39 protein-coding genes and 1 pseudogene are annotated in these 45,031 nt (G+C 57.6%); 16 read left to right on the forward strand and 24 right to left on the reverse strand.

Translation table 11 applies throughout. The annotated features are described in order from the left end of the window. Window positions 1-378: 378 nt before the first annotated feature. The 7 genes from AC1Q8Q_RS28560 to AC1Q8Q_RS28590 all read right to left on the reverse strand — a co-directional run bounded on the left by AC1Q8Q_RS28560 (window position 379) and on the right by AC1Q8Q_RS28590 (window position 6,618). Window positions 379-1,167 carry a CpsD/CapB family tyrosine-protein kinase gene (locus AC1Q8Q_RS28560; protein ID WP_020798147.1) on the reverse strand — a complete coding sequence of 263 codons (789 nt, stop codon included), beginning with the start codon at window positions 1,165-1,167 and terminating at the stop codon, window positions 379-381. 11 nt (window positions 1,168-1,178) lie between these two features. Continuing rightward, window positions 1,179-2,741, reverse strand: coding sequence for a GumC family protein (locus tag AC1Q8Q_RS28565; RefSeq protein ID WP_020798148.1), 1,563 nt, complete (start codon window positions 2,739-2,741; stop codon window positions 1,179-1,181). A 20-nt stretch (window positions 2,742-2,761) separates the two neighbouring features. Continuing rightward, the gene (locus AC1Q8Q_RS28570; RefSeq protein WP_033043908.1) at window positions 2,762-3,853 is read right to left on the reverse strand and encodes a hypothetical protein; all 1,092 of its coding nucleotides are present in this window, start codon (window positions 3,851-3,853) and stop codon (window positions 2,762-2,764) included. A gap of 56 nt (window positions 3,854-3,909) precedes the next feature. Continuing rightward, window positions 3,910-4,467, reverse strand: a complete 558-nt coding sequence (locus AC1Q8Q_RS28575; RefSeq protein ID WP_020798150.1) for a polysaccharide biosynthesis/export family protein — start codon at window positions 4,465-4,467, stop codon at window positions 3,910-3,912. A gap of 109 nt (window positions 4,468-4,576) precedes the next feature. Beyond that, complete coding sequence (locus AC1Q8Q_RS28580; RefSeq protein WP_141195465.1) at window positions 4,577-4,912, reverse strand: hypothetical protein; 336 nt, start codon at window positions 4,910-4,912, stop codon at window positions 4,577-4,579. Window positions 4,913-5,480: 568 nt separating this feature from the next. Then, window positions 5,481-5,999: a G/U mismatch-specific DNA glycosylase gene (gene mug, locus AC1Q8Q_RS28585; protein WP_168757882.1), complete on the reverse strand. Its 519-nt coding sequence runs from the start codon at window positions 5,997-5,999 to the stop codon at window positions 5,481-5,483. After that, window positions 5,992-6,618: a TetR/AcrR family transcriptional regulator gene (locus AC1Q8Q_RS28590; protein ID WP_151141882.1), complete on the reverse strand. Its 627-nt coding sequence runs from the start codon at window positions 6,616-6,618 to the stop codon at window positions 5,992-5,994. The genes mug and AC1Q8Q_RS28590 overlap by 8 nt, the downstream gene beginning before the upstream one ends. Window positions 6,619-6,868: 250 nt before the next feature. Between AC1Q8Q_RS28590 and AC1Q8Q_RS28595 the strand changes: the two genes are divergently transcribed. The 5 genes from AC1Q8Q_RS28595 (at window position 6,869) to AC1Q8Q_RS28615 (ending at window position 12,959) form a co-directional block, all read left to right on the forward strand. Then, on the forward strand, window positions 6,869-7,987 hold the full coding sequence (locus AC1Q8Q_RS28595) for an HlyD family secretion protein (protein ID WP_492615800.1): 1,119 nt from the start codon (window positions 6,869-6,871) through the stop codon (window positions 7,985-7,987). After that, window positions 7,987-9,486, forward strand: coding sequence for a DHA2 family efflux MFS transporter permease subunit (locus tag AC1Q8Q_RS28600; RefSeq protein ID WP_168757880.1), 1,500 nt, complete (start codon window positions 7,987-7,989; stop codon window positions 9,484-9,486). The genes AC1Q8Q_RS28595 and AC1Q8Q_RS28600 overlap by 1 nt, the downstream gene beginning before the upstream one ends. A gap of 19 nt (window positions 9,487-9,505) precedes the next feature. Beyond that, window positions 9,506-10,966 carry an efflux transporter outer membrane subunit gene (locus AC1Q8Q_RS28605; protein ID WP_168757879.1) on the forward strand — a complete coding sequence of 487 codons (1,461 nt, stop codon included), beginning with the start codon at window positions 9,506-9,508 and terminating at the stop codon, window positions 10,964-10,966. A 31-nt stretch (window positions 10,967-10,997) separates the two neighbouring features. After that, window positions 10,998-11,948: an aldo/keto reductase gene (locus tag AC1Q8Q_RS28610; protein ID WP_083348846.1), complete on the forward strand. Its 951-nt coding sequence runs from the start codon at window positions 10,998-11,000 to the stop codon at window positions 11,946-11,948. 63 nt (window positions 11,949-12,011) lie between these two features. Beyond that, the gene (locus tag AC1Q8Q_RS28615) at window positions 12,012-12,959 is read left to right on the forward strand and encodes a LysR family transcriptional regulator (RefSeq protein ID WP_083348845.1); all 948 of its coding nucleotides are present in this window, start codon (window positions 12,012-12,014) and stop codon (window positions 12,957-12,959) included. Between the two features lie 36 nt (window positions 12,960-12,995). Here AC1Q8Q_RS28615 and AC1Q8Q_RS28620 read toward each other — a convergent pair whose 3' ends face one another. From AC1Q8Q_RS28620 to AC1Q8Q_RS28675, 12 genes are all read right to left on the reverse strand, one after another. Then, on the reverse strand, window positions 12,996-13,262 hold the full coding sequence (locus AC1Q8Q_RS28620) for a DUF2790 domain-containing protein (RefSeq protein WP_083348844.1): 267 nt from the start codon (window positions 13,260-13,262) through the stop codon (window positions 12,996-12,998). A gap of 242 nt (window positions 13,263-13,504) precedes the next feature. After that, a complete protein-coding gene (locus tag AC1Q8Q_RS28625; protein WP_083348843.1) occupies window positions 13,505-15,169 on the reverse strand; it encodes a BCCT family transporter in 1,665 nt (554 codons plus the stop codon). 211 nt (window positions 15,170-15,380) lie between these two features. Continuing rightward, window positions 15,381-16,562 (reverse strand): MFS transporter, encoded by a 1,182-nt coding sequence (locus AC1Q8Q_RS28630; protein ID WP_020798160.1) that lies wholly within the window; start codon window positions 16,560-16,562, stop codon window positions 15,381-15,383. Between the two features lie 27 nt (window positions 16,563-16,589). Next, entirely contained in the window at window positions 16,590-16,961 is a 372-nt protein-coding gene (locus tag AC1Q8Q_RS28635) for an ethanolamine utilization protein EutQ (RefSeq protein ID WP_083348842.1), read from the reverse strand. Continuing rightward, on the reverse strand, window positions 16,958-18,286 hold the full coding sequence (locus AC1Q8Q_RS28640) for an NAD(P)/FAD-dependent oxidoreductase (protein WP_168757878.1): 1,329 nt from the start codon (window positions 18,284-18,286) through the stop codon (window positions 16,958-16,960). The genes AC1Q8Q_RS28635 and AC1Q8Q_RS28640 overlap by 4 nt, the downstream gene beginning before the upstream one ends. A gap of 10 nt (window positions 18,287-18,296) precedes the next feature. Beyond that, the gene (locus AC1Q8Q_RS28645; RefSeq protein ID WP_168757877.1) at window positions 18,297-19,694 is read right to left on the reverse strand and encodes an FAD-dependent oxidoreductase; all 1,398 of its coding nucleotides are present in this window, start codon (window positions 19,692-19,694) and stop codon (window positions 18,297-18,299) included. 5 nt (window positions 19,695-19,699) lie between these two features. After that, window positions 19,700-21,145 (reverse strand): aldehyde dehydrogenase family protein, encoded by a 1,446-nt coding sequence (locus AC1Q8Q_RS28650; protein ID WP_168757876.1) that lies wholly within the window; start codon window positions 21,143-21,145, stop codon window positions 19,700-19,702. A gap of 12 nt (window positions 21,146-21,157) precedes the next feature. Then, window positions 21,158-22,345, reverse strand: a complete 1,188-nt coding sequence (locus AC1Q8Q_RS28655) for an aromatic ring-hydroxylating oxygenase subunit alpha (protein WP_177411662.1) — start codon at window positions 22,343-22,345, stop codon at window positions 21,158-21,160. 254 nt (window positions 22,346-22,599) lie between these two features. Then, window positions 22,600-23,517 carry a LysR substrate-binding domain-containing protein gene (locus AC1Q8Q_RS28660; RefSeq protein ID WP_168757875.1) on the reverse strand — a complete coding sequence of 306 codons (918 nt, stop codon included), beginning with the start codon at window positions 23,515-23,517 and terminating at the stop codon, window positions 22,600-22,602. A 202-nt stretch (window positions 23,518-23,719) separates the two neighbouring features. Beyond that, the gene (locus AC1Q8Q_RS28665) at window positions 23,720-24,367 is read right to left on the reverse strand and encodes a hypothetical protein (RefSeq protein WP_168757874.1); all 648 of its coding nucleotides are present in this window, start codon (window positions 24,365-24,367) and stop codon (window positions 23,720-23,722) included. 682 nt (window positions 24,368-25,049) lie between these two features. Then, the gene (locus AC1Q8Q_RS28670) at window positions 25,050-25,466 is read right to left on the reverse strand and encodes an organic hydroperoxide resistance protein (protein WP_033039169.1); all 417 of its coding nucleotides are present in this window, start codon (window positions 25,464-25,466) and stop codon (window positions 25,050-25,052) included. 206 nt (window positions 25,467-25,672) lie between these two features. Further along, complete coding sequence (locus AC1Q8Q_RS28675) at window positions 25,673-26,026, reverse strand: hypothetical protein (RefSeq protein ID WP_168757873.1); 354 nt, start codon at window positions 26,024-26,026, stop codon at window positions 25,673-25,675. Window positions 26,027-26,208: 182 nt separating this feature from the next. Here AC1Q8Q_RS28675 and potE point away from each other — a divergent pair, with 182 nt between their 5' ends. The 6 genes from potE (at window position 26,209) to AC1Q8Q_RS28705 (ending at window position 33,225) form a co-directional block, all read left to right on the forward strand. Then, a complete protein-coding gene (potE, locus tag AC1Q8Q_RS28680; protein WP_020798171.1) occupies window positions 26,209-27,618 on the forward strand; it encodes a putrescine-ornithine antiporter in 1,410 nt (469 codons plus the stop codon). Continuing rightward, complete coding sequence (locus AC1Q8Q_RS28685; RefSeq protein ID WP_110752981.1) at window positions 27,615-29,900, forward strand: Orn/Lys/Arg family decarboxylase; 2,286 nt, start codon at window positions 27,615-27,617, stop codon at window positions 29,898-29,900. The genes potE and AC1Q8Q_RS28685 overlap by 4 nt, the downstream gene beginning before the upstream one ends. Before the next feature lie 173 nt (window positions 29,901-30,073). Continuing rightward, on the forward strand, window positions 30,074-30,475 hold the full coding sequence (locus AC1Q8Q_RS28690) for a hypothetical protein (RefSeq protein WP_454865717.1): 402 nt from the start codon (window positions 30,074-30,076) through the stop codon (window positions 30,473-30,475). A 214-nt stretch (window positions 30,476-30,689) separates the two neighbouring features. Further along, window positions 30,690-30,968, forward strand: coding sequence for a DUF3303 domain-containing protein (locus tag AC1Q8Q_RS28695; protein ID WP_033044736.1), 279 nt, complete (start codon window positions 30,690-30,692; stop codon window positions 30,966-30,968). Between the two features lie 267 nt (window positions 30,969-31,235). After that, complete coding sequence (locus AC1Q8Q_RS28700; RefSeq protein WP_151141862.1) at window positions 31,236-32,504, forward strand: OmpP1/FadL family transporter; 1,269 nt, start codon at window positions 31,236-31,238, stop codon at window positions 32,502-32,504. Window positions 32,505-32,550: 46 nt separating this feature from the next. Then, window positions 32,551-33,225, forward strand: coding sequence for a DUF3313 domain-containing protein (locus AC1Q8Q_RS28705; protein ID WP_020798175.1), 675 nt, complete (start codon window positions 32,551-32,553; stop codon window positions 33,223-33,225). Between the two features lie 83 nt (window positions 33,226-33,308). On the opposite strand, the pseudogene ligD reads toward AC1Q8Q_RS28705, so the two are convergent. Then, window positions 33,309-35,147: pseudogene (ligD, locus tag AC1Q8Q_RS28710) on the reverse strand (DNA ligase D); the annotation flags it as partial. Window positions 35,148-35,344: 197 nt separating this feature from the next. Here ligD and AC1Q8Q_RS28715 point away from each other — a divergent pair. From AC1Q8Q_RS28715 to AC1Q8Q_RS28730, 4 genes are read left to right on the forward strand one after another with little or no spacing between them, the layout of a single operon-like run. Beyond that, window positions 35,345-36,409, forward strand: a complete 1,065-nt coding sequence (locus AC1Q8Q_RS28715; RefSeq protein ID WP_197677868.1) for a tyrosine-type recombinase/integrase — start codon at window positions 35,345-35,347, stop codon at window positions 36,407-36,409. After that, window positions 36,406-37,908, forward strand: coding sequence for a tyrosine-type recombinase/integrase (locus tag AC1Q8Q_RS28720; RefSeq protein ID WP_492615801.1), 1,503 nt, complete (start codon window positions 36,406-36,408; stop codon window positions 37,906-37,908). The genes AC1Q8Q_RS28715 and AC1Q8Q_RS28720 overlap by 4 nt, the downstream gene beginning before the upstream one ends. Beyond that, a complete protein-coding gene (locus AC1Q8Q_RS28725; RefSeq protein WP_492615802.1) occupies window positions 37,908-39,839 on the forward strand; it encodes a hypothetical protein in 1,932 nt (643 codons plus the stop codon). Before AC1Q8Q_RS28720 ends, AC1Q8Q_RS28725 begins: the two co-directional genes overlap by 1 nt. Next, on the forward strand, window positions 39,836-40,294 hold the full coding sequence (locus AC1Q8Q_RS28730) for a hypothetical protein (RefSeq protein ID WP_492615803.1): 459 nt from the start codon (window positions 39,836-39,838) through the stop codon (window positions 40,292-40,294). Before AC1Q8Q_RS28725 ends, AC1Q8Q_RS28730 begins: the two co-directional genes overlap by 4 nt. Window positions 40,295-40,890: 596 nt before the next feature. Here the strand turns inward: AC1Q8Q_RS28730 and AC1Q8Q_RS28735 are convergent. From AC1Q8Q_RS28735 to AC1Q8Q_RS28745, 3 genes are read right to left on the reverse strand one after another with little or no spacing between them, the layout of a single operon-like run. Continuing rightward, window positions 40,891-41,625 (reverse strand): hypothetical protein, encoded by a 735-nt coding sequence (locus AC1Q8Q_RS28735; protein ID WP_492615804.1) that lies wholly within the window; start codon window positions 41,623-41,625, stop codon window positions 40,891-40,893. After that, on the reverse strand, window positions 41,615-42,991 hold the full coding sequence (locus AC1Q8Q_RS28740; protein WP_492615805.1) for an RNA-directed DNA polymerase: 1,377 nt from the start codon (window positions 42,989-42,991) through the stop codon (window positions 41,615-41,617). The genes AC1Q8Q_RS28735 and AC1Q8Q_RS28740 overlap by 11 nt, the downstream gene beginning before the upstream one ends. A 50-nt stretch (window positions 42,992-43,041) precedes the next feature. Further along, complete coding sequence (locus AC1Q8Q_RS28745) at window positions 43,042-43,242, reverse strand: hypothetical protein (protein WP_492615806.1); 201 nt, start codon at window positions 43,240-43,242, stop codon at window positions 43,042-43,044. 327 nt (window positions 43,243-43,569) lie between these two features. Between AC1Q8Q_RS28745 and AC1Q8Q_RS28750 the strand changes: the two genes are divergently transcribed. After that, window positions 43,570-44,286 carry a hypothetical protein gene (locus AC1Q8Q_RS28750; protein WP_141195464.1) on the forward strand — a complete coding sequence of 239 codons (717 nt, stop codon included), beginning with the start codon at window positions 43,570-43,572 and terminating at the stop codon, window positions 44,284-44,286. Window positions 44,287-44,445: 159 nt separating this feature from the next. Here AC1Q8Q_RS28750 and AC1Q8Q_RS28755 read toward each other — a convergent pair. Next, window positions 44,446-45,031, reverse strand: a 586-nt coding sequence (locus AC1Q8Q_RS28755) for an inositol monophosphatase family protein (RefSeq protein WP_492615807.1), incomplete at its 5' end; no start/stop codon positions are given.

The raw sequence follows: 45,031 nt of genomic DNA on the forward strand, positions 1-45,031 counted from the left end.
CGCGGCGACCCACGGAGCAGGACCGGAGCGAGGGCATGCCGAGCCTTAGCGAGGCACCGAACGCCAGGGGCAAGAGCGTTTGGTTACTTGGGGCCGGGCGGCGTTCCGTTTTTCCAAGTGACTCGCTGTAAAAGCGAAACCATAGGCGGCCGTTACCGCAGCAATGGATATGTACTCAGTCACAAATCCCCATTGGCCGCCAGGACGCCTTCGCCGGCAAGCCTGCCTCCTACAGTAAAAGCGAAACCCTAAGTGGCTGTTACCGCAGCAATGGATATGTGCTCAGTCAACAAATAACAGGTCGGCTGTCAGGCCGCCTTCGCGAGCAGGCTCGCTCCCACAGTTGATCGGGGACAACCGCGAGCCGTGCGGCAATTCCTAGTAAGGCCGTTTCGCCGGCCCCGACTTGTTCAGCACCGTACCGATCAGATTCGCCCTGCCCAGATGATGCAGACTCTCCTCGATCTCTTTCTTAGTATTCATGCCATTGGCAACCACCAGCAAGACACAGTCGAACTTGGGCAGGATAGTTATCACATCATCCGAACTCAGCACCGGCGGCAAATCGAAGATCACAACTCGAGAGTTGTAGCGTTCGCGCAGATCAACGATCAAATCGCCCACCACCGGCGAAGACAGCACCTCGGTGGAGAGCGGAATCGGTTCGCGCGTCGGCAAGACCACAAAGCGCGGCAAGGTCGGATTGACCAGGACTTCTTGCAGCTCTGCTTCGTTGGTCAGGAATTCATTGAGCGATTTTTCCATCGGCAGCCCCAGGTAGCTACCGACCTTGGGACAACGCAGATCGAAATCCACCAGCAGCGCCGTCTTGGTCGTGTGGTGCGCGATACTCATTGCCAGGTTGATCGCCAACACCGACTTGCCCGCCTCCGGCGTCGGCGAGGTGATGGCGAGCGTGCGCCAGCCATTCTCCTCCATGGCCTTCAAGACCTGGGTACGCAGCAGATCGAACGCCCAGCCCATGTTCGAATTCTTGTTGTAGGCGACAATGCGATGGCGCTCCAGGTGCTCGGCCCGCAACGGTACAACCTTGGTTTGTACGTAACTGAGCGCATTGAGCGGTGCAGGCTGTCCGGATGAAGAGAGCACCAGGCCTGACGAAGGCGATTGTTCGCCCTTACCCAGAGGTGGCTTAATAATTTCCATCGCAATATTCCTTATTCAAACCGCGCCAGAGCCTTGAACATCAGCAGATCCAGTGGCATGTAGAAGAAGTGCAGGAGCACCAGAGAGACCACGATCATCAAGACGCCACAGAGCACCAGTATCGTTCGCCACTGTTTGCGACGAGCCAGTTCCGCCTGGGTATGAATGTAGGGAATGGCAACCAGTACGCGCCTGCCCAGCACACTGGTTAGCGCGTCGACACCCCGTACCCGCTGGCTCAGCATCTCCAGCAACATCACCAGTGCACCCGCCCCTACCGGCGCAAGGACAAAGCCCAGGGCCACGACTTTCTTGCGGTTCGGCCGTACCGGTTTTTCCGGCATCAGCGGCGCTTCGAGCAGCACAAAACGCTCGGCTTTGTTTTCCTGCTCCAGGCTTTCGGTAATCTTCGCACTCATCTCCTTGGTGCGAATTTCTTCGTATTTCTTGCGTGCGTTTTCATGGTCGCGCATCAGCGTGACCAGGCCACGTTCCACTTGCGGCGCCTCGAGAATCTGGCTTTCCAGGGTCGCGATCTTGTCCAACAACTGCTGCTTCTGCGCGGCCAGCGATCGCATGCGCTGTTCCGAGGCGGCAATGCGCGCCTGGACCCTGGCAACGTCCAGGCTGACCGGCGTGACGGAACCGCCGCGACCTTGACTGGCCTGCATGGCGGCGATCTTGCGTTTGACCGTCCGAACATCCGGGTGGGCTTCGGTGTAGATCGTCAGCAGCCGGGCGTACTCGGCCTTGAGGCTGGCCAGATCCTCTACCGGTTCAGCGGCCGCACCTGCCGTGCCCTGCTTGATCGATAGACCGGCATGGGCCGCCGACAGTTCCAGGTCCTGGAAGCGCAAATCCTCGTTGGCCGCCTTGTAGTCACGGTCGATATCCTTGAGCTCGAGTTCAGAGCGCGACAACATGTTCATGCGCAGTTCCTGATGCTCAGGCAACGCGTTGCCATGGGCTTGCTTGAAGTCCGCCAGCTTGTTCTCCAGCACTTCCAGTTCAGTGCGCAGCTTGTTCGCCTCCTGGGTCAGGAACTCCGTGGTTTCACTGGCGCGCTCGGTGCGCTGCTTGATGTTCTCATTGAGGAACAGCGTCACCAGTTCGTTGGCCACTTCGTTCGCGACTTCTGGCTCCCTGTGCTCGAAGGCAAGGCGGAAGGCAATCGTTACCTCGCCTCGCCCCTTCACCGCCGCACTGACCAGGGCGACGGAAATCGCATTGCGCATCTCTTCGATCTTTTCGGTCAGGGTCAGGCGCCGGCTGCCCGTTTCGAAAAGATTGTACTTGTTGATGATCGCCTCCAAGTGCTCACGGGTCATCACACGCTGGCGGATGACTTCGATGCGCTCGTCAGCAAAGGTATTATTGTTCCCCGCCACCAGGTCCGGCGAAATCTGCTGAGATTCCACCAGGATAGTTCCGGACGACTGATAGATCGGTGGCATGGAGGTCGCCACCAATACAGCCGCCCCGATTATCACGGCCCCCGTCACAATCAACAGCCAGGCCCGGTGCTTGATTACTGCAATGTAGTCGTTGACCGACATTTCGTATTCAGAGGACATAAATACCACGCTGCTGAAGGTCAGAAGTCGGGGTGACTATAGATCAAGGTCATCCCTATGATGTTGGCATCGGCATTTGGCAAGCCGTCTCGCTCGCGCTCTTTGTAGGTGAAGGATAGGCGTGCAAGCCAAAAAGGCGAGAGCTCGCGACTCACAAACGCGCCGTATGTGCGAAAGGTACTGGGCGCGTCCCCTTTGGTTTTTTGCCAGGAGCCATCAACACCGACACGACTGGTCTCGTCGAGTAGATAACTCCAGTTACCCCGAAGCTCATCGGACTCGACCAGGCCGTTCTCCCCGTTGGCGATCGTGCTGCGACTGGCTTCGGCATTGGTCTCGACACGCTCACCGGTGTAACGCAGGCTCACGCCACCCTGGCCAGTGGGACCACTGTTGCTGTTGGATACCTTGTTCATACCGCCGTACACAGATCCCGTAAACCGCTCGGAGATCTGGTAGTTCACGCCGACCACCGGGGTGTAGCTGTTCGAGGAGCCCAGGGTGCTGGTGTCGTCCTTGGGCTCATAACGCGTCGCTTCGAATCGGGTGAACAGTTCGACCCGCTCATTCCATTGATAAAGCCAGCTGAGACGGTTGGTCAGCTCATCGTAGTTGGTCAGCGAGGCGGTGTCGTATTCGACATGGGTGAGGTCGATTTCGTCGACCAGGCTGCTGCGCTCGGTCACCGCGGATCGCCAGTTACCGCCGATGTTCGAGAGCTTTTGCGTGCCATCGGTCGAGTCTGTGACACCGGTTTGCTGGACTTCAGTGGAAAGCGTCGAACTCTCGATGTATCTCGCCGTGAGTCCATAGCCACCCTTTTCGGTCTCACGCTGCCAACCAAACGATAGCCTCGGGTCTTCTCGATTGGACACGACGTCGGTATCGGACGAGCGCTCCACATTGACACCGAGGCCAAACTTCCACTGGTCCCGATCAAAATTACCCACCAGCGTGTAATCGGGGGCAATGATCGTTCGCGTGATCGCTTTCTCGTCACTCGTCAAGAGCAATGGATTGCTGTCGTGCTCGACTGTCATGGGCAGCGCAACTGCCGACTGCCAGGCGCCGGCGTAGGTCATGCCGGAACATGGCAAAGTCAATATTGCCATCACCACTCCGGTTGTTTGCAATGAACGCAAGTTAATCCTTAATGCATCGCGCAATGTCAGGGAACGACCAGCGTATCGCCGGCCTGAAGTTCAAAGTTAGTGGACATGTCACGTCCGGCGATCAGATCGTCGTAGTTGACGAGCAGTACTTTCTGTTTTTTCCCTTCGCGCCGCAAGAGCTTGATTTCGTCCTTGTCAGCGAACTTGTCCAACCCGCCAGCCTCGCTCAAGGCTTGCAGCACATCGGTCTCACCGTTCATCTGCACCTTGCCGGGCTTGATTACCTTGCCCTGGACATAGACGACATTGCCCTTGGCCTCGGTTACCACAACGCTGACTACCGGATCGGGATAATATTTCGTGAGTTTTTCAGTGATTATCTTTTCAGCTTGAGCCGTATCAAGCCCTTTGACCTTGACCGGCCCCGCCAGCTTCAAAGTGATGTAGCCATTGGGCAGCACATCTACGCGCTCTATTTTTTCCGCTGGCTCGCCCCAAATGGACACTTCAACCTTGTCTCCAGCGTTCAGGAGATAGGAGTTGTCTTCGGCGGCACGGGCCACGCCGGGCAAGATCGCCAGCGCACACAGTGCAGGTAACATTAAACGCAGCATCTGGAATCCTCCGCCTGGTTAGCTCATCTAATGAGGATCAACCGTTACAATCAGCGTCCTCTTTAGGCCTGTAGCACCCACAAGAAAAACCATTTCGCAAAACTCACACTTAAATCTTGCGCCGATTGGCGACAACGATGAAACCTAATAGTGCGGAAGAGAATAACCATACAACCGCAGAGACCGGGACTGCATTGGGCTGAGTGTCGTGAAACGCCGAATCACCCGCCAGCCCCTTGTCTTGTACTGAATTAATCGCGAACGGCTGCTTGGCAACTTCCGTCATTAAACCGTCGCATGCTGAACTATTGACGGAAGCATTTACTCCCGACTTGGATCCATTATCAGCGTTGGAAATTTTGGCACTTTTGGCATCTAGCGAAGAGCCACCATGGACTGTACCAAGGCTCGTCGACGCCGCAGTCGCAGCTTCGGTCGAAGCCACGGCTGCCTGAGTCCTTGCACCCTCGCAAGCGCTACTTATGCGACTAATTTCATAGGGCAAATTGGCTGCTTGGGCAGTGGCAACGGCTACTCCATTCAGAGTCGCAAATAACACAATCAACTTAATGAAAACTGTCGTCCGCATATAACCGCCTCCCTGCGCTGAGGGTTTGGGATGAGTCGATTGAGGAAATCTGAATCAGGCTAAATGGAGCCTATAAGCAGATAGCCAGTACGTCAATAGCACGTCACAATAATAAATAGAAATATAAAACGGCGGCGGATAACGTCAAAAAAACGCCGTAAGCAGCCTAAGTGAATTGTCAGAGACAGCAAGTGTTTATGCATGCAGTGGCCTCTTATAAAAACGCCGTCAAATCACCCATCGCACAAATAAACCAATGCAACGAAGATGCCGTCGAGCGTCGGCGTAGATCGCCTCCCATCGGACAGCCGATCACTGCCACACAGAGCCACGGAACGGGTCTGGGCGAGCGATATTCAGGGCCGGAAAAAATGGCGTCAGGCGCGTCCTTGGTGCACACCCAAGACTTTTCTGGACTCTCGCGCTAAAACAGGCGCGCGCCCAGTGCAACATACAGTTGGCTGTACTCAGCGACCAATTGCTCAAGGGAAAAGCCACGATTTCGCCCGCTGGGGTTGGGAAGGACCCAGACCGCGGCATTGCCGAATGTCTTCGGCTGCGGTCCCCAGGCAGCGTCGCGCTGATCGGACAAGGCGCAGTACGCCGCCTTACCGAGAAACGCCACGAAACGTGGCGCAATACCGGCGATCTTTTGTTCGAAAGCCGCCGCGGCCGCGACAAATTCATGGGCCGACAGCTGGTCCGCCCGCGCCGTCGGCCGCTGGACCACGGCGGTCAAACCACAGCCATGGCGCAGAATGTCCTGGTCTTGCTCCGGCTGAAGTTGATGTGACGTAAAACCGGCGAGGTGCAATGTGCGCCAAAAACGATTGCCCCGACCGGCAAAATGATGCCCCTGGGCCGCGGCAGTCACGCCTGGGTTGATGCCGCAAAAAACCACGTCCAATTGTGGCGCCAGTATATCGTCGAGCCCTTCACTCACCGCAGATCACACCGACCGCATTACGTGCGAGCGCCGTCAATTCCTCACGCGACTTGCCGGCTCGCGCACGGATCGAAATGCTGTGCAGCAGCGATGAAGCGAGCACCGCCAGGGCTCCTGCATCGACATCGTCTTTTAATTCGCCAGATGCAATGGCCCTGCGCAGGCGCGCCTCCAGATCGGCATCCAACCTGCTCAGGCGATCACTGAGCACCGCTCGGATCTGCGGATCCTCGACAGCCTCGGTGGTCGCCGTGCCAATCGCGAAGCAGCCACGTGGCTGACCGTCGCCCGAAAAGTAGATCGACAACTGTCCCTCGTAGAAACGCATCAGCGCCTGGCACAACGTCAGTTGGTTGTCGGCCAGCGCGGCCTGCATGTCGGCGGCGGCAAACTCCCAGTACTGCTCGAGCGCCTTGATGTACAGCGCATGTTTGTCACCAAAGGCCGCATAGAGGCTGGGGCGATTCATCCCGGCCGCGGTGGCGATGCTGTCCAGGGAGGCGCCGGAATAGCCAGTGCTCCAGAACACACCGAGCGCTTGTTGCAACGCTGTCTGCGGGTCATACGCGCGGGGTCGGCCGCGGCCTTTGCCCGCTGTCACTTTATTTTGTGCCATGTCGTATAAAATCCTTGCAGGAAGGTGGATGCGGGGATATTTTTACACAATCGCACAAAAATAAGGAACCACAAATTCCTTGATTCATGTTTGTTCAAGCGCAGCTCAAACCGGGTGTTGCAGCGACGAAACAGCGGTGCCGGAGCGATCCTCCCAAGCACCTGCGGGTTTGCTTTACCACAACATTCATTGACGTCGGTGCCAGGCGATTGCTGCAGGCCCGCCTTCCCGGTTAAAGGTGCATTCGATCATGACTCAATCCATCGACATCAAGGCTTCGCAGGCCTATGAGGCCCAATCGCCGATCAACAAACCCCTGAAGGAGAAGCTGCGGCCTTGGCTCATGGTGGGCCTGCCTACCCTTTTCGCTGTCATTGGCTATGCGTACTACGTGGCTGGCGAACCCTTCGTTACCACCGATAACGCCTACGCCCGGGTGGCCAAGGCCTCGGTCAATGCACGGATTTCCGGGCAGGTCGTGGACATCGCCGTCCAGGACAACCAGAAGGTCAGCAAGGGCCAAGTGCTGTTTCGCCTCGACCCCAAGCCCCTGCATATCGCAATCGATCGTGCGCAAGCGCAACTGAGTGTCGCGCGGCTGCGCATCGATGGGCTCAAGGCCAGCTACCGTCAACAGCAGGCAGAACTGCAATCGGCCAAAGAGTCAGCGGACTTTGACCAGAAGGAATTCGCCCGCAAGAAAGCGCTGGTTGCGACCGACTTTGTTTCCCGGGCCATTTTTGAGCGCGCGGAAACCGACCTGAAGATCGCTCGGCAACGCATCGCCTCGATCGAACAACAGATCGCCAGCACCGTCGTCGCCCTGGACGGCAACCCGAACATCGAGGCCGACAGTCACCCTTCGGTGCGGGAAGCCAAGGCGCAGCTCGATGAAGCGCAGCTGTACCTTTCCTACGCCACGGTCTATGCGCCTGCTGACGGCATAGTTGCCAAGGTCGACGACTTGCAGGTGGGCAACTACCTCAACAGCGGCGCACCCGCCTTCGCGTTGATCAGCGACCATGAGATCTGGGTCGAGGCCAACTTCCGGGAAACCCAGGTCACGCACATGCGAGCAGGTCAGGAAGCGCGCATCAGCATCGACACTTACCCCGGGCACGTGTTCAAGGCCCACGTGACCAGCATGAGCCCTGGCGCCGGGTCGGACTTCGCCCTGCTGCCGCCGGAAAACGCCACCGGTAACTGGGTCAAGGTGGTCCAGCGGGTACCGGTTCGCCTCGAACTGGATGACGCGGACCCTGCCCTGCCACTGTTTTCCGGCACCAGTGCCACGGTCGAGGTCGATACCGGACATCGCACGCCATGGTGGCACCCGCTCAAGTCGCTGCTGACCGCAGGTAACTTCTGATGAACGCCCACGCACAGACATCCGCGGATCCGGGCCGTGCGCACTCGCTTCGATTGGCGGTGCTGCTCGCCACTTACATGCAGTCCGCCAACCTGCCGCTGCCCAATGCGGTGCTGCGGCTGATTCAAGGCACCCTGTCGATGACTGACGACCAGGCCGGATGGATTTTCACGGCGTACCTCGCGGCGAGCGCCATTACCCTGCCGATTGCCCAGTGGCTTGCCGGGCGTCTTGGCCTGAAGCTTGTCTATCAAGCCGCGCTGGCTGTCTTCGTCCTCGGCTTGCTGCTCGCGACGGTGGCCACGACGCCGCTGCAATTTATCGGTGCGCGGATCATCCAGGGCCTGGCCAGTGGCGTGCTGGCGCCCCTGTCGATGGCAATTGCCATGGAGACATTGGCGCCCGAGAAGCGCATGAAATTTGGTGCGACCTGGACCGCCATCGTGCTCCTGGGCATCGTCAGCGGCCCGAGCATCGGTGGCTGGATCGCCGAGCATTTCGATTGGCGCCCGATCTTCTACATCAGCCTGCCGTTGTCGGCGTACATCTTTTTGGTCGTGGCCCTGCTACTGGCCGAGAAAAAACCCGAGAAAGCGCCTTCTTTCGACTTCTTCGGTTTCGGCAGTTTCACCCTGGCCTTGATCGGCCTGCAGATGCTGCTCGACCGCGGCGAACGCCTGGACTGGTTCGATTCGCCGGAAATCTGGATCGAGGCACTGGCCTGTGGGTTGGGGTTGTACTTGTTCATGGTGCACGTATTGACCAGCAAGACGCATTTCCTCAACAAGCGCCTGTTCCGTGATCGCAATTTCGTGCTGTCGACGCTGATCTTTTTCGCCGTGGGTTTCGTGCTGCTGTCGACCATGGCGCTGACCTCGCCGATGCTCGATGAAATTCTCGGCTACCCGCCAGACACCACCGGTGCCCTGACCATCCCGCGTGGCATCGGGCTGGTGGGTGCGTTTGTGCTAATGGGCTGGGTGCCCGAGCGTTTCGATCGCCGGCTGTTCGTGGCGGCAGGCGTGGCCCTGGTGATCTTTGCCAACGGACTGATGCTCGACTATTCGCCCTTGATGGACTGGTCGCCGGTGGCGGTTGCCGGGGCCATCCAGGGCATCGGCATCGGCCTGCTGATGCCGGCACTGACCAAGGTCGCGTTCAGCACCCTTGACCCCGCACTTCGGGCGGAGGGGACCGGCCTGTTCAATCTTTCGCGGGTCTACGGCAGCACCCTGGGCGTAGCGATTGTGCAGATTTTCTTCTTCAACAATACCCAGGCGATGCACCTGGCACTGGCCGCCAATGTGACGTCCTATCGCGCTGCCGCGCAGGGGGGCACGGCGTCGATGTCGTTGCCGGCACTCGAAGGGCTTAACCACATGATCACCCACCAGGCCGCGTTCATCGCCGTTATCGGCCAGTTCAAGATCCTGCTGGTGGCGATGCTGGTGGTCAGCCCGCTGGTGGTCTTTCTACGCAAACCGATACCGGCCAACTAATTTTCGTGGAGTCTGTGCAATGAAATCCAGTCGTCTGTTCCCAACGAAAATCGCGGCAGTGTCGGCAATGGTCTTGCTCTCTGCCTGCACCGTCGGCCCTGACTTCAAGGCCCCGCCGGTGAGCCAGTCGCAACACTACGATCAACAGGCCGAGCAGCGCCTTGGCCAGGGGGGTTCGCAGCGCATTGCCCTGGGCAACAAGGTCACCGGGCAATGGTGGTCCGCCTTTGGCTCGCCCAAGCTCGACCAACTGGTACGCCGGGCCATCGACGGCAATCTGGAGCTGGTCGCTGCCGATGCAACGATACGGCAGGCATCACAATCGGTGGCTGCGGCACGAGGTGCGCTGTATCCGCAGGTCGACTTCGCTGCGGCAGCGGGTCGCCAACGGGTGCATAACGCCAAGGAGCCCTCGGTCTCGAACTTCTATGCGATCGGGCCACGGGTCGGTTTCGACCTCGATGTCTTCGGTGGCAACAAGCGGCTCGTCGAACAGCAGCAAGCCTTTAGCGACTTGCAAAAGCATCGTTACGAAGCCGCGTACCTGACCCTGACCGGTGAGGTCGCCAGCCAGGCGTTGCTGGTGGCTTCTGCCAATGCGCAGATGCAGGCCGTGGAGACTTTGCTGGACAACGACACCCGCAACCTCGAACTGGTGCGCGCGGCCCATGCCAGCGGCAGCACCACCCAGGTCGACGTGTCGCTGGCAGAGACCCGGCTTGCCCAGGACCGCACGTTGCTACCGCCCCTGGCCCAGCAACGGGATGCTGCGCGCCATGCGCTGTCGATCCTGACGGGCAATGGCCCGGCTGACTGGATTGCGCCGGACTTTGACCTCGACGAATTTGCCTTGCCGTCGAACGTGCCGGTCAGCCTGCCCTCGGAAATGGCCCACGACCGTCCGGACGTGCGCCAGGCCGAGGCCGAGCTGCACATCGCCAGCGCCGCGGTCGGCGTGGCGACCGCCAATCTCTATCCGCGGGTGACGTTGTCCGCCTCCCTGGCCCAGGCCGCATCAGGCAATGGCGGCGCCGCACTCTGGGGGTTCGCGGCGGGAATCGCCGGGCCGATCTTCAACGGTGGCACCCTCAAGGCGGAACAACAGGCCGCCGTCGAGGGTTACAACGCCACGCTCGCTGGCTACCAGCAGACCGTCATCAGCTCGTTCGGCCAGGTTGCGGATACGCTGCAAGCAATCAACCACGACGCGCAGGAATTTCGCGCCCAGGAGGATGCATTGCAAGCGGCCGACACCAGCTTGCGTCTGAACCGGCAAGCCTATGCCTTGGGCGAGAACAGCACGCTCCAGGTGCTCGAAGCCGAGCGCGCCTATCAACAGGCGCTGCTGAGCCAGATCCGCGTCAAGACCGCGCAATACCTCGACACCGTGCAGCTGTTTGTAGCCCTCGGCGGCAACTCCGTCGGCGTGTTCGAGCAACGGTTGGCCAGCCGCCAGGCACCACAACGTTCGTATCAGTAGAGGCTGCGGCCTCGGTAATTGGAGTCAAGACATGTCCTACGAAGCCTTTCACGATGAACTGCGAGATACCCGGTTTGCCCTCAATCACGGTTCGGCGCAGATGCCCGCCGTGGGTTTCGGCACCCTGTTCAAGGACCTCGGCGTCACCACCCAGGCGATCACCCACGCGCTGGAAACCGGGTTCCGTCATTTCGATTGCGCCGAGCGTTATCGCAACGAGGAATCGGTCGGCGTTGCCCTGCAAGCTTTCATGGACGCGGGGAAGGCCCGGCGCGAAGACCTGTTCATCACCACCAAGCTGTGGAACACCAACCACCGCCCCGAACGGGTGTTGCCGGCCTTTGAAGCCAGTTGCCGACGGCTGCAGGTGGATTACATCGATTGCTATCTGATCCACACGCCCTTCGCGTTCCAGGCCGGGGACGACCAGGACCCCAGGGATGCCTTCGGCCATGTCCTCTACGACTCTGGTGTAACCCTGATCGACACCTGGCGGGCCCTTGAGCAACTGGTCGATCAAGGTCGTTGCAGGTCCATCGGCCTGTCGGACATCACCTTGGAGGCGCTGAAAGAAATCGTCGCCGTGGCGCGAATCAAACCCGCGGTGGTGCAAGTCGAATCCCACCCGTACCTGCCGGAATGGGAATTGCTGGAGTACTGCAAGGAACACGGGATCATCCTCCTGGCCTTCGCGCCGCTGGGCCACGGCATGGAACCGAACGTGCTGGAGGACGAAGTGATCCTGGGCATCGCCCGGCACTTGCAAAGAACCCCGGCCCAGGTCGCACTGGCCTGGGCGGTACAGCGCGGTGTCGCGTTCCTGACCACCTCGGCGACACCCGCCCATATCCAGGAAAACTTCGATATCACCACCCTGCCCCACAGGGCCATGCTGGAAATTCGCCAGGAGATCACAACGCGGATACGCTTCAATTCCGTGGTGGAAACCGGAGTACCGGGGTTCATCCCGCGCAAACAATGACAGGCCTCGAGGGGACGGTCATGTGCCGTCCTTTTTTTCCAGTTGACCCAAGAGGCGACAACGATGGATGTATTCCAGAGCATGCGATTTTTCCTGGCGGTCGCCCAGAGCGGCAGCTTTACCGCAGCCGCGCATTTGCTGGACACCACCACGACCAACGTTTCCAAGGCGGTCTCCAGTCTCGAGGCCCGCCTGCAAACCCGCCTGATCAACCGTACGACCCGGCGCCTGGCCTTGACCGAAGCCGGCACGCGCTATCTGGAACGCTGCGAGAAGATTCTGGAAGAACTGCGAGATGCGGAGGAGGAAGCAGGCACCGCACAGGTCACCCCCGTGGGCCGCCTGAAGATTCACGCGATGTCGGCCATCGGCAACCACTACGTGATCGACGCCATTGCCAAATACCGCGAGACACACCCCTCGGTCCTGTTTGACCTGGCCTTGACCAATCGGCTGCCCGATCTACTGGAAGAAGGTTATGACATGTCGATCGTGCTGGCGCGCGACCTGCCCGACTCAGGCTTCGTCGCCCAGCGGCTGGGCATCACCTACAGCATTCTCTGCGCATCGCCCACGTACCTTGAAAAACGCGGAATACCCGACACGCCGGGTTCGCTTGGCACACATGATTGCCTGAGAATCGTCAACACGGTAATGCCGGCCGAGCACTGGGTATTCGAGGGGCCCGAAGGCGTGGAGGCCGTCAACACACCGGTGTCGCCGTTTCACGTCAATACCGCCGATGCCATGACCGTCGCCATCACCCGTGGCATGGGCATTGGCATCCAGCCGATCGCGTCCGCCGTGGCCGGCCTCAAGGCAGGCACCCTGGTTCGGGTACTGCCGCAGTACCATTTTGAAGAGTTGAACCTGTTTGCCATCTACCCTTCACGAAAATTCGTCGATGCAAAAATAAAAACCTGGGTGGAGTTTCTCAAGGACTACCTGCCCGGGTTGCTGGCTGACGATGACAAAATTGCCCGTTCATCAAGACGCCCTGCAAACATCTGAGGATGGAGTGTCGACCCTCCACCGTCACCGCCGTACTCAACCGTTCGAGCACCCAGTGCCCATGACTTGATACTGCATGACATGGCGCAGGCCCTGGGAGTCTTCGTAGGTCATCTGCGCCGAAACCGGACCACACTCTGGCGCGACATCGGTCACGGAAATGACCTTCTTGATGTCCAGTCTCGAACCGTAGGTGTAGGTCTCGATCGGTGGCTTATTGGCCGAGATTCTGGCATGGCTTTCTTCGGCAAAGGCCTGGGCACCGATGCAACTAAGTGCAAGCAAAATCGCGATTCTTTTCATGGGGTTCACCGTCTCGTTCAGGGTGGATGAGTACCTCTGGAACCCTTGGCCCAGGTTCCTTCGGTAGAGACGATGCTAGGGGATTGCCCGGGCGCCAAACAGCGCCCTGGCGGATAAACACTGTGAACAGAATGCGTAGGAATGCAGGGATCGAAATCTGCAGGAGGTCATCAAACCGCAACCGTCAGCTGTGTTGGCAGCAGACGGTTGCGGTATGTTCACGCATGCCTCAGCGAGGCTCATCAGGCGGCAGTGGCCGCCAGAGCTTCACGCCCCTCTTGTGAAGAACGCCCCTGCTGCGGCAGGCGATCCAGCGCCGGGGCCCAGGCCGGCACGCTCGGCATCTCCTTGCGCAAGCTGTGGATCAGCGTATAGGACATCACCAGCAGCAACATGGCGATCGGCAAACCGGCCGCGATACTCGCCATCTGAATGGCCTTGAGTCCCCCGGCCAGCAACAACCCTGCGGCAATGGCACCTTCAAGAATGCACCAGAGCAGCCTGATCCAGTTCGGCGGATTGGTGCTGCCCAACGCACACAAGGTGCACAGAACCTGGGTGCCGGCATCCGCGGTGGTGACGAAATGCACACCCAGCAACACGCAAACCAGTATCGACAGCGCGGCACCCATGGCCTGGCCATCGAGCGACTGCAGCAAGGTGAACATGGCCGCGGTGGTTTCTTTCTTGGTGGCGAGCAACACGGTGCCGCCTTCGAACTTCGGCTGCTCCTGGGTCACCACCTGGCTGGCGACGGACGCCTGGTAGGCCTGCCTGTCCTGCTGTTCGTTTTTCAGCGCCGCGCCACCGAACACCGACATCCACAGGATGGTCACCAGGGTCGGCACCACCAGCGCCCCGATCACCAGTTCGCGGATGGTCCGGCCTTTGGAAATGCGCGCGATGAACAGGCCGACAAAAGGCCCCCAGGTCATCCACCATGGCCAGTAGAACGCCGTCCACCAGTTTTGCCATTCGCTGTCTTTTTGCGTGTCCATCCAGAAACTCAGGCCAACTATGTTTTGCACATAGTCGCCGGTGGATTCAAACATCAGGTTGAGAATGTAACGGGTGGGACCAATTGCCAACACGGCCAGCATCAGGATGAATGACAGGTACATATTGAGCGTGGAGATACGCTTCATTCCCTTGGACAGTCCGGCCAACAGCGAAATACAAGCAACGATACTGACAAACAGAATGATCGATAACTGCAAGCCGACACTGACCGGAATACCGAATACCTGATGCAATCCGGTATTGATCTGCACCACACCGAGGCCAAGGGACTGGGACACGCCAAAGGCCGTGATGACCACTCCCATGATATCGACCACATGGCCGATCCAGCCGTAGATACGATCGCCAATCAGCGGATAAAGCAGCGATCGCAGGGCCAGCGGCAAACCTTTACGGTAGGCGAAGTACGCCAGGCTCAAGCCAATCATGGAGAAGATCGCCCATGGATGCAGGCCCCAGTGGAACAGGGTGATGCGCATCGCCAGGGTCGCGGACTCGTCCGTCAAGCCCTTGGAAAACGGGTTGTCGGCGTAGTGCAGCATGGGTTCGGCCACGGACCAGAAAATCAGTCCGATGCCCATTCCCGCGCTGAACAGCATGGCAATCCATGAAGCGAAACTGAACTCGGGAATATCCTGTTCGGTGCCAAGTTTTAAGTTGCCGAAACGGCTGATCGATATATAAAGCAGTACGCCAAGCACGCCACTGATCAGGGCGATGTAATACCATTTGAAGTTATGCAGGATAAACACCGAAGCCATTTCAAAAGCCTTGGCTGCCTGCTCGTCTTTAAATGCACAGAACACGACAAATATGATCACCGCTAATATCGAAGCCACGGTCACATTCGGATTAAGGCCTTTCAACAGGCCGGATTGAGCACGCATTGTTTTCCCCTTTTGTTTTTGTTTAAGGGTTTGGATATGTTCCGCAGTTCGCTTATCGCCTGGTATCGAATGACACCAGGACGGTTTCACCTGCAGGTAAATTCCGGTTTATTACGCCTTTGGCAGCGTCACCAAGATCGTTTAAAGCTGACCAGCGCTCAAACCATTTTTCGTCACCGACTCATGAGAAAAACGCATCAATAGGACGCAATCAAGCGCCTGTTTCCAGGGTACTTTCGCAGGCCCCCTGTTCGCTCAAGAGCGTGACTTTCGCCTGCCCTACGAACAGGGCCAGCAACACGGCGCTGCCCCCGAGGAAAAAATAAAAGCTCGACGCACCGAAGCCTTCCATCAGCGCCCCCGCAATGAGTGGCCCGATACAGGCGCCGACCCCAAAGGTGATCAACAGCATGCCCGAGAGCGAAACGCGCAAGGACGGCTCCATGTTGTCATTGGCCAACGCCACGCCCAGCGGGTACAGGCAGAACTGCAGAAAACCGATGCCTGCACCGAACCACAGCAATGTCGTGAACGATGGCGCTTGAGCGAACCCCAGCGGCAGGCTGATGAGTACCAGCAATACCGCCACCGCGCGGATCAGGCTCGCCCGGGGCAGCCGGTCCGACAGCCAGCCCAACGGCAACTGGGCCAATAGCCCGGCACCGATGGTCAACGCCAGGAACTGACCGACCTGCGCCGTGCCCAATCCTTGCTTGCTCGCATAGATCGCAGCCAGGCCGTAGAAGCTGCCATTGAGCATGCCCGACACCAGGATCGTCCCCAATGCCTGTGGAACGCGCCGCAGGAACAAGCGCAGGTCAATCGAGGTCGCGTGTACTGCCATGGGATGCGTGCGGCGGGTCAGCGCCACCGGCACCGAACACAGGGCGAACACCATCGCCACAGCCAACAGCGCACGGATTCCCAGCCCCTCGTCGAGACTCAAGGCCAATTGTCCGAGCATCATGCCGACGTAGCTGGCGACCATGTACAGCGCCAGGACACCGCCGCGCTGCTCGGTCCGGGCCTGGTCGTTGAGCCAGCTTTCCAGCACCATCAATTGGCACATCATGGCCAGTCCCACCAGCGCCCGCAGTACCAGCCAGAAGGCCAGGGACGTGCTGAACTCATGGGCCAGGACCGCCGCCGCAATCGTTGCCGCGCAAGCGGCGTAGGTGCGAATGTGCCCGACCTGAGCGATCAGGCTGCGCCCGACCCAGCCACCCAGCACCATCCCCAGGGCATTGGCGGCCATCAACGCGCCACCCGCCGTTTCGCTTGCACCCAAAGCATTGAGGCGCAGCGCCAGATAGGTCATCAGCAAGGTCGATCCCAATTGCATCAACAAGCTGGCCAGGTAGAGGGCGCCGAAGGTTCTTGTCAGTGTTATCACCGTACCGACTCCCTGAATAAAGGTGGTTCAAGCCAAACCGTGCAGTTGCTTCCAGTTGCCCGGGTGAACCACATACCCGAACAACGCGTGTCCGCCGTAAACCAGTTCGGTGCCTTCGGGAATCCACAGCAACTGGCCGGGTGTGACGGCAAACAGCTCGTCGCCGACCTGCAACTCGAAGCAGCCTTCGATGACGAAAATCACCTCGTCATACAGCACCGTCCAGGCCACTTGCGCCCCTTCCCAGCGGGCAAAACCCACACCGATGTTCGGCGAGACTTCGTTGCTGAGGGCTCGCGCCACATACGCGGCGCCTGGCGGGCCACCTCGAACGGTAAAGTCCAGGTCCCGATGGTCGATGCGCAGCACCCGGCGGCTGCCTTTATCCGCCGGGCTCATAGCTCGCTCCGGCTGTTCCAGGCCGCCAGGCGAATGCGCGAACGAACGCCAAGGCCAAGGAAGGGTTCTGGCGGGTTGAGCGACGGCATGCCGGTCACCGCACGGATATCGTTGAGCTGGGCAGATTCGGCACCCACCGCGAGATCAGCCAGCATTGTCCCGGAGATGGTGCCCCAGGCGGCACCGACGCCGTTGTCGCACGCCGACGCGTAGACACCGTTTTCCAGTTCGCCAAAGAAGTTGGTGAAGTTACGCGAGATGGCGTAGACGCCGCCCCAGGTATGACTGAAAGGCACCTGCGCCAACTGCGGGAAGCGCGCCATGAAGGCCTTGCGATGCGAATCCTGCACTTTCGAACGCATGGCATCGCTGGTGCTGCGACCGTATTTGGGCACGTGCTTGTAGGTGTTGCGGATAATCAGGCGGCGGTCCTGGGTCATGCGCACGGTGGTGCCGGCGTGATCCGCCGGGGTCAGTCCCCAGTCCAGTTGGCCGCCATAGGTCGCCAGCTCCGCATCGGTCAGGGGACGGGTCCAACTGGCGAAGGTCATGACCGGCAACAGGCGATTGCGCAGGTAGCCGAACTCCTGGGTGAAGATGCTCGTGCCCAGGAGCAACTGCGGGGTACGTATCTGCCCTGCCGTGCCGTGCAAGATCCAGCCGCCACGGCCGTCGCGCTCCAGCCGCTGGATGGGTGATTCTTCCAGCAATTCGACGTTGGCCGGCAAGGTCCGGGCCAGGCCCGTGACAAGCGCCGCCGGTTGCATCAGGTAGCAGCCGGGAGTGTAGATGGCGCCGCGATAATGGCCGGTGCCCAACACCTTGGCCAGCTCCGCGCTATCGGCCCGGCGAAACGGTTCGCCGAGGTCGCTCATCAGGCGTTCGAAATGATCCAGGTAAGCCAGGCCACGCTCGCCGACGGCGCCTTGATATTTACCGGCATGGGACCACTGGCAATCGATCCCACGGGTTTCGACCAGGCCTTGCAGCTGCGCAATCGCGGCGCGGTTGAGCGATAGCAAGCGCTGTTTGTGCGCGGGGTCCGGATGCTCGAGGGCGAACTTGTGCGGCAGGTCGATCACGAATCCCGAGTTGCGCCCCGAGGCCCCATGGGCGACCCGTTGCGCATCCACCAACAGGATACGGGCTTGCGGATGATGCTCGGCCAGGCGACGTGCTGCCGCCAGGCCGGCAAAGCCTGCGCCGATGACGGCGTAGTCGGCACGCTGTTCGCCGGACAAGCGCTTGCAGGCCGGTTGCTCGGGCAATGCTGCATACCAGCCGCAACTCGCATCGTCGTAAGGCAGGTTGATCGTGTTTTTCATGTGTCTGGCCTCAGGCAACTGCCTGCTGAGAGTGCTGACAGGACTGCAGCAATGCGCTGCGTTGCGTTTGCGCTTGGCGACCGAGCAGGACAAAACCATTGAGCTGGCCCCGGGCATCGTAGAAACCGGCGCTCAAGCCATCCTCGGTCGGCGTGCAGCGCCATTCACCTTCGCAGGCGCTGGCAGGCGCCAGCAGACACAGCGGCGCGGCCGGGGTTTTTACCGTGACGGGCATCAAGGGGTAGTCGACGGCGGTCGGTTGGCCGAGCAGGGTTTTGCTCAGGGCCTGGATACCCTGGTTGATCGGCGCCAGGTAAGGCAGCAGTTGTCCCCGGATCTCGATGCAGTCACCCAGGGCATAAATGCCCGGTACTGAAGTTTGCAGTTGGGCGTTGACTTGAATGCCGCGTCCAACCGCCACGCCAGCGCTCTCGGCCAGGCTCAGGTCAGGGCGCAGACCAACGGCGGATAACACCAGGTCCGCCTCGAGGGTGCGGCCATCGGCGAGCGTCAGGCGATAGCCCTGCCCGCTGGCGTCGATGGCCTGCAGCGTATTCTGCAAATGCCACCGCACCCCGAGTTCACCCAGCGTATATTGCAGCATCTGCCCGGCCTCGGCGGGCAACAGGCGCTCCATTGGCCAGCGGCCCAGGCCGATGACATCGACGCTAAACCCGTTATGGGCCAGATCGTTGGCAAACTCGCAGCCGATCAGGCCGTCGCCGAGAATGGCGACACGCCGCACGCCGCCCAGGCGTTCGCGGAAGCCCTGATAGTCGTGCAGGTTATTGACGCTGATCAGCGCCGACGTATCGCCCTCGATCGGCAAGCGAATCGGTTGCGCACCGCTGGCGAGGACCAACTGGCCGTATTCCATCTCACCGAAACTGGTACTCAAGCGACGCGCTGAACTGTCGATGCCCAGCACCTTGCAGTGCGGATAAACCCGCAGGTTCAGACGCTGCTCGATGGCCAGCGGTGTTTCGCCGGACAGGGCCTCGGCGCTCTTGCCCTGGGACAACCCGATCGAAAGCGCAGGCTTGGAGTACAGGTGACCGGACTCCTGGGTCAGCACGCGGATCTCGACCTTGGGGTCGGCCTTGCGCAACGCCTGGGCCAGGCCGTAACCGGCATAACCGCTGCCGATGATGACGATCGGCTGGCGCGGCGACGGTGCGGCAACAGGCAGCGGCGGCGCAGTGACCGGCACCGTGGCGACCGTGGCCGCCTGGGCGTATTCACTGATATCGAGCATCTCGAAATCTGCCTTGCTCACGTGGCATTCAGGGCACATCCAGTCTTCGGGGACATCTTCCCAGCGGGTGCCGGCGACGATGCCGTCCTGCGGCCATCCCAGTGCTTCGTCGTAAATCAGGCCACACACGATGCAAAGCCAAGTCTTGAACATGCTATTCACTCCCCGGCGACCCGGATCGCCACGTTTTTGGTGCGCACGTAGCTGTACAAGGCTTCCTGGCCCTTTTCCCGACCAAAGCCCGACAAACCAACGCCGCCAAAAGGCGTTTCAATGCCACCGGCATACCATTCATTGACGAACACCTGGCCGGATTTCAGGCGGCGCGTGCAGCGCATGGCGCGGCTGATGTCCTGGGTGAACACGCCGGCGACCAGGCCAAATTCAGTGCCATTGGCGATGGCAATCGCCTCTTCTTCGGTGTCGAACGGCAGGATCGCCAGGACCGGCCCGAACACTTCTTCCTGGGCAATGCACATCTGCGGGGTAACGTCGCGGAACACGGTCGGGCGCATGAAATGCCCGGCCCGGTCAGCGAATGCTTCACCGCCGGTAACCGCCACCGCGCCGTCTTCCACTGCGCGGCGGCACAAGGCTTCGATGCCCGCCAGTTGCCCGGCGCTGACCACGGGGGTGAGGTCGGCGTTGTCCTGGCCCAGACCGACGCTGAGCCCCTCGGCCATGGCGACCACGGCCTCGACTACCTCTTCATAAATGTCGCGTTGCACCAGCAGCCGCGACATTGCCGAACAGACCTGGCCGGCGTTGAAGAAAATGCCCGACTGGACGCTGGCCAGCAGTTGCTCGCGGTTTGCATCGGCAAAGGCGATCGCCGCGGACTTGCCGCCCAGCTCCATTACGCTGGGAATCGCATGCTGCGCGGCATCACACAGGATCGACTGGCCCGTTGGTACAGAACCGGTGAACACGATCTGGTCGACAGCGCGATGGCTGACCAGATACGCGCCGACTTCGCGGCCGCGGCCGCAGATCAGGTTGACCGCGCCGTCGGGCAAGCCGGCCTTGGCAATGGCGCGGATCAGCACGCACATGCCCAGCGGTGAAAGCTCGGGGGACTTGATGACCACCGCGTTGCCAGCCGCCAGGGCCGGCGCCAGCGAACGGGCGCAGATCGACACCGGGAAGTTCCACGGAACGATCTGTGCCGAAACGCCCATGGGGTCGTACAGGGTAAAGTCCATGTAGCCGTTGCCCAACGGGATCGACGTGCCCTCGATCTTGTCGGCCATGCCGGCGTAATACTCGAAGTAGCGCGCCGCCTCGATGAACTCGTCCCGGGCATCGCTCAGGCGCTTGCCGTTTTCCTGGCACAGCACCCAGGCGCCCTCATCGGCCACTGCGCGAATTTCCTCGGCAATGCGCAGCAGCCAGGTGACGCGTTGCGCCGGACGCACACGGGTCAATTCACCGCTGTCGGCACAGCGGCGCGCCGCCAGCAGCGCACGCTCGGCATCGTCGACGGTAGCCTGGGCAATGGTCGCGAGCGGCTCGGCCGTACCGGGGTTGTTCACTGTCAGGCGCTGGATGCTGTCGCTCCATTGCCCGTCGATGTAATTGAGCCAGTGGGAGGCTATCGGATACATGGGACAACCTCCTCAGGCAGACGGCGTGGTGGCCAGCAGTTGACGGGCGGCCCACTGATGGAAGAAGTGCGTCGGGATGTCCATTTCCGGAGAGAACGCCCCACCCTTGTAGCCTGGGGAATGACGGCCTTTCTGCATGCCTTCGACCGAGCTGATGTCTTCGGCGAACACCACTTTCCAGGACTCCAGGATCGCTTCGCGGCAAGCGCTGAATTCCTCGCTGGTGGCCGCGTCATCACCCACATAGAACAGGCGCAAATGTTCGATCGTGCGCCCCGGCGAAACCGGCTCAAGCTGCATGGCGAACGCATGGTCAGCCTGGATGCCGAGCAGGACGTTAGGGAAGAACGCGACATACTCGGCGTTGCGCAGGCGATCCAGCGGCCAGGCGGGGAATTTCGGCAGATGCGTACCGGCGACATCCGACAGGTTGTAGGCGTAGCTGCCCTGGCCGGCGAAATGCTGGTCGAAAATGATGTTGTAGTGGTCTTCCAGGCGCGAGTACGAGTTCAGGCTCGGGTGCACCCATGGCAGGTGATAGGCCTCGCAGTAGTTCTCGACCGCCAGTTTCCAGTTGCAGTTGATGTCCAGCGTCGTGGCGTCATGGCCCGGGCGGCGGCGCAGCAGGTTCATGCCGTCCTCGCCGAGAAACTGCGTCCAGCGTTGGGTCAGGGGCGCCAGCATGTCTTCGAGCGGTTGTGCGTCGCCGGACAGGTTGATGAACACCATGTCCATCCAGATCGCACTGCGGATGGCTTTCAGGCCATGTTTTTCACAGGCGAAGCGTTCATCCTTGTGCTGGTCGATGCCGCCGACATGGGGCGTGCCACGCAGGCCGCCGTTGAGGTCGTAGGTCCAGGAATGGTAAGGGCAACGGATGACGCCTTGTACCTCACCGGCCTCCTCCACCAGCTTCATGCCGCGGTGGCTGCAAACGTTATGGAACACCTGCACCAGGCCTTCACGGTTACGCATAAGCAGCAACGGCAACCCCATGAAATCGACAGGCTTGACCGAACCGGCCTTGCCCAGGTCACTGGCGAAACCGACACACGCCCAGGTCTTACCCATGACCTGATCGCGCTCGAGCTCGAAGTAGCGTTGTTCGGTGTAGAACTCGTTGCCGAGGCCAGTCGCTTCATGAATCGGATTAAGGACAGTTTCAAGTTGATGCACAGGAATTTGCTGGATGCTGCTCATTATTGTTCTCCCCTGCTGGGCACGGTATTGAAGGGTCGGCAGGCACATGGGCCAAGGTCCGCTGGCAGCAAGTTTGGGAAAACAGAGGGGGTCTCGACAAACGATATTTCCGGCGCCATTCATGACTTTATGTCATAAATAAACGGGAAGTCAGCGCATGCAATGTGGCCGCTCGGCATTGAAAATACCGAGGGTTCGAGGGATTAAAACTAAAGGTGATTCAGTTCGGCTGACGGTTAGCCATGACCGCTTCGTTACTTCGTGTCCTGCGGCGCTGGAAGTTGATTCATCAGCCAACTGCGAAAGCGTTTTACACTCTGCCGCATACCGCCACGCGCCAAGGGCTCCAGCAAGCAGAACTGCGCATCGGTGCACAAAACCGTGTCGAGCGGTCGCACCAAGGCCCCCGTATGCAGGTAATCGTCGACCAGGTTGGACCAGGCCAGCGCGATACCCTGTCCGCTGATAGCAGACTGGATCAACATCGAGTAGCTATTGATATTGATCCGGCGTTTGGGCTCGACGTTTTTCAGGCCCAGGTTGCGGAACCATTCGGGCCAGCCAATCCAGTCACGCTGCGGGTCGTCGAGGAACAGCCAGGTGCAGGCGGCCAGGTCCTCGGGCTGGTTCAAGGCCGGGTGCTTGGCCAGGTAAGCGGGGCTGCACACCGGGAAGACTTCTTCGGAAAACAACGGTGTGACCTGCATGTCCCTGGGCGGTGTCCGGCAGTAATACAAGGCCAGGTCACAGTCCAGGCGAGAGAAATCCTTGACCTGGTCATGGGCGATGATCCGCAGATCGATCTCTTCGTTCTCCCGTTGAAACTCACTCACTTTCGGCAACAGCCACAGTGAAGCCATCGCGGTACTGGTGGCGACCGTCACTTGCTCGGCGCCCTGCCAATGGCGAATTTCACCGGTGGCCTGGGCAATATGCAGCAATGACGCACGGACCGTTTCATAGTACTGGCTGGCTGCGGGGCTGAGGTGAATCGTGCGGGTGGTGCGTTCGAACAGGACCTTGCCCAGATAATCTTCAAGCAGGCGAACTTGTCGACTGATTGCCCCTTGGGTGACGTTCAATTCTTGCGCGGCCAGGGTAAAACTCAAATGGCGCGCTGCCGCTTCAAACGCGACCAGGCTATTGAGTGGCGGTAAAGGGTGGATTTTCATACGAGGCAGGTCACGTCGTTATTTTGGTTTTATCGCGGCAGTCTAGCCCCTGTCGTTGCAGGTGCACAGCGGCAAAAAACACCCTCACTCAAGGCCTGTGCGCCGGATGCTTTCAGGTCCTGGCGACGATACTCCGCAAAATCTGCCGCCAGGACCGTCTTCACTTCAGCGCCAACGAACCAGGCACTCGCGCGTCACCCAGTCATTGCATGCCGGCAGCCGCCCATTGCGGCGTGACGGTCGTGTTGTGGCGCTTGGCTCGCTGAGTCAGCGCCAGCATCGTCAAGAAGCCGAGCATGATCAGAACCGGGTACGCCATCAACAGATCGGAGAGCGAATATTTCCAGGCCAAGGGACGGCCGACGCCGAGCATGGCGGCATACAGCCACGACACCGCCGATAGTGACCCACAAAACAGGGCAAGCATCCGGGCGCTGAATCCGAGTTCGAGCAAGGAGCCTGCCTTTTGCAGGGCCGGCAATACCAGTCGGTGCAGCAGGACGCCGTTATAGGTCAGCAGCACGACAATGATCACCTTGGCGTGAAGCTTCGGATTCATGAAGTATTCCGTGCCTTTGCCGAGGTAGTCGATGCCGATGATGGCAGTGCCCGTCACCCATAAGCAGATCAATGCCACCACGACAGATTTCTGAAGACTCTCCATGTGTGCATTGTCATGTTCAGTGAACACTTTGCGTTTCAATATATCCCTGACCATTGCAATATCACTGGTCAACACCAAACCTATCGCCACACAACAGGCGAGCAAATGAACGTAAACAACGCCCAGCCGCAAAAACTCCATGAATTCTTTATGTTCGATCAGGCTCATAATTGTATTTATCGTCACGGGTATCTCTCCACCTTATTCGACAGTACAGATCGGTCAGTCAGCAGGCTTTTTCCGCTCGACCTTGCTCATACAGGAAAACCGACCAATAGATTATTATTGATATCCTATTGGATCAGTAAGGGAGTTGATGACATCTTAGTTACTACCTCTCAATTTTCGGGTAAAAAAATCCCCATCTGCATTAATTGCATTTGAGGTTCTAATTCCGCTTCTTTTTTTCGATTGCGAGAGCCGGCCATGGATGCCGTGCTGCAGGATCTGAGGCCTACAGCGCGCAAATGTTCATTTTTTAACCACAGCACCGACAAGCGGTAGCGGCATCGGCGCCACCGACATGGATGATCGGTCATCAACTTACGCGTTTAGGCCCATGACAGCTGAGTTCGTTGGATTACATGAGCATTGACACTTATAATTGGATCCACTAGTTGTCGTGGAGAAAAAAGCGGGGGCAATCGCGAGAGGGCTGATTGATATCGCCCGCCAACAAACAGTCATACTATTTTCAGGGCTTGTCGATTTCAAGCATCCCGGGCACAGGAAGATCCCTGTGCTCTCCGGGTCAACTTAGCCTCCAAACATTGCGACACTAACAACCCATTGTTGATCATTTAATATTTATTGAGTCTTGGCGACATTGCTTCTCCAAGCAGTCGCCAAGCGCGTTTTATATCTCAAATCAGACCAACTTCAATGTCACGTTGATGTTGTTGCGGGTGGCCTTGGAGTACGGGCAATACTTGTGCCCGGTGTCGACCAGTTTCTGTGCGGTTTCGCGATCCAGTCCCGGCAGGCTCACATTCAGCCGGGCCTGCAGAAGATAGCCGCCTTCATTGGTACCCAAGTCCACCTCGGCATCGACGGCCACGTCCTTGGGCAATGCCACTTTCAGTTCTTTGGCAGCCACGCCCATCGCGCCAATGAAGCAGGCTGACCAACCGGCGGCGAACAACTGCTCCGGATTAGTGCCACCGCCGCCTGCGCCCGGCGACGACAGCTTGATGTCCAGGATGCCGTCGGAACTGCGCGAGGCGCCGTCCCGGCCGCCGGTGGTATGGGTTTTTGCGGTGTACAGGACTTTGTCGAGCTGGGTCATGATGATCTCCTGATTGAATTGAGGTTTATGCATTGTCAGGTGAATCAGTCTTCCGGCTTGGTGCCAGGCATTCAATATAGACGGCGGTGCCCGACTCAGCGCCCGTTCCGACAAAGGCCCTCCTGCAACACGCAAACTTTGCAGGCGCGAGCAGGCTCGCGATGAAGGTCCACGATTACGCGGGGAGCTTGACACCCCGCGGTGCTCTAAAGTTTTTCGCGAGCATGCTCGCGCCTACTCGCCAACTTGTACTTCACACAATCATCATAAAAACTCTGCCGGACCGCCGCAGGCTTGAGCCGTGTCGGGCTGTCGTAAGTTTGTTCGGTAATGCCCATTGCCATCATCCGCATCCATGACTTGGCGAACTTGTACGACTGGATTTTTTGCCGTGCCGCATACAGCGAAACTCCGGACAACTTGAGTTCCTGGGCTCTTGCCGCCGTACCCGCGCCCCAACTGCACATATAAGTATCATCGGGCTTCAGTTCCCTGGCCTGGGCAGAAACTGTAAGACCCGCAACGCTGAAAGAGATCAGCGCGACCCAGACATTGCGCATTTGCATTCCACCTAACCGCCTGAAAATAAAGCGATTCTGGCAACAAACGGGAAATCTGGGGGCCACCATAATGCCTTCTATGCATTTGATTGACTCGCGTCAGTAAACGAAAGTCATTTTCTTGCGACATTTCAGAACTTTGCTATAGCTAAGCTCTCACCGCCAACTAATGAGGCAACGGAATGTCAGTCGCAAAGAAAATGAGTGTGGGGCAACTGACGATGTTGACCGCGGTCAACATGTTGGGCTCAGGCATTGTGCTACTACCGTCGAAACTGGCGGAAGTCGGGTCGATTTCAATTCTTTCCTGGTTGATTACAGCCACCGGTTCACTGGCATTGGCCTACGCCTTTGCGCGATGCGGGATGCTCAGTCGAAAAACCGGCGGCATGGGGGGATATGCCGAGTACACCTTCGGCAAGGCCGGAAACTACATCACCAACTACACCTATGGCCTCTCGTTGCTGATTGCCAACGTGGCGATCAGCATTACCGCGGTCGGCTACATCCAGGAACTGTTCCACATTGAACTGGACTCACTGCAAGTGGGCCTGGCGACCATCGCATTACTGTGGATCACCACGTTCGCCAACTTTGGCGGTGCGCGAATTACTGGTCGCATTGGCGCAGTCACCGTATGGGGCGTGATTGCGCCGGTAGTGCTGGTGTCGACCATTGGCTGGTTCTGGTTCGACAGCAGCGTGTATGCCGCCGGCTGGAACCCGCACAACATGGCCTGGTACGACGCCGCGGGGGCCTCGGTGGCGATCACCTTGTGGGCATTCCTGGGCCTTGAGTCAGCATGTGCCAACACCGATGCGGTGGAAAACCCCGAGAAGAACGTACCGATTGCGGTGCTCGGCGGCACCCTGGGTGCGGCAGTGATCTACATCGTTTCCACCAACGTGATTGCCGGCATCGTCGATAACCCGGAACTGGCCGCCTCCACCGCACCGTTCGGCCTGGTCTTCGCGAAGATGTTCACCCCACTGGTTGGCGACATTGTGATGGCAGCGATGGTACTGGCCTGCATCGGCTCGCTGCTGGGTTGGCAGTTCACCATTGCCCAGGTCTACAAGAGCTCGGCGGACACCGGTTACTTCCTGTCGATCTTCGCCAAGGCCAACAAGGCCGGGACGCCCATCGTCGGCATGCTGGTGCTGCTGGCGGCGCAGACGGCCCTGGGTTTCCTCACCATCAGCCCGGACCTCAGTAAACAGTTCGACACCCTGGTCAACCTCGCGGTGGTCACCAACCTGGTGCCGTACATCCTCTCCATGGCCGCGTTGATGACCATGCAAAAGGTCTCCAACGTACCCGCCGGCAAGGCGCTGGCTACCAACATCATTGCCTGGGTGGCGGCGGCCTACAGCTACCTGGCGCTCTACAGTTCCGGCGAACAGGCGCTGATGCTCGGCGGTGTGGCGACCATTTTCGGCTACACCCTGTTCGGTTTCGTCAACAACCGCCTGATTCGCCTTGAAGCACTCAACAACAGCGTGCCGACACAAACAGTCAGCGCGCAGCACATCACTGGCCAACCGGTGCCGGTGAATAGCCTGAAAAAAGCCACTCTGGAGATTCACGCATGACGGAATATAAACACTCACTCGGGATGCTCGCGCTGGTGGTCAGCAACCCAGCGGACAAGCGCACGGTGTTTGGTCGCGCCCTGACTCAGTTGGTCAGTGACGTAGAGGGACGTGGCGTCAGCGTACTGGCCTCGGAAAGCCTCAGCGATGCCGCGTCGATCCTGCGTTCGGACCCGGCCGTTCAATGCGTGCTGATCAGCTGGGAAATGGACACCAGCGAAGGTCACGAAGACTGCATCAAATTGCTGGTCAAGCTGCGCGAGCGCAACACGCGCGTGCCCGTGTTCCTGATCAGCGACCGGACCACCGCGTCGAGCATTCCGCTCCTGGTCATGCAACACGCCGACGACTTCATCTGGCTACCGGAGGACACCAGCCGCTTCCTCAGCGGACGTATCCTGGCGGCCATCGAACGCTATCGCCAGGCCGCCCTGCCGCCCATGTTCGGCGCGCTGGTGAAGTTTGCCCGGTCCTATGAATATTCCTGGCACACCCCCGGTCATGCCGGTGGCACGGCGTTTCTGAAAAGCACGGCGGGCCGGGCGTTCTACGAGTTCTTCGGGGAAAACCTGTTGCGTTCCGACCTGTCGATCTCGGTCGGTGAACTCGGTTCGCTGCTCGATCACAGTGGCCCCATTGGCCAGGGCGAGCGCTATGCGGCCAAGGTTTTCGGCGCCCATCGCACGTATTACGTGACCAACGGTTCGTCGATGTCCAACCGCGTGATCCTCATGGCCAGCGTCACGCGTAACCAGATCGCCCTGTGCGACCGCAATTGCCACAAGTCCGCCGAGCATGCGATGACCCTTTCGGGGGCGCTGCCGACCTATCTGGTACCGACGCGTAACCGCTACGGCATCATCGGCCCGATCCTCCCGCAAACCCTGAGCAGCGAGGGCGTGAAAGCGGCCATCGCCAACAACCCACTGGTCAAGGAAGGCATCGATCCGACGCCGGTCCACGCGATCATCACCAACTCCACCTACGACGGCCTGACCTACAACGTCACCCGCGTCGAAGAACTGCTGGGCCAGAGTGTCGACCGCCTGCATTTCGACGAAGCCTGGTACGGTTATGCTCGCTTCAACCCTCTGTACCGCGACCGCCACGCCATGCACGGCAGCCCGGACGACCACGATGCTTCGAAGCCGACCGTATTTGCCACCCAGTCGACCCACAAGTTGCTGGCGGCCCTGTCGCAGGCCTCGATGATTCACGTGCGCAACGGCCGTAACCCGATCGAGCACGGACGCTTCAACGAGTCGTACATGATGCACGCCTCGACCTCGCCCAACTACGCGATCATGGCCTCCTGCGATGTCAGCTCGGCGATGATGGAAGCGCCCAGCGGGCAGATCCTCACCAGCGAATCCATAGAAGAGGCCGTGTCTTTCCGCCAGGTCATCTCACGCATGCACCACGAGATGTCGAGCAAGGACGACTGGTTCTTCACCTGCTGGCAGCCACCCACCGTGCAAGTGGGCAATGCCACCGTGCCGTTCCACGAAGTCGATCCGCTGCTGCTCAAGACCGAGCCCAAATGCTGGGTCCTGCACCCCAACGAGGTGTGGCACGGCTTTGGCGACATCGAGGAAGGCTACTGCATGCTCGACCCGATCAAGGTCTCGGTGCTCAGCCCTGGCATGGGCGACGACGGCAACCTGCTGGCCACGGGCATCCCGGCCTGTGTACTGACGGCGTACCTCGGACGCCAGGGCATCGTCGTCGAGAAAACCACCGACTTCACAATCCTGTTCCTGTTCTCCATCGGCATCACCAAGGGCAAATGGGGCACGCTGGTCAACGCGCTGCTGGACTTCAAGCGCGACTATGACGACAACGTCGAACTGGAGCTGTGCCTGCCTGACCTGCTGGCCGGTAACCAGACCCGTTACGCCGGCATGGGCCTGAAGGACCTGGCGGACGAAATCTTCGCCGCCATGAAGTTACACAAGACCACCTCGGCCATGGCCCAGGCGTTCGGCACGCTGCCGCAAGCCGTCTTCAGCCCGGTGGAGGCCTACGAGAAACTGGTGCGCAACGACATCGAACTGGTCACCCTGGAACAAGCCGCCGGGCGCATTGCCGCCACCGGCATCGTGCCGTATCCGCCGGGCATTCCCTTGCTGATGCCGGGTGAGAACGCCGGGGCTGCCGACGGGCCGCTGCTGGCCTATCTCAAGGCACTGGAAGCCTTCGACAGGTCCTTCCCGGGGTTCACCCATGACACCCACGGGATCGAAGCCGAGGCCGGGGTTTATCGGATGCTGGTACTGAAATAACAGGGACCCGCAAACCCCCTGTAGGAGCGAGCATGCTCGCGAATAACGTCCAGACAACGCGGGCATCCAGACAGCCCGCGTCATCGTTGACGTCCATCGCGAGCAGGCTCGCTCCTACAGGGATCACATTACCTATGGGCAAATTCGATCACTGCGCTCTATGATTGAATCCCATGACCACCTCTGCCCCGATCCGCCAACCCTGCCCGCCCGGCGCCTGCGACTGCGGGCGTGACCCGCTGCTGGAAACACCGGGTGCGGATGTGCGCATCCTGTTCCTGACCCGCGCGGAAGAAAAACGCCTTGTCGAACGCCTGGAAAACTTGCAAAGCCTCCAGGACCTCGAACACCTGCAACGGCGGATGTTCGAGCAGTTGGGCATTCGCGTGAACATCGCTCCCGGTTTCAATGAAGTGCGGACCATGCGCGGCATCGGCATTCACATCGACGAACTGCCAGGACTATGCCGCAAGACCCGGGCAGCGATCCCGGCGGCGATTCGCCGGGCCATGGAGAAGCGCCCGCAAATCGCCTTCGAGCTGCTCAACGCCAACGACCTGTTGCGTGACACCTGATTGCCTGTTTCAGCGCTGAGACAGCTGTCATACACCCCCTGTAAAAGAGGATCGGCGGTCGTACGTGAAGTGCGTGGCGCTGCTATGCCTTCTGCAGGGAGCAATCGTTTCAGGCCAGACAGGATGACACTGGCAAGGCAAACGTGACCGAGGTCCCGGCGCCAACCCGGTGCGCGAAGACAGGCAGGTGCCAATCCCTGGAAGGAGGTGGCAGATGTTGTTCATCGTCAGCTGGAAAATCAGTTCGGCCAATCGCAACAGCGCGATCGAGCGCTTTCTCAAGACCGGTGGCGCGCCACCGGAAGGCGTCAAGATGCTCGGACGCTGGCACGCAGTGGGTGGCGCGGCCGGTTTTGGCGTGGCCGAGGCCAATGATCCGGTACTGATCCAAAAGTGGGTGCTGCAATGGAGCGACCTGATGACCATGGAGGTCCAGGCGGCACTGACTGACGAACAGATAGCCCCGTTGCTGGCAACCGCTGCCGGCAAGTAATGGTCTCGAGGCGGCGAGACCTGCTCGCCGCCTCGATTCGAAGCGATGCGGCAGAACGCGTTGAGTCCCCTGGAAGCGCTTCTTGAGCCTTAGCCTGAACTATCGGTTTTAACTCACTAATTACTGGATATTTCACGAGACCTACCTACGCTCTTTCGCGTGGGAAACAAATTTCATGGCAGTCAGTTGACTGCTCTCAGGGGAGTTGACACCGGTCGATGGCGACAGCCACCGGTGTCCGTAATGGGAATGCACAAAGGTGACCCCATGCAGCTGAAAAATTGCGCCCTACCCGCCGTCTCATTGCTCGCTCTGTGCTGCCAGCAGGTACAGGCTGGCGGCATCATGCTTTACGAAGTCGGCACCGATAACGTCGGCCTGGCCAACGCCGGTGCCGCCGCCCGGGCCCAGGGCCCTTCCACCATCGCCAGCAACCCGGCGGGCATGAGCTACTTGCCAGGCACGCAGATCACCGCCGGCTTGCAGGTGCTCTACGGCGATATATCGTTCGATCGCGACGATGGCACCAACGTCTCCGGGAGTGGCAGCGGCAACGCCCTTGATCCGTTGCCCGGTGGCAGTTTTTTCGTCAGCCATGAACTGGACGACCACTGGAGCGTGGGCTTCGGCCAGTACGGCGACTTCGGGTTGGCGGTCAATTACGACAATGACTGGTCGGGGCGCTACTTTTCGCAGAATTCCAGCCTGCTCGGCCTGTCGCTGGTGCCCAGCGTGGCGTACCGCTTCAACGATCAGTGGTCGGTGGGTGTCGGCGTCAAAGCCATGTACGGCATGCTCCAGGCCCAGACCGCGATTGACCGCTCGCCCTTCGGCTTCACCGAACGCGGCGACGGCCAGTTCAAATACAAGGACAAGGATTGGGGCTTCGGCGCCAACGTCGGGGTAATCTACGCCCCGCAACCTGGCACCCGCATCGGACTGACCTACACCAGCAAGGTCGACCTGGAGTTCGAGGACGGGCTGGACATCAAGGGAAACGGACCGCTACTGCAACGTCTGGATGGTACCAATACCGAACTTGATATCACCGTGCCGCAAACCGTGACCCTGAGCCTGTTCCAGCAACTGGACCGGCAATGGGCGCTGCTGGCCTCGATCAACTGGCAGGACTGGTCGGAATTCGGCGATATCGGCGTCCAGGTCGACACCTCGGCAAACGATGCCCGATCCACCAACATCGACGCCGGTTTCAAGGACACCTGGCACCTGTCACTCGGCGCGCAATACCAGGCCACCGAGCAGTGGCTGTGGAACGTCGGCGTGGCTTACGACAGCAGTGCCGTGTCCGACAGCAAGCGTTCGGTGATCGTGCCCATGGCCGAATCCTGGCGCATTGCGACGGGCGCCACCTATGCGCTGAACAAAGACACCGACGTCAACCTCAGTTGGGCCATGGTCTGGATGGGCGACATGCCGGTTGACCAGAGCAAGGACCTGTCTCGCAATAGAATTTCCGGTCAATTCGACAATACCTGGATTCAAGCCGTGACCGGGAACATGACTTGGCGTTTCTGATTATCTGACTACGCTTAGACGAATTACCCAAGGAGCACACCGCACTATGAACCTGTCCCGTAAATTGCTTGTCGGCACTGCCTTGGCCGGGCTTCTGCTCGGCGGTTGTACCTCGAAAGTCACCGAGCGGGAGCAGTACTCCGGCTACCTGTCCAACTACAACAACCTTCAGGAAGTCGAAACGCCCAGCGGTGGCACGGCGATGCGCTGGGTCAGCCCATCGTGGAACCCCGACGCCTATGACACGGTGGCGTTCAACCGCCTGGAGCTCTACCCGGCCCCCAAGCCCAACGAGCGGGTCAACCAGCAGACCCTCAATGACATCCAGAACTACATGACCAGCAAAGCCAAGTCGACACTGGGGCAGAAGTACCGCGTGGTTTCCAGTCCAAGCGCCGCACCCAAGGGAGCGAAAACCCTGGTCATGCGCGCCGCCATCACCGGTGTGAGCGCTTCCAACGAAGGGATGAAATGGTATGAAGTAGTGCCCATCGCCGCCGTCGTCGGTGCGACACAGGCCGCCACCGGTCATCGGGACCAGGACACCGAACTGTTTATCGAAGCAGAGTTCATCGACGCGAAAAGCAACCAGACCGTGGCCAAGGTGGTGCGCAAGGTGTTCGGCAAACAGCTGTCAAACGAAAGCCAGAAAATCACCGCGCAGGATTTCAAGGCGGCGATCGACAAGTTGGGTAGCGACTTCCAGGCCTTCATAAAATAACGCAAGTGCTGTAGGCGCTGCCGCAGGCTGCGATCTTTTGATTATAAAAAACAACATCAAAAGATCGCAGCCTGCGGCAGCTCCTACTTCATTCCCACTCGCCGTCGCATCTCGGCAGTAATCGTCTGCCGGGTTTTCTTCAGGTCCGCCCAAGGCTCATCGCCCACTTCTGCCAGGCGTTCATGCACGTTGTGAATGTTCCACTGGTTGCCGCCCTTGAGCGTTGGCACTTCTTCTCGAAAAATCGGCATCGACACCGGCAGCCCTTCGCGGGTACGCACGGCGTAGGCGCAGATGGTGGTGGCGCCCAAGCCGTTACGCAGGTAGTCGATGAAGATCCGCCCCACCCGGTTCTTCGGCCCCGAAACAGCAGAAAAACGCTCCGGCAGCATCTTGGCCATGTGGCTGACAATGGCGTGGCTGAAGTCCTTGACCTCATCCCAGCCGTGCTTGCGAGTCAGCGGCACCACCAGGTGGATACCTTTGCCGCCGCTGGTCTTGAGGAACGCCTTGAGCCCCAGTTCGTCGAGCACCGTCAGGGTCAACTGAGTGGCCTCGACCATGCGCTTCCATGGCAGCGCCGGGTCCGGGTCGAGGTCGAGGACGAAGCGGTCGGGTTTGTCGAGGTTGTCGGTGGTAGCATTCCAGGTGTGCAGCTCGACCGTGCTCATCTGCACCGCACCAATCAAGGCTTCGGCATTGTTGATGACCATCATCGGCTGGCCCGTGAGTTGCTGGTCGAGGCTGGTGATGCCGGGGATCGCCAGGCGTTCCGCGTTTTTCTGGAAAAACAGTTCGCCAGCGATGCCATCTGGCGCGCGTACCAGCGCCACGGGTCGGTCCTTGAGCTGCGGCAGAATCCATTCGGCAACACTGGCGTAGTACTGCGCCAGCTGCACTTTGGTCGCGCCCGTGCTGGCGTCGATCACCCGGTCGGGGTGGGTGATGCGTACCTTGCCCTGCTCAAGACCGACTTGAGAGGGTGCTGGTTCGACTTTCTTCTTCGAGGTCGTCGGTTTGGCGACGGTTTTTTTCGCGGGGGTAGTTTTCACGGCAGTCGGTCGCTCCTCGGTAATGTCTTTGGCGGGCTTGTCATCGCGCAGACCATGGAACACCGCATGGCGCACCGAACCGTCCTTGGTCATTTCGGCAAAGGCCACTTCCGCCAGCAGGCTGGGTTTGAGCCAATGCACAGCCTTGAACTCGGCACCGCTGGGCGGGTTGACCACGGCGGCTTTTTTCGTCTGCAAGGGCTTGAGTTGTTGATGAATGCTGTTGAGCGTTGCCTCGGTGAACCCGGTGCCGACCTTGCCTGCGTATCGCAACTCACCGCTGTCGCGGTCGTGCAACCCCAAGAGCAACGCACCGAAGGCACTGCGTGAACCTTTGGGGTCGGTGAAGCCGACGATGACGAATTCCTGTCGATGCTTGCATTTGAGTTTGACCCAGTCACTGCTGCGCCGCGATACATAGGGCGACCCCAGGCGTTTGCCGATGAGGCCTTCCATTTGCATCTGGCAGGCGCTATTGAGCAGGGCTTCCGGGTCTTCGCCAAAGGCGTCGGAGAAGCGCAGCAATGGGTCTTTGCTGGTTTTGAGCACGGTCGAGAGCGCCGCCCTGCGCTCCTCGACGGGCACTTCGCGCAGGTCCACTCCATTGAGATAGGGCAAATCAAACAGGTAGTAGAGGATATTCCCACTGCGGCCCGCTTCGAAGGCATTTTGCAAGGCCTGGAAATCCGGTACGCCTTGCTCGTCGGCCACCACCATTTCACCGTCGAGCCAGGCCGATTCCAGGCCCAGCCCCGCCAGCGCCTTGGCCTGGTCGGGCAGCTTGTGGGTCCAGTCGTGGCCGTTGCGAGTGAAGAGCTTGACCTCGTCATGGTCGATACGCGCCATGATGCGGTAGCCGTCGAACTTCAATAGGCACCTGTACAACCGTTGCGATTCAAGTTTCTTGGATGGGAGCCGTAATACTAAACTGTACCTATTGAGCGTTGCATTTCATGATTATTCACACAGACGCATTACCGAACTTTGTCATCGTAGACCCTCATCGCATGCTGCCTCGGTACTGGGCGACAGCTTGGTCATTGTCTACTCAAGGACATGCTCTCGCCGTGAATACGCGCAAGACAAAGCTTCGACACATTGACGCCTTCTACTCTTTCTGTGATGACCGATTTGGGCTCGATTCCTTCGATTTCGCAGTCAGCCATCGTGATGCTGTATCTACCCAGAAACTTGTCGAAGCGTTTTACTTGGAACTCACTTCAACTCCGGACTACACAACAACTGCTGTGCAGCGCTGGGATGCAGTACGCGAATTTGTTCGGCACCTCTCACGACAACGAGCGCCATCGAGTCAGGCATGGCGTTCATTGTCCTCGACCTTAGGGGCTATGGGGAGGATTCGAAAACCCCACCGAGGTCGTTTCCGTTTCATTCGCGCGATTCCTGTAGGTACACTGATTGATTTACTGGATGTTGCAAACCCGGGATCCGATCGCAATCCATTTCATGATGAACTCGTTCAGACAAGAAACTGGCTAATCGTTAACCTTTTACTTCTCGCTGGATTGCGTCGAGGCGAGTTGATGTTGCTGGAGTGTGGCTCGCTCAAATCCGACGTAGATTTAGAAACATGCGAAGTCGTCTATTGGCTTGACGTAACAACGACTACAGAGCATGACCCACGCTCTAGCTCGCCAAGCATGAAGACAGAGCATTCGCATCGGCAGGTGCCAATATCGGCAGACCTTGCTTTTCTCTTTGAGCAGTACGTATCGGAATACCGACACAACGGGAAGGAGCATGGTCTTCTACTTACAGCCATGAATGGTGCGCCTCTTTCTGCTGAGGCAATAACCAAGGTTTTCACCAAACTCTCAAGCGCTATTTCTTCAGAATTGCTTTCTCGATTTACCGAGCGCAGCGGTGGTAAAGGAAGAATATCGCCACATGATCTCAGGCATACCTGTGCCACCGCCAGATACTCCATGTTCATGGCTCATGAGCCAAACAGAGATCTCACATTCCAGCGCTTACGCGCTTTCTTCGGATGGTCCGCGCAATCGTCTATGCCTGAGCACTATGCACGTGCAGCGATTCAAGAAGACTTGCTACGTATATGGGGCCAACTCTTTGATACCAGGACGAGCATTCTGCGGGGGCTCACGCCATGAATTCGATACCTGACCAAACAAAGAATCCTACTACGGCTCATTCTGGGGGTGACGGATATGGTTCAGTACTTGATTGGGCATGGCCAGTTGCACCAACAACGCTTCCCATATATGACAAGTACACCGACACTAACTATATAATTCACTCAGAAGAAGACACTTGGCGGTTTAGTTACAAGGGCAACGTAGAATCAATCGTTTTCGCTAGCGGTAGCACTGGTTCGCTCCAGAGAAGACTAGCCTTACTAATCAGTGGCCGGTCTAGCCCAGGTACACTCCATCGGACGGGACGTCTGCTAGTACAGAAGTGGGATATTGTCGTAGCGCTCCTTCACACCCGACCTGAAAATATAAAAGCAACATGGGACGAGTATGTTGACACAATCCCACTTGCCGGTACATACAAAAATGTCCTCAAGCTAGCGTGCACAGCAAATGTAGACCACTGGAGTGGTCGGGCGACACCGGTAGTTAATAGCCTGGATACTCGAGCGAACTCTGAAGTCGCCAGACACACGGGTAACATTGAGACTCGGCAGCACCTTATCAACGTACATCTACACGCAGGCATTATCAAAGCACTGGATGCTGCCGCGTGCATTACAGATCTTTCGACAATACAGCTCGAAGGGGCTGCCGCACTGTTACTTATATATCAGCATGGTGTCCGGCCAATTCAAGTTTTATGCCTCAACGTGCAACACGTTAGATTTTTTAAAGACGCATCGAACGAGACTGCCTGCGTCGCATCTTTCCATGCGGCCAAACAAAAAAACGGTGAGACATTTGAAATAGTCCGTCAGATCAAACCAGAATGGGTTCCCATAATCGCTCGACTCCATACAATCGCGGTAAATTCAGGGAGATCACGACTCTTCGACACATCTACTTCTTCGTTGCTGTGGTACCGCGCGAAAACCCTGTGCAAATTATTTAATGTGGAACTTACATGTACCGCGCCGCACCTTCGACATACAGCCGCTCAGGCGTTAGCAGATGCCGGACACACACGCGAAAGCATCCAACAGTTCTTAGGGCATACAGGTATAGCAAGCGCCGCAGTTTATGTTCGTGCCAGCTTGCAGCAAACGCAGCTCATTAACTCAGCCCTGGGAGCTTCCAAACTCTACAATAAAATACACGGCATTGCTTACAGAAAATTCGTGACTCTTGAAGAGATGCTTAATTCTGATGAAGACCAACAAATTGGCGGGATTGTTGGCGAGAGTTTAGTGGGAGGTATCGGACTCTGTAGGTCTGGCCAAAGCCACTGTAATTACAACCCAGTAACCTCGTGCTACGGCTGCGCGAAGTTCATGCCTTCATTGGATAGGGATGCCCATAGAGATGCCGTAGAAGGAATGCGCCAGCAAGTTCGAGTATATTTGGCGCGCGGTGTCCGGCCAGAAAATCCGGCCTACCTCCAACTCACCCGCGCACTCTCGGGCGCTCAGCAAGCGTTGGATGCAATCGAAGAATTGCATCTGAGGAAGCAATAATGACTGTGTTTCAACTTTCCGCCCCTGGCGAACTCCGTCCCCAGCAATTTCAACTATTTGTCGATAACATACGCCAAGCAGTCGAGGCAAAAGGGCTGCAGTGGGGTATACCTATGGATGATAAAGGCAAGCCGATTGAAGGTAGTGATTGGGACTTGAGAGTGTTAAACGGTAGCCACGACAGGTTTGCACCTGGAACAGTGGGATTCGGAATAGATGACCAAGTGCGTGAGCTCGCGATCAACGCACAATGGCCATTGGCGCGCTTGCCCGTGGGCGCGGTTTTGTCAGACTCCGTCCAAGACTTTATCAAGGCGATCATAGCTACCCGCTGTCTGAGTGGACGGACAGCAGATAATGCCCAAGTCATTGCGAAAGCTGCTAAGCGATTGTTTTCTTGCACCACAATACCTCCTTATAAAGTCTCGCGTGAGCATTTCGAGGCTCTACTTTCGCTTAAGTCTTGGAGTGACAAAGCAAAACGGGACTTTAGCGTGGTGGCGAAAATTATTGATGAAAACTTATTGTCTGAGCATTGCCCAGTCAAACCATCAGTGGAATCAAAACCGAAAACTGAACTCTTACCCGGTCTCAATACCCGAACCACCGGACACAAACTTCCGGACAAACATGCTTTGTTCGAGTTGACGCGAATCGTCTTCCAAGAGGTGCCGACAACGTTTAATGATGGCATTATCTTTTCTGTATTTAGACTCCTTATCCTGACTGGCCTGCGCATTACTGAGATCTTAACTCTCCCCGATGATTGTCTAGTCTGGCACAATCACATAGATGTAGTGACTGGAAAAAATGTGAGTGACATCGGTGGTATAGGTCGCTCGCTTCAGCTGCGTTACTACGCTGAGAAGCAAAGAGATGGAGCTCCTGACATTTTGATTGAGAAGTTTTATAACGTACCTTCGAGATTTGAAGGCCTAATCGAAACCACCGTCACCGAAACGTTGAACGCAACGACCTCCCTTCGGGAGATTTTGGAAAGGCAGTCACATACGCAAAATAACTATCCCAACTCAGATCTTCGAACATTTAAAACTTCTTCAGGACGCGTCGTAGGAACTTGGCAATGTCTATTCCTAACCACAGGATCAGTTTTGAGGTTCCCATTGATCGAACCGCTCACGCCGGATTCAGCAATTAGCACACCTCTCCCACCTCGTATTTATACAGCTCTTGGCAGCACAATAGGAAACGGTTCGCTCTCATTTTTTAAGAAATACGGCGGTACTCCACAGGAGAAGAATTTATCGATAAAGCCGCATTCTCTACGTCATCTTATGAATACTGAACTCTTTCGTCTTAACGTTCCTGATACTGCAATCACACACCAATTCGGCCGGGTTTCCGTTGCGCAGAGCTACGAGTATGACCACCGGAGTCTTTCGGAAAAACTGAAGTTTGTTCAACTTCCTTCGACCTCCCGCCCTCATGTTCCGCCAGGAAGCACTCAGGAGCTTGTGGCTAAGATGGTGGTAAGTGGCATCGCGGCCATCAGTCATTTAGGACAATCATTCAAACGCATCCAAGCAGAACATGGCGACGCAGCCGCGTTTGCATATCTTGCAGCAAACTCTGATGGATTTCATGTAACGCCCTATGGGTTCTGTACCAATAGCTTCTCTATTAATCCTTGTACGAGACACTTGAAGTGTTTTGACAGATGCAAACACTTTGCCGCAAGTGGTTTACCTGAGCATCGCGAAACCTTATTGGACCTTCGGGAGAGTCTTGTAATTATGCAGCATGCAGCGGAAGCGAAACCATCGCGAACCATGGGTCGAATCAATAAAATTACGCATGCGGTGAGGCTTATTGAGGGAGTTCAAGCTGCTTTAGATGCTCAACCACAGCAAAATGTATTCGCGGAAGGGGTTGACTACGCATCCCCCAACAAAAAGGACGTTTTCGCATGAGAAGATTACAAGACCCCACCAATGTTGAATTGAAGGCAATTCTAGAGCAGCTGCTTTCCGAAAACATCGATATTACCGTTCGAGAAGTCGCTCGACGTCACTCTGAGTTGAAGAACGCTTCGGCATTTACGCGAAACAGTACTCGAATGAGCTTCATCACTGAAGCGCGTCAGAAACAGCTTCAGGTCCGCGTTATTGCTACAGGCATAACGCCAACTGTCGTGCAGGCTAGTGTTGCGGCAAAGCGAACGGTGGAGGTGGCAGCTTTGGAATTGCAAATTAAACAACTTGTAGCTGCGCACGCAGGATTGATTCGTGCTGTTCAATTTGTCGGCGGGATGGGTGCACTCGAGCGATTTTGGAAAGAGTATAAAGAGATCGGTGACGCTGTTCAGGAACTCGGCGCTTTGCCTCAAGGGACTACGGTTCTAGAGTTTCCCCAGCCTGTAAAGTAGCTTCGACAACAGGCTTGCTAATCCGCAAGACCGCAAGCACTCGGCATCTACGCAGAGCCGGAGTGCTTGCTGCGAAATTGCACCCTACTTGACCAGCTGTTTGCATGGGACTTGACCAGATGCTTTGAATCGTCCTCAGAGTATGAGAGTTTTGCTCTCGCCCATTTTCAGATCACAGTTAGGTAACTGCACGGACTTGCCCCAATATTCGTGGAGGCATGGCCGGCAGAGAACGGCTAGACGCAGAAGTTCGCTTTTAGCCACCTCTACCATCCCTGACGATCTTTCGATCAAGGTGGAAGCGCGGTCTGGCTGGTCCATTCGCGATTTTCGTGAGTATTTTGGCTGTTTCCCATACCCTGCATTGATCACCATTCGCTGGTATGAAGAACTGGAGTGCATCAATAGGCCAGCTTCTTCCAGATAGTTAAGTCGCTTACAGCTAGTCCAGCTGATAGTCCGCCGAGTATGTCGAGCGACGAGACGCAAGTAGAGCCGACTGCCAGCTGGATTGTAAACAGCTCCCCGCTCTTGCGGGAATATAACCATCGGGATGGGTTGTGTTTGTCGCGTAGGTCAATGAAGGGCCAGAAGAACTAGAATTTTTGGATTTCAGTAAGAGTCGCAGCAAAAGCCTGGAGAGTCTCTACCTTGCTTTTGCCGCCGCCGGTGAGGTGAATGAACTCATCAAAGTCGATGTTTACGAGCTTGCCTGTTCTCGGATTCATCAAGACGCAAGACCTCCACTCATCATTGCCAGTCTCTACAGCCGCCGCATAGCTCAACAACCAGTACATTGCCACTTGCCTATAATCGGCAGCGGAGAAGTTACCGGCTGTGCATTTCACCTCGATTAGCTTTGACCCGGCAAAAAAATCGCCGGTTCCTGAGGCGATCCAACGAAAGCCGGGTATCACCGGTGCCGCACCATAAGCCGCGCTACAATCAGTAGCTACCTGCTTGACCATAGTCACAAGGTTGTCCGCTACGCGCAGGGCGATACGTTGATCATTCTCAGAGATTTCCGATGGGCTGATTGCATCGAAGAACCTGCTTTGCCTATCTGTAGCGGTGGCAACGCATTCTCCCCACGTCGGATTGTTACCAAGGACGAGCTGCTCACCTACGGCAAAGGCTAGCTCGAATAGCAGAGATTTTTGCAGTTTACTTGCTTGAATCGCTTCTACTGGCACGATGACCACCGCACAACCGACAGCCGATTTGTTATAAAGCGAAACGATGCTAGGCGTTAGTCCTGGGAAAATAGCATTCAGTATGCCGGGAATATTTCGAGCTATCGTTCTCGGATCACGCCCAGCTCTATTTGTCATCACACCAACTCCGATAGAGACCGGCGAAGGTCGGGCGATCCTGACGCTCTATTCCTAGCCTCCATGATTGCTCTAGGCTTGGGCCCATCTGACGGCGTAGACCATCCCCTTGGTCTCCAAAGGACTCGGCCGCGAGCCATGTCAATCGCTGACATTCCGCGTTGATTTCGCTCCATCGGCTTGAGACAGAGCTGAAACCGGACCTGTCTTTCCATAGACGCCAGCAGTCTATGCATGCCCTTTTGACTGTGTGGGACGAGTTAGATTTATAGGTTCTTTGGACAAAAGCAGCTCTGAGCGGCGTTTGCGAGAACTTCAGCACCCGAAGGTAGTGTAACAAGCTGGCTTCAGCTTGCAGTAAATGCTCAGAATGGAAAGCCACTCTATCTATCACCGCGTCTAGATCGGAGTGGATTTCTTCATATCCCGCCCCCGCTCTGAGGTTAGCCACACCTCGCATGATGGTTGACCACGAAGCGCGAAAGGCATGCAGGTTATTCGGTTCCAGCAGTGTAGACGCGAGTTGCAGGGCAACGATTGGGCTGTGGAATGTCAGTGTCCTACCTATCTGGGTAATCAAGAAATTATCCGGAAGCGACTTTTGCAATTCGCTGCCGAGCAATTTCTGGACGTCTAGATTTTCGACAGTCATTTTCAGTGACTCATAATCCCCTTCTGGGTTATCAGAGTAAGGATCATAATGTAGGTCGACATGTCTCAAAATTCCTGCATTGGTATCGTCACCACCAAGTTGAGTAGTAACGTATTCCTCATAATGCTTAGCCGTCATCATGATAGTTTTCGATTTATTTAGCGTGATCCCATAGTCTGCGAGAGCGTGTGATAGAAATGCTAACCCTGCGTAAGCGTCGGAATTCGAATCTGCAATGAGCACGTAATCGTCGACATATCGGTACCACCGTAAGCCATCATGTGTCATTTGATGGTCGACAGAGTTCAAAAACAGCTCTGCCAGAATCCGCGAGCACTGTCCTCCAACAGGTAGTCCGAAAGAACGTCCAGCTGAAAATTTTGTTAACAATGCGGTGATTTGGTTACCTACCCTGCCATCTGAGAACAGGTCATCGATTAGGTTTTCTAAGTAATGATGCGAGATGTGTTCGTAAAAGCTCGAAATGTCCGTTTGGATGACTACTGTCCCTTTGGGAGCGCGTGCAGCCTCTTTCGCCGTAGCCTCTCTGAACACTCTCCAGGATGAGCCTCGATCGAATAGCTCAGATCCGCCCTCCGTCTGGAACCTGTATGAGAAGGTTCGCTGATCACGTCTTGGCTCTAACTGATCGGCGATAGCTACACCCAATCCGTTGAAATAAATGCTCCAAAACGGGTGGAGCTTTGTAGTCACCCTGAATCCTGATGCACCTGTTGCGACCAAAAGGCGCTCGCTAAATACGGTTAATGCTGCAATTTTTTTTTGCTATTGGATTCACTGTCTTTACGCAGCTCCTCCGAAAAAGCGAAAGCGACCTCTGCTAGCTCATTTTGCCTAGCTGAAACGAAATTCGTGTCGACATCGAAAGGGAGCGTGTCGTTGTCACCGTGCGCTCCGATATCAGCTGCCGCGCGCAGAAAATGCTCAAGTGTAACTTCAGTCATGTCCTTTCCCGGGCTGAAGACCTCTATTCGCCGGGCTCAGTGCACCGACAATCCTCTCACCCACCGATCATCTCAGCACGCCCGGTGCATGTCGATAGACGCTTAGTAAAGTAACCGGCTGAGCATACACATCGAATCGTCCGGGATTGTGCCTAGGCCGGCAGCTGCAGCGGCAAGACTTTCATGCGAGCCAACTGGAGCGTGAACTTCTCCTTCTTGGGGGAAACGAAGATCTTTCGACCCACAACTGCCTGTGAGCAGCGACAGAAACGGGCCCAGAGTGTGTAAAAACACAACTACGCTCAAAAGCCCTGTATCGAATTTCCTTTGACGCCTTCGAAAGAGGGCCCTCATGCCAAGTCGCCCAAGAACCGCAACCCTAGTCGGGATGGTTTCAGCTTTCCGCGTTTGATCACCGGTGCTCACCATGCAGAGTGGAATCTCAAGTCCTGCTGGATTCTGTCAGCGACATTGGCCCGGGCACCTGCCAGCGGCTTTGCTGCCTCCTCTGCCGTACTGGCGCTCCGCCAACTGGAGGCTGCATTGTTCATGATCGGTTATGACCTGCCTCGTGACGGGAGCAATGCTCAGGCTAAATTGACCACACCCCCGATGCCTGGTGACGCTTGGACCGAGTGCTACACCGCTGCAAGAGGCAATAAGTTCCACTACCAGATTGACGACGGCGCAATACGGCTCCATGAAGGCCGCCGCTACCCGATCGAGGTCATCAACAAGATGTTGAATATTCTTTGGGAAGTATCGGACAGCACGACATTCCCATTAGCCAACAGCGCAACGAAGATCCGTGCCGGCGAAAGCGCGTTTGGTATCGGCAAAGCCTACTACGAGGCGACCGACAAGAAGGGTAAGCCGCCTGACGCCAGCGCGCTTGCAGCCCTACTTCAAGATATTGGTGCACTACGCTTCACACCGGGCCGTCGTGACGCGTGGTCAATCAATACTGAAGTGTTCCCCCGCGAAGGGATGATTGACGTCACTGCACTCATCACCCGCGAAATCGAGCTGCTCGAACACCTGTAGCCAATCACTTGAACCGGAGCGTGCATCGCGCTCGCTCCGAGATTCTTATCCCTTCAATTTGTAAAGGAAGCCGCCATGTCAGCCAGATAATGATATGGAGATTTGGATAACGCGGATTGTTTGTTGGCTACTGCGACAGACTAATTTTCCAGGAAAAAATTATTTATCGGTGAAAATTCGATCCCAATCTCGAGCAGCCAATGTTCGGCACACAGCTTCCAATCCACCAAAACAGCGTCGTGATACTATTTGCATATTGTCCTGCGTTACGTACCGTATTGATTCGCCATTTTCATTGAGCAGAACGCCGCCCGCCCCCTTAAGCAACGCATGACCCGCGACAACATCATGCGCAGATACCTGGCATACAGAAACACCGCACACGCCATCGCCAGCGGCTACTTTTGCAAGCCTGTAGGCAATCGAGGGCATGCAGACAAAACTGCTTGGAGCGCAAAGCTGGTGATTTATTTCTGCCTTATTTACGGCAGCTGAACTGAGCATCACGCGACAATCGCTCGACCAAATCATGCCCGGAAGCTTGGGGGCTACGGATTTCCCATTGCGTAGCAAATTGGACAATCCTTCAGCCCAAGCGATGCAATCTGGAAACCCTTCGAGCGTTACGGGTGCGTAGACCACACCTAAGATTGGTGTGTGTTTGTATATGCGCATTCCACGCCATCCGGCCACCCAGTCCACCAACATCCGGCCACCCGTTCCACGCTCATCCGGCCAGGCAGTC

It is taken from the genome of Pseudomonas sp. GW823-FHT06B06, assembly GCF_058795195.1.

What these genes read in the sequence shown, in the direction of transcription:
- AC1Q8Q_RS28735 (WP_492615804.1), bottom strand. Translation starts at nt 41,625, where the DNA reads ATGACAAATAGAGCTGGGCGTGATCCGAGAACGATAGCTCGAAATATT.
- AC1Q8Q_RS28560 (WP_020798147.1), bottom strand. Translation starts at nt 1,167, where the DNA reads ATGGAAATTATTAAGCCACCTCTGGGTAAGGGCGAACAATCGCCTTCG.
- AC1Q8Q_RS28720 (WP_492615801.1), top strand. Translation starts at nt 36,406, where the DNA reads ATGAATTCGATACCTGACCAAACAAAGAATCCTACTACGGCTCATTCT.
- AC1Q8Q_RS28590 (WP_151141882.1), bottom strand. Translation starts at nt 6,618, where the DNA reads ATGGCACAAAATAAAGTGACAGCGGGCAAAGGCCGCGGCCGACCCCGC.
- AC1Q8Q_RS28650 (WP_168757876.1), bottom strand. Translation starts at nt 21,145, where the DNA reads ATGTATCCGATAGCCTCCCACTGGCTCAATTACATCGACGGGCAATGG.
- AC1Q8Q_RS28605 (WP_168757879.1), top strand. Translation starts at nt 9,506, where the DNA reads ATGAAATCCAGTCGTCTGTTCCCAACGAAAATCGCGGCAGTGTCGGCA.
- AC1Q8Q_RS28610 (WP_083348846.1), top strand. Translation starts at nt 10,998, where the DNA reads ATGTCCTACGAAGCCTTTCACGATGAACTGCGAGATACCCGGTTTGCC.
- AC1Q8Q_RS28675 (WP_168757873.1), bottom strand. Translation starts at nt 26,026, where the DNA reads ATGCGCAATGTCTGGGTCGCGCTGATCTCTTTCAGCGTTGCGGGTCTT.
- AC1Q8Q_RS28705 (WP_020798175.1), top strand. Translation starts at nt 32,551, where the DNA reads ATGAACCTGTCCCGTAAATTGCTTGTCGGCACTGCCTTGGCCGGGCTT.
- AC1Q8Q_RS28725 (WP_492615802.1), top strand. Translation starts at nt 37,908, where the DNA reads ATGACTGTGTTTCAACTTTCCGCCCCTGGCGAACTCCGTCCCCAGCAA.
- AC1Q8Q_RS28635 (WP_083348842.1), bottom strand. Translation starts at nt 16,961, where the DNA reads ATGAGCCCGGCGGATAAAGGCAGCCGCCGGGTGCTGCGCATCGACCAT.
- AC1Q8Q_RS28730 (WP_492615803.1), top strand. Translation starts at nt 39,836, where the DNA reads ATGAGAAGATTACAAGACCCCACCAATGTTGAATTGAAGGCAATTCTA.
- AC1Q8Q_RS28595 (WP_492615800.1), top strand. Translation starts at nt 6,869, where the DNA reads ATGACTCAATCCATCGACATCAAGGCTTCGCAGGCCTATGAGGCCCAA.
- AC1Q8Q_RS28575 (WP_020798150.1), bottom strand. Translation starts at nt 4,467, where the DNA reads ATGCTGCGTTTAATGTTACCTGCACTGTGTGCGCTGGCGATCTTGCCC.
- AC1Q8Q_RS28600 (WP_168757880.1), top strand. Translation starts at nt 7,987, where the DNA reads ATGAACGCCCACGCACAGACATCCGCGGATCCGGGCCGTGCGCACTCG.
- AC1Q8Q_RS28655 (WP_177411662.1), bottom strand. Translation starts at nt 22,345, where the DNA reads ATGAGCAGCATCCAGCAAATTCCTGTGCATCAACTTGAAACTGTCCTT.
- AC1Q8Q_RS28645 (WP_168757877.1), bottom strand. Translation starts at nt 19,694, where the DNA reads ATGTTCAAGACTTGGCTTTGCATCGTGTGTGGCCTGATTTACGACGAA.
- AC1Q8Q_RS28570 (WP_033043908.1), bottom strand. Translation starts at nt 3,853, where the DNA reads ATGGCAATATTGACTTTGCCATGTTCCGGCATGACCTACGCCGGCGCC.
- AC1Q8Q_RS28660 (WP_168757875.1), bottom strand. Translation starts at nt 23,517, where the DNA reads ATGAAAATCCACCCTTTACCGCCACTCAATAGCCTGGTCGCGTTTGAA.
- AC1Q8Q_RS28685 (WP_110752981.1), top strand. Translation starts at nt 27,615, where the DNA reads ATGACGGAATATAAACACTCACTCGGGATGCTCGCGCTGGTGGTCAGC.
- AC1Q8Q_RS28620 (WP_083348844.1), bottom strand. Translation starts at nt 13,262, where the DNA reads ATGAAAAGAATCGCGATTTTGCTTGCACTTAGTTGCATCGGTGCCCAG.
- AC1Q8Q_RS28695 (WP_033044736.1), top strand. Translation starts at nt 30,690, where the DNA reads ATGTTGTTCATCGTCAGCTGGAAAATCAGTTCGGCCAATCGCAACAGC.
- AC1Q8Q_RS28640 (WP_168757878.1), bottom strand. Translation starts at nt 18,286, where the DNA reads ATGAAAAACACGATCAACCTGCCTTACGACGATGCGAGTTGCGGCTGG.
- AC1Q8Q_RS28565 (WP_020798148.1), bottom strand. Translation starts at nt 2,741, where the DNA reads ATGTCCTCTGAATACGAAATGTCGGTCAACGACTACATTGCAGTAATC.
- AC1Q8Q_RS28670 (WP_033039169.1), bottom strand. Translation starts at nt 25,466, where the DNA reads ATGACCCAGCTCGACAAAGTCCTGTACACCGCAAAAACCCATACCACC.
- AC1Q8Q_RS28625 (WP_083348843.1), bottom strand. Translation starts at nt 15,169, where the DNA reads ATGCGTGCTCAATCCGGCCTGTTGAAAGGCCTTAATCCGAATGTGACC.
- AC1Q8Q_RS28745 (WP_492615806.1), bottom strand. Translation starts at nt 43,242, where the DNA reads ATGACTGAAGTTACACTTGAGCATTTTCTGCGCGCGGCAGCTGATATC.
- AC1Q8Q_RS28615 (WP_083348845.1), top strand. Translation starts at nt 12,012, where the DNA reads ATGGATGTATTCCAGAGCATGCGATTTTTCCTGGCGGTCGCCCAGAGC.
- AC1Q8Q_RS28690 (WP_454865717.1), top strand. Translation starts at nt 30,074, where the DNA reads ATGACCACCTCTGCCCCGATCCGCCAACCCTGCCCGCCCGGCGCCTGC.
- potE (WP_020798171.1), top strand. Translation starts at nt 26,209, where the DNA reads ATGTCAGTCGCAAAGAAAATGAGTGTGGGGCAACTGACGATGTTGACC.
- AC1Q8Q_RS28700 (WP_151141862.1), top strand. Translation starts at nt 31,236, where the DNA reads ATGCAGCTGAAAAATTGCGCCCTACCCGCCGTCTCATTGCTCGCTCTG.